The organism is Arthrobacter sp. fls2-241-R2A-172 (assembly GCF_030208885.1).
Classification (GTDB): Bacteria; Actinomycetota; Actinomycetes; order Actinomycetales; family Micrococcaceae; genus Arthrobacter.
The window spans coordinates 1-56,632 of sequence record NZ_JARVTB010000016.1; the positions used below are offsets into that span (position 1 = coordinate 1).

Sequence of the window (56,632 nt, forward strand, 5' to 3'; positions counted from 1 at the left end):
GTGGAGGGGGCCGGTGAACGTCGCGGTGCCGGTGCCCGTGCCGGTGCCCGTGCCGGTGCCCGTGCCGCTGCCGCTGCTTGTGCCGGTGCTGGTGCTGGTGGTGGTCTTGGTGGGTGTGTTGCTGTGGGTGAGTTGGTCCAGGAGGTCTTGGTGGCTGATGGTGACGGTGAGTTGGGGTCGGAGTCCGCCGTTGGTGGGGAGTTTGCCGGTGGTCATCGCGAGGTTGCAGGCGCCGACGAGGCCGTCGAGGAGTTTTTGTGGCCGGGAGCGCCGGTCCAGGTCCGGTCCGGTGGGTTGGGTGGTGTGTCGGGGGTTGGTGGCGGTGTTCATGGCGGTGGTGAGGGTTTCGTATTGTTCGGTGGTGGCGAAGATTTCGAGGTGGTGCAGTCCGTAGCGGTGTCGGCGGCGGAGGAAGGTGCCTTGGAGTTGGCGGAGGGTTTCTTCGGAGGGTTCGGTTCCGTCTTGGTCGATCCTGTCGGTCCAGCGTTGGGCCATTTTGGTGAGGAAGTCGGGGTCGCTTTCGGTTGCGGTTCTGGTCAGTGCGTGTTCCATGCGGGTGGTGGTTTCGGCGTCGGTGAGGTGCCGGACTTTATCCAGGGCGGTGCTGATGATCGTGGCGGAGCGGGAGGGTATTTGGGCTGATCCGATCGCGTCGGCGAGCGTTTCCCGTCGGGCGGGGAGGGGTTGTCCGGCTATTCCGGGCTGGGGGAGGACCTCGGCGGCGAGGGCGAGTCTGCGGCGGGCTTCGCTGATACTGATCCGCAACCGGGCGCGGAGGAACTGTGCCGCGTTCCGGTACCCGTCATCGAGCAGGGCCGCGTCGCTGGTCCGGATGACCGCGTGAGCGTCGCTGGCCTCACCGGCCTGGCTGGGAACAGCGTGCTCCTGGGTGCCCGGCGAGGTCTCGGTCCATCCCGTGGACCAGCCGGGGGCGGCGGAGGACTGGGCGCCTCGAGCTTCATTCCGGGTCCGTTCCACAGCCTGGGCCGCGACCACCTGCAAATACTCCAACGACCGCGAAAGCTCCTCCACCCGCCCAGCAAAATCCGCAGCCGCCTGGAAACCCAGCAACCCGGCCTCGGCCATCGCGGAGCCGCGTAGCTCTTCCAAAGCCGTGGCGCCGTTCTCCAACGCTTCTGGAAGGCAGCCAAGCGGCGCGATGGTGCCTGGCCTGTCAGACATCCCTTTGCCAGGGGAGGCTGTGGCTCTTCCGGGCCGACCTTCGAGCCGCATCGTTGCAGGGACGTCATCGGGGGCAACAAGCAGCGTATCGGCGCCCGACGAACCCGGCCGCCGCTCCAATACCTGCTCATCGCTTTCCATACGAAAACCCTGTCAGGCCGAGCTTCCATGGATCAGCCCCCAACTGGCCTATGTGGAAAACTATGTGCCGACGTAACCCACGCCGTGCCCAGCGGCTCGCGTGCGGGCACCTCTCTATGCGGTAAGCGCTGCAAAGGCCATCTGTTCGAGGATGGGCCGGGCTGATTTCGCGGCGATCTTCCTCCCGTGGTGGCGCACTGAATGCGGGGTGGAGTTGATCAAGCCGAAGGCCGCATGGGCCCGCACCCGCAGGCCGGAAACATCTGCATCCTCGTGAATGCGGGCGAGGACTCCAACCCAGGTCTCAACGTAGGAGCGCTGCAACTGCCGTACTTCGGCCTGGTCGGCATCGCCGAGGCTGCTGAAATCCCGGTCCTGTACACGGATGACGTCGGGGTTGCTCAGGGCAAAGTCCACTTGGAACCGGATCAATCCCTGCAGGGCTTCCGTGGGAGTTCCAGCGTCCGAGACCACTCGCAGTCCGCCGTCCAGGAGGTCCCGGCTAACGCTGAGGAGCAGTTCGCCAAGCACGGCCTGTTTGCCGGGAAAATGGCGGTACACGGCGGGTCCACTGACGCCTGCTGCTGCGCCGAGGTCCTCAAGGGACACCCGGCTGAAGCCGTTTTCCGCGAACAGCCCTGCGGCGGCGGACAGCAAAGCCAACCTGCGTAGCTCCTTTGCGTGGCTGCGTTGCGTCATGGCAGTGCGGCTACCGTCGGTGCTTGTTTCCGGGCCTACGGTCACGTTCTCCTCCTTGGCGCCCACGCCGGCAGAGCGGGCGTTGCTGTGCTGGACATCACAGTTAATAAAGACTAACCTAAATTTCAGTTACGTGGCACTAACCGAAATGGCCTGTGGCCGGGAATGGAACAGGGGTCGATGGAGACAATCGCCAGCTTGACGGGAACCGCCGGCGGCACCTTCGAGGCCAACCACGAGGCGCAGCGCGCCCTGGTTGAGGAGTTGAAGAACCGCTTGGCAACAGCGGCATTGGGCGGGCCCGCAGCGTCCCGCGAACGCCATATCAAGAGGGGCAAGCTTCTCCCCAGGGAACGCATCGACTACTTGTTGGACGAGGGAAGCCCATTCCTGGAGATCGCACCCTTGGCCGCAAACGGGATGTACAACGACGATTCGCCCGGAGCCGGTGTCATTGCAGGCATTGGACTCGTTCATGGCCGCCACGTCCTGGTCATTTCCAACGACGCGACGGTCAAGGGCGGGACCTACTACCCGATGACTGTGAAAAAGCATCTCCGGGCCCAGGAGATCGCGCTGGAGAACAAGCTCCCGTGTATCTACCTGGTGGATTCAGGCGGGGCGTTCCTGCCCAAGCAGGATGAGGTCTTCCCCGACAAGGAGCATTTCGGCCGGATCTTCTACAACCAGGCCCGGATGTCCGCGGCCAAGATCCCACAGATCGCCTCCGTGATGGGTTCGTGCACCGCGGGTGGGGCCTACGTCCCGGCGATGAGTGACGAGACCGTGATTGTCCGCAACCAGGGGACCATCTTCCTTGGCGGCCCGCCCTTGGTTAAGGCAGCCATCGGCGAGATCGTCACGGCGGAAGAACTGGGCGGCGGTGAGGTGCATTCCCGGATTTCCGGGGTGACGGACCACCTGGCGGAGAACGACCAGCACGCACTTGAAATCGTCCGGGACATCGTGGCGACGTTGCCGAAGCCGGCACAGCCGGCGTGGGACGTGCTCGACGTCGTCCTGCCGCCTTTGGCCGAACAGGCGGAGCTTTACGGTGTGGTTCCCACAGACGTCAACGCCCAGTACGACGTCCGCGAAGTCATTGCCCGGCTGGTGGATGGCTCCGAGTTCCATGAATTCAAGAAGAACTACGGGACCACCCTGGTCACCGGGTTCGCGCATCTACATGGGCATCCGGTGGGCATCGTCGCCAACAATGGTGTCCTGTTCAGCGAGTCCTCACTCAAGGGCGCCCACTTCATTGAGCTCTGCGACCAGCGGGGAATCCCACTGATCTTCCTGCAGAACCTCTCCGGTTTCATGGTGGGCAAGGACTATGAGCAAGGTGGCATCGCCAAGAACGGCGCCAAAATGGTCACGGCGGTGGCAACGGCCCGCGTACCAAAACTGACCGTGGTTATAGGCGGTTCCTTTGGTGCCGGCAACTACTCCATGTGCGGCCGGGCGTACTCGCCGCGGTTCCTCTGGATGTGGCCCGCCGCCCGTATCTCCGTCATGGGCGGCAATCAGGCATCCAGCGTCCTGGCGACGGTCAAGAGGGACCAGTATGAGGCTGCCGGCCAGGAATGGTCCGCGGAAGACGAAGAGGCGTTCAAGGCGCCCATCAAGCAACAGTACGAAGACCAGGGGAGTCCGTACTACTCCACCGCCCGGCTATGGGATGACGGCATTATCGATCCCGCCGATACACGCCGGGTCCTGGGCCTGGCACTTGACGTCGTCTCCCGCCAACAACTGCCCGAGACCTCCTTCGGCCTCTTCAGGATGTGAACATGACCTTCCCGACGCCAACCAAAGCCCCGACCACAAGTCCAACCGCACCCCGCACCTTCAATGCCGTCTTGGTCGCCAATCGGGGCGAGATTGCCTGCCGGGTCATCCGTACGCTGAAGGAGATGGGCATCCGCTCCGTCGCCGTGTATTCGGACGCCGACAAAGAGGCAAAGCACGTCACGCTCGCCGACACTGCCGTCGCCATCGGCGGCACGGCTCCCGCAGAGAGCTACCTCCGGATCGACGCCATCATCGAGGCGTGCCGTCGCAGTGGGGCCGATGCCGTCCACCCTGGTTACGGCTTCCTGTCAGAGAACGTGGAGTTCGCCAAAGCGCTGGACGCCGCGGGCATCACGTTCATCGGCCCGGGGATCGGTGCCATCGAGGTAATGGGTGACAAGATCCGCTCGAAGAACCATGTGATGGCCTACGACGTCCCGTGCGTGCCCGGGATCGCCAAACCCGGACTCACGGACCAGGAACTCATTGATGCTGCTCCGGGAGTGGGGTTTCCCCTCCTGATCAAGCCGTCAGCGGGCGGTGGCGGCAAGGGTATGCATGTGGTGGAACGGCTGGAAGACATGCCCGCCACCCTTCTCACGGCCAGGCGCGTAGCTGCAGCTGCCTTCGGAGACGACACGCTCTTCCTCGAACGCCTCATCCGTGCTCCCAGGCACATTGAAGTGCAGGTCCTGGCGGACAACCATGGCAACGTCATCCACCTCGGCGAGCGCGAATGTTCGCTGCAACGCCGGCATCAAAAGGTCATCGAGGAAGCCCCGTCGGCCCTTTTCGACGCACTGCCTGATGGCCAGGCACAACGGGAGCGGATCGGTGAGGCTGCGTGCCAGGCGGCGCGGAGCGTCAATTACAGCGGCGCCGGCACAGTGGAGTTCCTGGTCTCGGACGAGCACCCGGACGAGTTCTTTTTCATGGAAATGAATACCCGGCTGCAGGTGGAGCACCCCGTCACGGAGATGGTCACGGGCGTCGACCTCGTTGAATGGCAGGTGCGGATCGCCGCCGGCGAGGTGCTAACCGTCGCGCAATCCGACGTCGTGCTTAACGGCCACGCCGTTGAGGCGCGTGTCTACGCCGAGGTGCCCGAGCGGAACTTCATGCCGTCGATGGGGCGTGTCGTGGCGCTGGCCGAGCAGGGTGCGGTCGATTCATCAGTGTCAGGAGTGCAGTACGGGCATGCCAACGTCCGGATCGACTCGGCCATGCGTGAGGGTTTGGAGATCACCGGCGACTACGACCCCATGCTTGCCAAAGTCATTGCGTGGGGCGAAGACCGCGCGGCGGCGCTGGCCACCCTCGATGCGGCCCTGGAGCGTTACACGCTGCTGGGTGTGGATACTAACGTCGAGTACCTGCGGCTGCTCATCAATGATTCCGAGGTCCGCGCCGGGCATTTGGATACGGGGCTGATCGAACGGAAACTCCCGTCCATGGCGTTCCGGCACGCTGGGCCGAGCGAACTGATCGCTGCCGCGCTCACGCTGTGGCTGGATCGCACCGGGCCGGCGCTCGCAGGCAACGCCTGGAAGGTTCCTGACGCTTGGCGGGTAGGCGCCCCTGCCGCCTGGACGGCGACGTTGGGTGTTTCGGGAGGTGCCATGGCGACGGTGTCCATCGCCGAGGACGACGGTGCCCTCACGGCAAGGATCGACGGCGGAGACCCCGTTAACGCGACGGTGGTGGAACGCAGCGGCGACAGCATCGTCCTGGAGCTCGACGGCGGTGTCCTCACCTACGCGGTGGGCGTGGCGCCGGGCGCCGTCCCGGAGCTTTTCATGGGAAACGACGGCTGGTCTTGCCGCTTTGAGGTCCTTAACCGTGCCGAACGGCTGCGTCGGATACTCGCCGGCATCCAGCGCGAAGAGGGTGCCGCGGACCCGGAGGTGCGCTCGCCGATGCCCGGAACCGTGGTGTCCGTGTCCGTGGCTGACGGCGACACCGTGGAAGAGGGCCAGGTGCTCCTGGCCGTCGAAGCCATGAAGATGGAACACCAACTGGTGGCCTCGGTCGCCGGAACCGTGCATCTGGGCAGCAAGCCCGGGGACTTGGTCAAAGCAGACCAGGTGCTCGCCACCATTCATATAGCCGCCGGCACAGATGAGGCCGGCACTCACCAGACCAGCACAGACAAGGAAGTCCAGCCATGAGCACCTTTGAACTCAACGAGGAATACCAGGACCTGAGCGACTCCGTCCGAGAGTTCGCCGACGAGGTGGTAGCCCCTGTCTCGGCAAAGCACGACGAAGAGCACAGCTTTCCCTATGAAGTAGTCAAGCAGATGGGGGAGATGGGGCTCTTCGGGCTGCCGTTCCCGGAAGAGTTCGGTGGCATGGGCGGAGACTACTTCGCCCTGGCGCTGGCTTTGGAGCAGCTGGGCCGAGTGGACCAATCCGTCGCCATCACCCTCGAAGCGGGTGTTTCCTTAGGGGCCATGCCCGTCTACCGCTTCGGCACGGATGCGCAAAAGGAACAGTGGCTCCCGGAGCTGGCTTCCGGGCGCTCCTTGGCTGGTTTTGGCTTGACGGAGCGCGAGGCTGGTTCTGATGCCGGGGGCACCAAAACCCACGCGCACACGGAGAACGGCGAGTGGGTCATCAACGGCAACAAGGAGTTCATCACCAACTCCGGTACGGACATCACCACTCTGGTCACGGTCACCGCCGTCACCGGCCAAAAAGAGAACGCGGACGGCAGCACCAAGAAGGAAATCTCCACCATCCTTGTGCCCACCGACACGCCAGGTTTCACCGCCGAAAAGCCGTACAACAAGGTGGGCTGGAACGCGTCCGACACGCACCCGCTCACCCTGGACAATGTCCGCGTCCCGGAAGCGAACCTGCTGGGCGAGCGCGGCCGCGGCTACGCGAACTTCCTCTCCATCCTGGACGAGGGACGCATCGCCATTGCTGCCCTCGCCACCGGCGCAGCCCAGGGTTGCGTGGACCTGTCCGTGAAATATGCCAAGGAACGCAGCGCTTTTGGGCAAAACATCGGGAAGTACCAGGCCATCCAGTTCAAGATCGCGCGGATGCAGGCCAGGGCCCACACAGCCCGCCTGGCGTATTACGACGCGGCCTCACGCATGCTGGCAGGCAAGCCGTTCAAGACCGAAGCGGCCATAGCTAAGATGGTCGCAGGCGAGGCAGCCATGGACAACGCGCGGGACGCCACCCAGGTGTTCGGCGGCTATGGCTTCATCAACGAATTCACGGTGGCACGCCATTACCGCGACTCCAAGATCCTTGAAATCGGGGAAGGCACCACCGAGGTCCAGTTGATGCTCATCGCCCGAGAGCTGGGTCTGTAACCGTACGGGAAGGATCAAGGATGATTGACAAGGTTGTTGCCAGCGCCGCTGAAGCGGTGAGGGACATCCCGGACGGCGCCTCGCTCGCCGTCGGCGGTTTTGGCCTGTGCGGTATTCCCGTCGCGTTGATCGATGCGCTCCACAGCCAAGGCACCACGGACCTGGAGACCGTCAGTAATAACTGCGGGGTGGACGACTGGGGCTTGGGAATCCTCCTCAAGGACGGCCGCATCCGCCGCACCATCAGCTCATATGTCGGCGAGAACAAGGAGTTCGCACGCCAATACCTGGCGGGGGAGTTGGAAGTGGTCCTCACCCCGCAGGGCACGCTGGCTGAGAAGCTTCGCGCCGGCGGTGCGGGCATCCCGGCTTTCTTCACCAAGGCCGGCGTGGGAACGCAGGTGTCCGAAGGCGGTCTCCCGCAAAAGTACGACGCCGACGGGAACGTTGCGATCGCTTCCTCGCCAAAGGAGGTGCGCACCTTCAATGGAGCCGATTACGTCCTGGAAGAATCGCTGACCCCGGATTTCGGCCTTGTCCATGCCTGGAAGGGCGACAGGCACGGCAATCTGGTGTTCCACGCGACGGCAATGAACTTCAATCCCCTGTGCGCGATGGCGGCCAGGACCACCATTGCCGAGGTCGAAGAACTCGTCGAACCCGGTGAACTGGACCCGGAACACATCCACACGCCGGGTATCTTCGTGCAGCGCGTGGTGGTGGCGCCGTCTACCGAAAAGCGGATCGAGAAGCGGACTGTCGCCTTGGGGGCATCAGCGTCCGACGGCACGAGAGAACAGGCAGGAGCCTAGCCATGGAATCGAACAGTCTCCAGGACATCCCGCCCCGTCCCGAAGCCGTGCGTCACGAGTACCGGCGCGCCGACGTCGAACATCACGAAGCCAAAGGCTGGACCCGCAACGAACTGGCCGCCCGCGTGGCCAAGGAACTGGTCAACGGCCAATACGTGAACCTGGGAATCGGGATGCCAACCCTGATCCCCAACTACATCCCGGACGGTGTGGAAGTCATTCTCCATTCCGAGAACGGCATCCTCGGTGTCGGTCCCTACCCGGCAGAGGACAGGGTAGACCCTGACCTCATCAACGCCGGCAAGGAGACCGTCACCACCAACGCGGGCGCGGCGTTTTTCGATTCGGCGTCGTCCTTCGGCATGATCCGCGGCGGGCATGTGGACGTTGCTGTCCTGGGCGCCATGGAGGTGGCTGCCAACGGTGACCTCGCCAACTGGATGATTCCGGGCAAGATGGTGAAGGGGATGGGCGGCGCCATGGACCTGGTGTTCGGTGCCAAGAAGGTCATCGTGATGATGGAGCACGTGGACCGGAGCGGCAGGCCGAAGATCGTCCAAAGCTGCACCCTTCCGCTGACGGGCAAAGGCTGCGTTGACCGCATCATTACGGACCTCGCGGTGATTGACGTCGTCAAAGACGAAGGCGATCCGCGTTTGGTGCTGCGCGAGCTGGCCCCGAACGTCAGTCTCGACGACGTCGTTGCCGCTACCGGGGCCGAGCTGTTTGAGGAAGACCAGGAGCTGACCGTATGACGCGGATCGTCGAGCAGCGTGGGCTTTATTTCGATGAGCTTGAAGAGGATGTGGTCTACACGCATAGGCCCGGGCGTACGGTCACCGAAACGGACAATGTCCTTTTCACCACCATGACCATGAACACGCAGGCACTGCATTTGGACGCCGCGTGGAGCGCAGGGCAGCCCTTCGGACAGCGGCTCATGAATTCCATGTTCACGCTGTCCACCATGGTGGGGCAGTCCGTCACGCAGCTGACGCAGGGCACCATCATTGCGCAGTTGGGGCTGACCGACGTCACCTTTCCGCACCCGCTGTACCACGGGGATACGCTGTACACGGAGACGGTGATCCTCGGAAAAAGGTTGTCGTCCTCCCGCCCCGGACAGGGCGTGGTGACCATGCAGCACACCGGCCGCAACCAGGACGGGACCGTGGTGGCATCGGCCACCCGTACCTGCCTCATGTGGACCAAGGAAGCGCACGCCGCGCAGTCCTGACCTCCGCTTGACGCCACCGCCCCCACACCCCAGCAGCGAGGTAATGCATGTCTTCTCCCTTCACCATGGGCCCGGCCCTTTTGTTCTGCCCGGCTGACCGGCCCGAGCGTTTCGGGAAGGCCGCCGACAGGTCCGATGCCGTGATCCTGGACCTGGAGGACGCGGTAGCTCCGGCCGACAAGCCCGGCGCCCGCAACGCGATCATCAGGCAGCCGGACGGGGAGCGCCTGGATCCGGCCACAACCATCGTCCGCGTCAACCCGGTGGGCACGCCCGAGTTTGAGGCAGACCTGGAAGCCTTGGCCGCAACGCCGTACCGCACTGTGATGCTGGCCAAGGCGGAAAGCGCCGGGCAGCTCGCGGCGTTGGCGGGTTACCAGGTCATAGCGCTGTGTGAAACGGCCGCCGGAATCGTCAACGCTGCCGCGATCGCGGCGCAACCGAACGTCGTCGGCTTGATGTGGGGTGCCGAAGACCTGCTCGCCTCCCTGGGCGGCCTGTCCAGCAGGAACGACGACGGCGGGTACCGGGCTGTAGCACTGCACTCTCGTTCCGCTGTGCTGCTTGCCGCCAAGGCTGCGGGCAAGGAAGCCATCGACTCCGTGTACGTGAACATCCCGGACCTTGATGGCCTGGGCGTGGAGTCCCGGGATGCGGTGGCCAGCGGGTTCGGTGCGAAGGCCTGCATCCACCCGAACCAGGTCGCCGTGGTCCGGGAAGCCTATGCCCCCGCACCCGAAGCAGTGGAGGCGGCCACTGAGTTGCTTGACGCAGCCGCAGCAGCCGGTACAGGGGTGTTCCAGTTCAAAGGGAAGATGATCGACGGCCCCATCCTCAAGCACGCCGAAGCGACGCTTCGCAGGGCTGGTCGCTAACGACGGGTCCGGCCCTAGTTCGCTGCACACACCGTTAAACGGCGGGGACAGCAAACAAGGGCCGGATCGCGGGGCGCTCCGCGTTCCCGGGGGCCGGAATCGCAGGGCGCCGCAGCGCGCTAGGCGCGGACCGCCGTCGAGAGTTCCGTCAGCTCCACCGTGGCGGGCCGTGCAGCCGTGCTGGTGATCGCTACGGCTTGCCCGCTGCGGGCAGATTCCAGCACCGATTCCATGACCTCCAGGGCGTGGAAGGCCAACTGTCCACCGGCACGCGGTTCCTGTCCCGCCGGAGTGGCCGCAAGGTCGGCGATGCCAAAGCCGCGTCCCGAGTCCACATAGCCCGCAGACACCGGGAGCGTCTCCCAAGCCTCGGCGCCTAGTGCGAAAAGCTCCACGTCGCCGTCGAAGTAGTTGGGGTCGGGCACCACCAAGGAACCTTTTTCGCCGTGGATTTCGATGTTGGGGCTCTTGGTTTTGACCGCGTCGAAGCTCATGAAGAGCGTCGACAAGGCCCCGGAGGCGTGGACCAGGACACCCGTGACGTGCGAGTCAATGGCAACCGGCACTTTTTGGCCTTCTCGCGGACCCGATCCGATGGTCCGTTCGTCACGCGTATGACTGGCTGCGCCTACCACCGAAACCACAGGTCCGAGCAGGGTGACCAGTGCAGAGACGTAGTACGGGCCCATGTCCAGGAGGGGCCCACCACCGGGCTGGTAGTAGAAGTCGGGGTTCGGATGCCACCGCTCGTGCCCCGGAGTAGCCATGGTGGCCGTGGCGGAGATGGGCGCGCCGATCAGGCCGTCGTCGATCGCCTTGCGGGCAGTCTGGATGCCAGTGCCCAACACGGTGTCCGGTGCGCAACCAACCACCACCCCTGCAGCGGCTGCCGCGTCGAGTACTTCCCGGGCCTCCGTGGTGGTGGCTGCCAACGGCTTTTCGCCGTAGACGGACTTGCCGGCGGCGATGGCCTTCAACGCAATGTCGGCGTGTGCAGCGGGAATGGTCAGGTTGAGGACGAGCTCAACGTCATTGGCGGCCAGGAGCTCGTCCACAGTGAGGGCCCTGACGCCGTCGTAGGAGTCTGCCACGGCCTGCGCCCGGGCGGGATCGAGGTCGGCAACGGCTACCAGATTGATGGTGTCGAGCCGGCGGAAGTTGCTCAGGTACTGCGCGATGATGGCGCCGCAGCCAATGATTCCGACGTTTAGCGGCTTGCCCACAGCATGCCCCTTTCGATAATGGTGCGGACGTTGCTGTCCTGGAGGATTTCCACGCGGTGGCCGGGGGTGCAGACAAAGATCCTGCCCTTGCCCCATTGACGGGTCCAGATTGCCGGCGAAGTTACTTCACGGTTCCACGGATCCCACTCCCGCACTTTCTGGGTGGTGGTAGCAAGGACGTCGATGTAGTCGTCGGACAGGACCCAGTACTGCTCCGTGACGAGATCGAAATCCCCGATGCCCTTGGTGATGGGGTGTTCGGCGGCCGCTGGAAGCATGTTCACCGTGTAGGGGACGTAGTTGTCGGACTGTTCGCCCGACAGCTCGTCAGGATGCTTACCGGGGTGGCAGGCAAACTGGCCGCCGATCAGGTGCAGGTAATCCGAGTTGTTGCGGTAGGAATCGGCGATGCCTCCGTGCCAGCCCGCGAGTCCCGTGCCGTTCTCGACGGCCGTGCGGAGCCCCTCGAACTCATCCTTCTCAATGGTGGTCATGGTCATGCACTGGACGATCAGGTCGACGCCCGCCATGTAGTCGGGATCAGCATAGATCTTGGGGGATTCCTCCACCCGGACGTCGTAGCCGTTCTCCCGCAGGTAGGGAATGAACAGCTCTGTGGCTTCCACCGGCTGGTGTCCGTCCCAGCCGCCGCGAACCACCAGCGCTGTCTTGTTGTTGCTTGTCATGGTTTCCTTCGATTTCGGGGCGTTGTGTCGTTGAGTCGGGTGTGGTGCTGTCAGCGCGTAGCAAACGCAGCATCGAAAGCTGCCGCCGGGGGCCGTATGGCGGCCAGCCGACGAACCATGTCCAGCGCCTGGGGAGCGCCGATCAGCCGGTCCATTCCGGCGTCCTCCCATTCGATGCTGGTGGGTCCTTCGTAGCCAATGGCATTGAGCGTCCGGAAGATCGGCTCCCAGTTAACGTCCCCGTGCCCGGCAGTGATGAAGTCCCATCCGCGCCGTGGATCAGCCCACGGCAGGTGGGATCCAAGGCGCCCGTTGCGCCCGTTGAGTTGCCGGACGGATTCCTTGACATGGACATGGAAGATCTTGTCCGCAAAGTCCTGGAGGAACATCACGGGGTCCAGGTCCTGCCACATAAAGTGGGAGGGATCGAAGTTCAGTCCAAATCCTTCCCTGTGTCCGATCGCGTCGAGTGCGCGCTTCGCAGTCCAGTAGTCATAGGCAATCTCGGAAGGGTGGACTTCCAACGCGAAACGGACGCCAACCTCATCGAACACATCCATGATGGGATTCCAGCGGTCGGCGAAGTCCTGGTAGCCGCGTTCAATCATGGCCTCAGAGGCCGGGGGAAACATCGCCACGCATTTCCAGATGGACGAGCCCGTGAACCCCGTGACCGTTTTGACCCCCAGCCTTGCCGCGGCGCGTGCTGTGGTCTTCATGGTTTCGGCCGCACGTTGCCGCACGCCTTCCGCCTCGCCGTCGCCCCAAACCGCCGGCGCAAGGATGTCCCTGTGCCGCTCATCGATGGGGTCGTCGCACACTGCTTGTCCGGCCAGGTGGTTGGCGATGGCGTGCACGGTGAGGTGGTGCTTATCCAGGACGTCCAGTTTTGCCTGCAGATAGGCATCATCCTCGACAATGCGCTGTGGATCCAGATGATCGCCCCAACAGGCGATCTCCAAACCGTCAAAGCCCCACTCTCCAGCCAGCCTCGCCAGTTCCTCGAAAGGCAGGTCGGCCCATTTGTCCGGTGAAGAGGGTGATGGGTCGGTTCATCATGTTCCTTTCAGACGTTCTGCCAGCGGCTTGAGTTGTCCGCGCTCGCCTCGACTGCGGCAAGCACCTTTTGTACCTGCAAAGCATCAGCGAACGACGGCGACGGCTGCTCGCCCGCGCCGATGGCCGTCACCAGGTCCACTACCTGGTGTGTAAACCCGTGCTCGTAACCCAGACCGTGGCCGGTTGGCCACCAGTTGGCGGTGTAGGGATGGGAGGGCTCGGTGACCATGATCTTCCGGAAACCCGCATCGGGTTCCAGGGCAGCGTCGTAGAAGTGCAGGGAGTTCATGTCCTCGAAATCGAAAGCCACCGAACCCTTGGTGCCGTTGAGCTCCAGACGCATTGCGTTCTTGCGTCCCAAAGCGAACCGGGTGGCCTCGAAGATGCCGATAGGGCCGGCGGCAGCACCGCCGTCGTGCTTTGACTCGAAACGGGCGGTGAACAGCGCTGCGTCGTCCACGGTGACCGGACCACGCGGGCTGTCGGAACCGCCACGGCCGCCAAGACCCACGAAGTCTCCGCCCACGGGCCGTTCCTTCACGAACGTTTCCAGGAGCGCAGAGACGCCGGTGACATTCAGGCCGGTGATCCACTGGGCGGCGTCGATGCTGTGCGCACCGATGTCCCCCAGCGAACCGGACCCCGACTTTGACTTGTCCAGCCGCCAGGTCAACGGCGCGTCCGCGTCGCTGAGCCAATCCTGCAGATACTGCGCCCGCACATGCCGGATGTCGCCCAGGCGGCCGTCATCCACCATCCGCTTGGCCAGGGCCAGTGCAGGAGTCCGGCGGTAGCTGAAGCCGCACATGGACAGCACACCCCGCTCGGCTGCGGCCTGCGCCACCGCCGTCATCTTCTCAGCCTCTTCCACGGTGTTGGCAAGGGGCTTTTCGCAGAGGACGTGCTTGCCGGCCTCAAGGGCGGCGATGGCGATCTCGGCGTGGGTGTTGCCCGGTGTGCAGATATCGATGAGGTCGATGTCGTCCCGTTCGATCAGCCGGCGCCAATCGGTCTCCACGCTGTTCCAACCGTATTTGTGGGCGGCTACGCGGACGCCGTCGGCATTCCTGCCGGCCACTGCCGTGAGTTCAGGGACCAGGGGCAAGTCGAAGAACCGCGGTGCCGTACGCCAGGCGTGGGAGTGCGCTGCACCCATGAATGCGTAGCCGACCATGCCCACCCGCAGTGGTTTCGTTTCAGTCATGACGGGATCCTTTCTGCTGGCAGACGCCAGTCACTTGCTGAAGCCTGCGGTCAGGCCGCTGAGCAGTTGGCGGCGTGCCACCACATAGACCACAAGCAACGGCAGGGTAGCGAGGACGACGGATGCGAGTACCGCAGGTATGTTGACGCTGAACTCGCCCTGGAACGTCCACAGCGACAGGGGCAGGACCCGGGTATCAGGGCTCTGCGTGAGGATCAGCGGAAACAGGAATCCATTCCATACGTTGAGCGCGTTGTAAATCCCGACGGTGATGACGGCGGGCTTGGTCATCGCCAAAGCGAGCCGCCACAGCATGGCCCAGTCAGAGCAGCCATCCAAGCGCATCGACTCGAACAACTCGTTGGGTACGTCCCGCAGGAAGTTGGAAAGGATCAGCACGGAGATCGGAATCGCGAAGGCAATGGACGGCAGGATCAAGGCCAACAAAGTGTCGTACATGTGGGCTTTGGTGATCATCCAGTAGATGGGGATGATCGTGGCGTGAAGCGGGATGGCCAGGCCCAGCAGGAAGATGTTGTTGGTCAGGCCGAGGAATTTGCCCCTGCCCCGGACGATTGCGTACGCCGCCATGAAGGAAACCAACAGAGCCGGAATAACACTGCCCAGTGTGACGATCAGGCTGTTGGCGAAGTACTTGGCGAAGTCGTTTTCCAGTACCAGTTTGTAATTGTCCAGGGTCGGTTCGGAGGGCGGCAGCATCGGGTTGGACGTAAAGAAGCCTGCTTGGTTCTTCAAGCTGGTGATGACCACGTAGTAGACCGGCACAATGATCACGGCCAGCCAGGCCCAGCCGCCCAGTCCGCCCAGGATGTTGGGCCGCGACCTGCCGGTCTGTGGAGTCCGACGGCGGGTAGCGGCAGGCGTCGGCGGTGCTGCCGCTGACGTGGGGAGCTGTGTGGTGGAAGCCATTACGCACCTTCCAATTGGCTGGCATTGCGGTTCTTGCCGCCGAGTCGTTGGAGGAACAGCGCCAACGCCAGGCCGATGACCACGAGGATCACTCCCAGGGCGCTCGCCGCTCCCATGTCATTGGCTTTGAAGCCGGTGAGGTACATGTGCAGCGGAAGCAACCGGGTGGAATAGCCCGGGCCGCCGGCAGTGAGGACGAAGACCAGGTCGAAGTAAGCCAGGGAACCAACCACCATCAGGGTGGACGAGGTGATGATCGTGTACTTCAACTGGGGGAGGGTGATGTTGAAGAACTGCTGGACCCTCCCGGCACCATCGATCTGCGCCGCTTCGTACAGCGACGTGGGTATCTGCCTGACGCCGCCTTGGTAGATCAGGGTGTGGAACGGCACGAATTGCCAGGCGATCACGAAGACCACCACGAACAGCACCAGGTCCGAGTTGCCCAGCCAGTCCTGGGCCAGGAATGGCAGGCCCAAGCCAGGGCCCAGGCCGAAGTTCGGATCCAGGAGCGCTTTGAAGGCGATGGCGACAGCCGCGGAGGAAAGGAGGAGCGGCACAAAGTAGAGCACTGCCAACGCGGCGCGGTACTTCTGGCTGGCAGCGGTGAAGACGCCCAGCAGGAGGCTGATGGGGGCCTGGACGACGAACGAGAAGAACATGATCTTGGCCGTCACCAGCAGGGCATTTCCTGTAACCGGGTCGGTCAGGACTGTTTGCCAGCTGGAGAGTCCGTCGAGCTTGATTTCGCCAAGCCCGTCCCAACGGGTGAAGCTCAGGAAAAGGACGCCCAGGAGGGGAAGAATCGCGAACAGCGTGAAGAAAGCGAGGGCCGGGACTGCCAGCCACCCCGACGGACCCTTTTCGAGGGTCCGCCGGGAGGTCTGCTCCCGGGTAGCAGCAGTAGTGGTTGACACCGGATTACTTCCCGATCGTCGCGTTCATGGCTGAGGCGAACTGCTCGGGCGTGATCTTCTTCAGGAAAATCTGGTCAAGGTTCGCCAGCATCGCATCGCCCTGCGCCGGGCTGAGTGCCTGGTCCCAGGACAGCGTGAAATCAGGGGCGTCCTTGGCCATGCCGTAGACGTACGTCAGGAAGTCCTTGTCCGGCGACGCAGCAAGCTTGTCTTCGATGCCCGTGACCACAGGAACGGCGCCGGAGTCGATCAGGGCCTTGACGTTGTCGTCATTGAACATTCCGTCCTTGACGTAGCTCAGCGCTGTCTTCTTTTGTTCCTCGGTTGCCTTTGAGGAAACCGACCAGAAGTTGGAAGGGTTTCCCACGACGTTTGCCGGGTTTCCCTTACCGCCGTCGATGGTGGGGAAGGGGGTGTAACCGAGCTTGCCGCTCTTGACGAAATCGGCGGCGTCCTTCTTCATGCCCTGGTAGATCCAGCTGCCCTGCAGGATCATGGCTGCCTTGCCGGTGTAAAGAAGGGCCTGGTCGGCGTTGCTGTCAGCCGCAATGGAGGAGAAGCCGTTGATGAAGCCACCGGCATCCACCAGTTCCTGGATCCTGGTCAACGCTTCAATGACGGCAGGGTCGGACCATGCATCAGGCTTGTTGGCTGCGATCTTGGCGAAGACTTCGGGTCCACCGATACGGTCCACGAGGTATTCGAGCCACATGAGGTCCGGCCATTTCGACTGCCCGCCCAGCGAGAACGGAGCTACGCCCGCGGCTTTGAACTTGGGCACCAGGGCCATGAGTTCATCCCAGGTCTTGGGCGCTTCGGCGCCGATCTTGTCGAAGACTTCCTTGTTGTAATAGAGGACCACCGGCTGCACTTTGTTGTTGGGCAGCGCGTAGGTCTTGCCATCGATGACGCCACTTTCCAGGATCGACGGGAGATAGCGGCTCTGGACGTCGGGGTTCTCTTTGAGGAATCCTGTCAGGTCATCCACCTGGCCGGCGTCGACGTAGGACTTAAGGACACCGCCTCCCCAGCCATACACCAGTGTGGGGCCCTGTCCCGCGCCTACGGCCGTACGGACCTTGGTCTTGTAGGCATCGTTGGCGAAGAAGTCGAGCTTGATGGAGGAATCGGGGTGCGCCTTGTTCCAGGAGTCCACGGAGGCCTGGAAGACCGGTTGGTCACCGCCCGTCAGGCCCCACATGGTGGCAGAACCCGCGGAAGCTCCCGTTCCGGCGGGGCCTGAGGAGCCGCAGGCTGCGAGCGAGATCGACAAGACGGCTGCCGAGACCGCCATTCCGGCGGTGCGCAACTTCAGATTATTCATGTGCTGTTTCCATTCGTCCTACGGGCTCGACGCTGATGGCCCGGCTGCTCGTATAAAAAGCCGCACTCTGCGGGGAGGGATCAACTTCGATCGCCAGTTACCCTGAAAGCTTTTCGAAATGTTTCGGAAGTTCTTTCGAAAGTGCCCACCAAATTTAGCCGTGAGCTATGTCACCGTCAAGGGTGTCCGTCAAGAATCTTTCCCGCCATAGCTTCACGATTGACGCCGAGGCCGATGCTGCTGCACACTAAAGCGACACCGAAACTTTTCGAAAGCAGACTTTTATGGCCCCCGAAGACCAACCGTCAAAAATGACGCTTTCCGCTGTGGCCCAAGAGGTTGGAGTGTCGGTCCCCACGGTCTCCAAAGTGGTAAACGGACGGGCCGACGTGGCCCAGGGAACCCGCACGCGGGTCCTGGAGGCGCTCCAGCGGACTGGCTATAAGACGCCGCTCCAACGCAAAGGCAAACCCGTGCAACGAACAGTGGAAGCAGTCTTCGACTCGTTGAATTCCGCCTACAACATGGAGATCCTCAACGGCGTCATGGAGCAGGCCAACGTCTCCGGCATGGAAGTGGTGCTCTCGGTGACGGGCCTGCAGGCTCCGCCGTCCCTGGGGCCCGAGGAGCGGGCGCAGCGCATGATTGACGAAGGACGCAGCGGAATGATCGTGGTTACCTCGGCCTTCGGGGCAACGCAGCTCGAAGCATTCCAACGCCGCCAGATCCCGATCGTGGTGATCGACCCCCTCAACCCGCCACCGTCGAACCTGTTCAGCGTGGGCGCCAGCAACTGGGCCGGCGGCAAAGCAGCTGCCATGCACCTCCTCGAACTCGGGCACCGCCGGATCGCGTTCATCGGCGGTCCCGACACCGCCGAGTGCAGTCAGGCCCGCCTCCATGGCTACATGGCTGCCCTCATGGCCGAAGGCATCACCGTCGAACACGAGTATGTCTCGGCCGGGAAGTTCCGGCCGGAGAACGGTGCCGCCGCCTTCAAGGCGCTGCTGGCTTTGGAGGATCCGCCCACCGCGATCTTCGCCGGCAGCGACAGTATCGCTTTGGGCGTCTTGGCTGAGGCGCGGCGTCAGGACGTGCGGATTCCGGAGGAGATGAGCCTGGTGGGCTTCGATGGGACCTACCAGGCGGAGGAGTCCATCCCACCCTTGACGTCGGTGAGCCAGCCGCTGCAGGAAATAGGCCGATCAGCCTTGAACTTCATCCTCCGCCAAATGCAGGGGGAAGAAATCGACTCCAGAAGGGTGGAACTGGCAACCCACCTCGTTGTCCGCGAGTCCACTGCGCCGCCGCGCGCAACAGCGCTACGCTAGGTCCCGCCGTCGTGGGTTCAGCTGCAGTGGCGGGATGGCCTCATACAGCAGCACCCGCACCCAACGGTCCCCGGTTTCGCGGAACTCCGCGCGACTGGCGAAGCGGTAAAGGTAGCTTCGCGCCCGGACCCACCGCGGGCGGCCGCCGTCGAACGGATCCCGTCGAAGCAGGCCGAGGGTGGGCTTATCGGCCTCCAGCAGCCTGTCCAGGAAAGCGTAGAACCAGTCCTCATGGACGGTCCGCAGCGGCAGAAACCACATGAGCCAGTCCAAGCGAAGGTGGTACGGGGCCCATTGCCGCGGGAGCCTCCGGACTTCCCCGGGCTTGCCCTTGAAACCGTACTCCAGCCAGTTCTCGTCAGGTGCGTCCGGCTCCTCAGCCATGGTGCCTTCCACCACTATCTCGACCCGCTGCTTCGTCACCGTCCCGAACGCGCCGTAGGCGTTGACCAGCCGCCAACGGTTGAAACTGGCATTCATCAGTTGGCGGCGGGAGAACAAGTTGAGCAGCGGACGGTAGCTGAGCACCAGCAGCAGCGCCGTAACAAGCACGACGACGGCGAGCCACCACAACGGGGTTTCGGCACCTGGGTGCCACTCCAGCGGGATGGACGGAAAGACGGAGTGTGCCACAGGATCGCTCACGGCGGCGAAGGCCAAGACGATCGCCACCCAGTTCAGCCACGCGAAATTCCCGCTCGCCACCAGCCAGAGCTGGGTCACGATGATGATGCCAGCAGCAACGCTGGCCAGGGGCTGCGGAGCGAACAGGAAGAACGGGACCACGAGCTGCGCAAAATGGTTGCCCAGCACCTCGAGCCTGTGGAGGGGCCGCGGCATCAGGTGTGCCTGCCTGCTGAGTGGGCCAGGCATCGGTTGGGTCTCATGGTGGTAGAACATCGCGGTCATGTCCCGCCATTCACGACCCCCGCGGATCTTGATCATCCCGGCGCCGAACTCAAGCCGGAAGACCAGCCAGATGATCATGACCAGGACAGGGGTGGGCGGCGGTGTCTGGTCCGAACCCAGGAAAGCCACGATGAACCCGGCCTCGAGGAGCAGGATCTCCCAGCCGAAACCGTAGAACGTCTGGCCGACGTTGACAATCGACATGTAGAGCAGCCACAGGACGAGGAATGCCAGCAGCGGGAGCCACGGCGGCCCGGCCTGGGGGAGCCCCAAAACCAGCAGGGCCGCAACGGCCATGCCCGCCACGCAGACGATCCGGAGGAGGCCGTCCGAGTAGCGCCACCGAAAGAGGGTGGGCCGTGCCAGGCGGCGGGCCACGTCCATGAACTCCGGCACGGGAAGCAATCCATGCTCGCCCAGAAGGGCAGGAAATTGATTCAGCGTGGAGAGAAAAGCAACGAAGTACAGCCCGGCCGTGCCACGCTGCAGCACCTGCCGCGCGAACTCGTAATCCCAGGCATCAAGCCAGGACAGCCACTCCACGGTTCCACGGTACGCCCGGCCGGCGGTTCTCCACATAGCTCCAGGTCCGGTCGCTGCCTTCCCCGGTGGCTGGGATACTTAAGGAATGCAGCCGCGCAAGATCGTCATCCTCGGGTCCACTGGTTCCATCGGCACACAGGCGCTAGACGTCGTCGATGCCGCGCCTCACCGCTTCGAGGTGGTGGCGCTCAGTGCGGGCGGCGGAAACCTTGGACTCATTGCGCAGCAGGCCGTCCATACCCGTGCCCAAGCGGTGGGGATCGCCCACGGCGACCCTGCGACGCTACGGCAGATGATCAGTGCCGCTGCCGCCTCCGAAGGCATCGGAGGATTCACTCCGGAAATCTTCGTCGGCCCGGATGCCTCCACCCGGATCGCAGCCATTGCGTGCGACGTTGTCCTGAACGGCATCACAGGCTCCATAGGGTTGGCCCCGACGTTGGCCGCGCTCGGCACGGGAGCAACGCTGGCCCTGGCCAACAAGGAATCACTGATCGTCGGCGGCGCGCTGGTCAAGGCTGCAGCCCACCCTGGCCAGATCGTCCCCGTGGACTCCGAGCATTCGGCCATAGCGCAGTGCTTGCGCTCAGGCACTGAGCCGGAAGTCGAAAAGCTGATCCTCACCGCTTCGGGTGGCCCGTTCCGTGGCCGCACGCGTGAACAGCTTCATGACGTCACACCGCAGGAGGCCCTTGCCCACCCCACCTGGGACATGGGCCTGATGGTCACCACCAATTCGGCCAGCCTGGTCAACAAGGGTTTGGAAGTGATCGAGGCCCACCTGCTCTTCGATGTTCCGCTGGACAGGATTGACGTGGTGGTCCACCCCCAATCGGTGGTTCACTCGATGGTCCAGTTCGTGGACGGCTCCATCATCGCCCAGGCGTCGCCCCCGGATATGAGGTTGCCCATCGCCCTGGGGTTGGGGTGGCCTGACCGTGTTCCGCGCGCCGCTCAGGCCTGCGATTGGAGCCAAGCCACCAGTTGGACGTTCGAGCCACTTGATACCGTGGCTTTCCCAGCCGTGGATCTCGCCAAGGACGCCGCGAAGCAGGGCAGTACGTTCCCGGCCGTGTTCAACGCTGCCAATGAAGAAGCGGTCGAAGCTTTCCATGCCGGGCGCATCAGGTTCACCGACATCGTGGACACGGTGGAGTCCGTCCTCAGCGAACATTCAGGCTCCTCGGAGCTTACGGTGGAGTCCGTGCTGGATGCTGAGAAGTGGGCACGCGCCCGAACCCACGATCGTTTAGCCAGCAGCAGCGCCCTGTAGCCTACAAACCCTTATGGAAGCAGTCCCACCGGTATGAGTCCCGTCCTTCTCTTCATTCTCGGAGTCGTCTTCGTCGCCATTGGCGTAGCGGTCTCCATCGCGTTGCACGAGGTAGGCCACCTGGTGCCCGCGAAGCTCTTCAAGGTCCGAGTCACCAAGTACATGATCGGCTTCGGGCCCACATTGTGGTCCCGGAAAAAGGGCGAAACGGAGTACGGCTTCAAGGCCCTTCCGCTGGGTGGTTATGTGGCCATGATCGGCATGTACCCGCCCAACAAGGACGACGGCGCCGTCCGCCCTTCCAGTACAGGAATGTTCCAGACACTGGCCACCGAAGCGCGTTCGATGGCGCACGAGGAAGTGGGTCCGGGCGACGAGAAGCGCGTGTTCTACAAGTTGCCGGTCTGGAAGAAGATCATCATCATGCTCGGCGGTCCCGCCATGAACATGATCATCGGCCTGATCCTGCTGGCGGTGCTGCTGATGGGATTCGGCGTGGCCCAATCAACCACCACAATCGCCGACGTTTCCAAGTGCCAAGTCGCTGCGGGCCAGACTGTGGACCCTGATTCCGCGGACTGCAAGCTCACCCCTGCCGCAGCTGCCGGGCTCCAGCCGAATGACACCATCACCTCCTTCGACGGCAAGGAAGTGACCAACTGGGACGAGCTGACCAGCTGGATCCGGGCATCTGCGGGCAAGGATGTTCCCATAACCGTGCAGCGCAACGGCACGTCGGTGGAGACCACTGTGACGCCGGTACTCTCCTCCCGGCCAGTGGTCGGACCTGACGGACGCGCGGAGCAGGACGCCAACGGTGTCCTGAAATACCAGGAAGTCGGATTCCTGGGAATCGGCGCCCAGAGCGCACTGGTACCCCAACCGGCGTCGGCTGTCCTTCCCATGGCAGGGGAGAACATCAAGCAGATCGCCGGTGTGATCTTCAACCTGCCCGCCAGGGTGGTGGGCGTCGCGAAAGCGGCCTTCAGTGAGGAACCCCGGGACCCCAACGGTCCCATCAGCGTAGTGGGCGTCGGCCGGGTGGCCGGCGAAGTCGCCGCCATGGAACAGGTGCCCATGCAGGCGCGTATTGGAACCTTGGTGGGCTTGTTGGCCGGGCTCAACTTTGCGCTGGCGATCTTCAACCTGATACCGCTCCTGCCCTTGGACGGCGGCCACGTTGCTGGCGCCCTGTACGAGGGCGCACGCCGCCAAGTGGCCAGGTTGAGGGGAAAACCGGACCCCGGGGCCTTCGACATCGCCAAACTGCTGCCTGCTACCTACGTTGTGGCCGCGTTGCTCATGGCCATGGGTGCGCTCTTGATCTACGCAGACATCGTCAAGCCCGTGAACATCTTTGGCTGAGCTGTGAATATTCTCGGCGGGGCAGGCGGGATAGGCTAGCTCCATGACTGTTTTCGCTGTTGAGTACGTATACGCCGCCGATTCCGAAGCCCTTCGCGATGAAACCCGGCCGGCGCACCGTGCCTGGCTCGGCGGACTGGCCGAGGAAAGCACGTTGCTTGCCAGCGGCCCGTACGGTGACGGCGCTGGTGCACTGTTGATCTTCAAGTCTGCGGATGAAACCCAGCTCAACGACCTCCTCAAGGAGGATCCGTTCGCTGCAGCCGGCGTCATCGCCGGAATCCGAACCACGGAATGGTCCCCGGTCATCGGTGTCCTTGCCGCCCACACGTCCTGACACGGCCGTCCTCCACTACATCGCCCCACACCAACCCAAGGAGTCCACGTGACCTCGGTCAGCCTGGGAATGCCAGCAGCCCCACCACCCGTTCTTGCCCCGCGACGTAAGACGCGGCAGATCAAAGTTGGTTCAGTGGGCGTTGGTTCTGATTCGCCCATCAGCGTTCAGTCGATGACCACCACGCCCACCACGGACATCAACGCCACGCTGCAGCAAATCGCGGAGCTCACAGCATCAGGCTGTGACATTGTCCGCGTCGCCTGCCCGTCCGCCGATGATGCCGAAGCGTTGCCCATCATTGCCCGCAAGTCGCAGATCCCGGTGATCGCCGACATCCACTTTCAGCCGAAGTACGTCTTTGCGGCCATTGAGGCCGGCTGCGCAGCGGTCCGTGTAAACCCCGGAAATATCCGCAAGTTCGATGACCAGGTCAAGGAAATCGCTGCGGCCGCCCGCGATCACGGCACGTCCATCCGGATCGGCGTCAACGCAGGCTCCCTCGAGCCCGGCATCCTGAAGAAGTACGGCAAGGCCACCCCGGAAGCCCTTGTTGAGTCCGCTGTCTGGGAAGCCTCCCTGTTCGAAGAGCACGGATTCCACGACTTCAAGATCTCGGTCAAGCACAACGACCCCGTCATCATGGTGGCCGCCTACGAGATGCTCGCCGAGAAGGGCGACTGGCCCCTGCACCTCGGTGTGACCGAGGCCGGACCTGCCTTCCAAGGCACCATCAAGTCGGCCACGGCCTTCGGTGCGCTCCTGTCGCGCGGTATCGGCGACACCATCCGGGTCTCCCTGTCTGCGCCGCCGGTGGAAGAGATCAAGGTTGGAAACCAGATCCTGCAGTCCTTGAACCTGCGCCCCCGCAAGCTCGAGATCGTGTCCTGCCCATCGTGTGGCCGCGCCCAGGTTGACGTCTACACGCTGGCCGAACAGGTCACCGCTGGCCTTGAGGGCATGGAGATCCCGCTGCGCGTCGCCGTCATGGGCTGCGTCGTCAACGGACCAGGCGAAGCACGTGAAGCGGACCTTGGTGTGGCTTCCGGCAACGGCAAGGGCCAGATTTTCGTCAAGGGCGAGGTCATCAAGACTGTGCCTGAGAGCCAAATTGTTGAGACACTGATCGAAGAGGCCATGCGCATCGCCGAAGAGATGGGGGAGGCCGATGGCGAAGATGCTGTCAAGGGTAGCCCCGTGGTTAGCGTCTCGTAACGGGACCGGCTTGGGAGTCAGGGTGCTCGGCAGTGCCGACACCCTGGCCCTTCGCGAGCTTGCAAGCGAAGACGTTGTAGCCAACGTCTTCATACTCTCGCACTTGGACAGTACGGGTACGGCGGCGCCCACCAGCGGCGGTGCCAGTATCTTCGGAGTGTTCGACGATACGACGCTCCTGGGGGCCTGTTGGGCGGGAGCAAACCTGGTCCCCGTGCAACTCGATCCCGGACTGGCGGGGTACGTAGCCAACGCCGCCCACCAGACGGGTCGACGTTACGCGTCCATCTTTGGGCCGGCCGACACAGTGCTCGCGCTGTACTCCCGTTTCGAGCAGTTGGGGCACTCCGCCCATGAAGTCCGCTCCCAGCAGCCGCTCCTGACGATTTCCGGCACACCGACAACAAGCCCCAATCCTTCGCTGACTTTCGGCAGGATGGAAGACTTTGATCGCATCCTGCCTGCCTGCGCGGCGATGTTCGAGGAAGAAGTTGGCTATTCGCCCTTCCTGGGCGGCCAGGAGTTCTACAGCAGGCGGGTTGCGGGGCTCATCCGACAGGGCCATTCGCTGGTGCACATTGATGCCACGGGCACGGTGGTCTTCAAGGCCGAGCTGGGTGCCGTGACCCCGGACGTTACCCAGGTCCAGGGTGTGTGGATGAATCCGGAACTGCGTGGGCGCGGCCAGAGCGCCGGGTACATGGCCGCCGTCGTTAATCTTTCCCGCACCTTCGCTCCGGTGACCAGCCTGTACGTGAATGACTACAACGCCAAAGCCCGTGCCACCTACGAGCGGGTGGGCTTCGAGCAAGTGGGCACGTTCGCGACTGTTCTTTTCTAGGCCTATCCGCTGCTCAGCCGGAGGCGTCAAGGTCCCCAGTGAGGTAGCGCTGGATGTTCGGCGCAGTCAGCCGGACAACTTCGTCCCGGCCGGCGGAAGCCAGGGGCTCAAGCCGGATCACGTAACGGACCAGCATCAATCCCACCACTTGGGTCGCCACCAGGTTGCCCCGCATCCGGACCTCCTCGGCGGTTCCAGGAACGCCGGCCATGATCCTGGAGAGGATGGTGCGGTTCACCATTTCCCGCATCAGCGCCGTCTTGGCTTTGGAGCCGATGGTTCCCCGGACAAAAGCCACTAGGCCGTGCTGCGCCGGACCTTCCCACAGCCGAAGTACAGCACGGACGATCGCCTCCGCCCGCGCCGCCGGGTCCAGGTCTTCGACGCCGGCCAACACTTCGGCAGGATCTGCGGGCAGTTCAACGCTCGCAGCAAAGAGTTCGTCCTTGCCGCGGAAGAAGTGGTGGACCATGGCCGGGTCCACGCCCGCGTCCCTGGCGACTTGGCGGAGGCTTGTCCCCTCGAAGCCGCGTTCAGCAAAAAGATGGCGGGCTGCTGCGAGGATGGCTTCGCGTGAATGGTCGCCGGCGTTTCGGCGGCCCCGCCGCACTTGGGGGAGGCTCACCGGCTCTGCCTCCGCAGGGTCAGCGATGCCAGGACAAGGACGCCCACCACGATTCCGCCCATGATCAATGTGTCTTGCCACAGTGCCGCTGTGGCGTCGGCGTTTCCCGCGATTTCCTTAAGTGCATCCACGGAGAACGTCAGTGGCAGGACGCCTGAGATGGCCTCGAGGACCTGGTTCATGTCGTCCCGGGCCACGAAGAGGCCGCACAGCAGGATCTGCGGCACCACCACGACGGGCATGAACTGCACGGCCTGGAACTCGGTGCGGGCAAACGCGGAACACAGCAGTCCCAAGGCGACACCCAGGACGGCGTTGATGACGGCGATCATCACTACGAAGCCGGGGCTTCCCTTGATGTCGAGGCCAAAGACCCAGTACGCAACGGCCGTGGCCACCAGGGATTGCAGGGAGGCCATGATGGAGAAGGCCAGTGCATATCCGAACAGCAGGTCGGCTTTGTGGATGGGTGTCGTAAGGAGCCGCTCCAGGGTACCTGAAGTCCGTTCGCGCAGCATGGTGATGGAGGTGACCAGGAACATCACCACGAAGGGAAAGATGGCCAGCATCATGAGGCCAACACGGTCGAAGGTCCGCGGGAATCCGGGTGGAAGCGTCTCGTTTTCATACAGGAAATAGACCGCTGCCAGCAACAGGGCGGGGACCACCAGGATCAGTGCAACGCTGCGGTGGTCGTGTCGCAGTTGCTCAAGGACGCGCCGGGTTGTGGCGATGGTCATGCGGACGTTCATGATGCCACCTCGCTTTCTGCCTGGCCGCGGTCGGCGGCCTTGATGATGGTCAGGAACGCCCGCTCCAGGTCATCGCTGCCTCCGCGGAGCGCCAGCTCGGCCGGAGTGAGTTGTGCCAGCAGGAGCCCTTCACGCAGCAGCAGGAGCGAGGAGCAGTGGGACGCTTCTTCCATGACGTGGCTGGACACCAGCAGCGTCGTGCCCGACGCGGCCATCGCCGCGAAGCGCTCCCACAGTTCGGCGCGGAGTACCGGGTCCAGGCCAACGGTGGGTTCGTCCAGGATGAGCAGTTTAGGGTGGGCCACCAGCGCGCAGGCCAGCGAAACCCTGCTGAATTGTCCGCCGGAAAGGTCGGCGGCTTTCTGCCGTGCCAGCGGGGCGAGTCCGACGGCGTCAATCGCCTCGGTGACGTCAGCCGCCGTCGCGCCGTGCATGGCTCCGAAGTACCTGACGTTCGCTTCGACGCTGAGGTCCCCGTACACGCTGGCGCCCTGGGTGACATATCCGACGTCGTGCCTTAGCGAGGCGCTGCCCGCAGGGATGCCCATGACGGTGACGGTTCCGCGGGTAACCCGCTGGACGCCCATGATGGCACGCATGAGTGTCGTCTTGCCGCTGCCGGAGGGACCCAGGAGTCCGGTAATCCGGCCGGGACCGACCGTGAAGTCCAGGCCGCGGAGAATGTGTGTCCGCCCTCTGGAGACGTGCAGTTCCGTGGCCTCGATGGCCGCTGGAGCAGGGGACATGGTGGCCTCCGGCAATGCTAATAATTCATCAGTTGATGAAATTAAAATAGAACTGTCCGCTCGCTGGGTCAAGGGGTGAAACGAAAGATCAAGGGACTCAAGTCCTTGAAAATGTGTCGGCTATCACATAGGTTCTTCCCAAGCCGTGTCGTTGGGGTACGGGTGATTGAGGGGGAATCGTGACAATGACCTTGAAGGGTGCCCTGTGCGCCCGCATCATCCGTGTGTTCGGCAATGACCAATACGTCCCAGCCGCAGGCAGTCCCGCTCCGCTGGAGGGAACGGGGAACTAGTCCCAGGACAGAGTCTGCGGCCACCGGCCGCTGAGCCACGCCATCGCAGGATGACCAGCCCACCGCGGCCAGGGGCTTCCACCACGCGACGGCGTGGCTCTTCTGTGTCCGCCGGGGTGACAGCCCCGCTTGTTCCGGGCGCGGCCCGCTGAGCCGGTAGATTAGTAGGCAGTTGTTTTTGCCACATCTGCCATAGAAACGGATACGTACCCGTGGTCCTTCGCCTTTCCCAGTTGTTCCTGCGCACCCTGCGTGAAGATCCCGTCGACGCCGAGGTCGCCAGCCACAAGCTGTTGGTGCGTGCCGGCTACATTCGCCGCGCGGCACCCGGTATCTACACGTGGCTTCCGCTTGGCCTGAGCGTCCTGCGCAAGGTCGAGGAGATCATCCGCCAGGAAATGTCCGCGATCGGAGCCCAGGAAGTCCATTTCCCGGCGCTGCTGCCGCGTGAACCCTACGAGGCCACGAACCGCTGGACCGAGTACGGCGAGGGCCTGTTCCGGCTCCAGGACCGCAAGGGTGCGGACTACCTCCTTGCGCCGACGCATGAGGAAATGTTCACCCTTCTGGTCAAGGACCTGTACTCCTCGTACAAAGACCTGCCGTTGAGCCTCTACCAGATCCAGAACAAGTACCGCGACGAAGCCCGTCCCCGGGCAGGCCTGCTCCGCGGCCGCGAGTTCATCATGAAGGATTCCTACTCCTTCGACGTCGACGACGCCGGCTTGGATGCCAGCTACGCTGCCCACCGCGCCGCGTACCTGAAGATCTTTGCCCGTCTTGGCCTGGAAGTCATTCCTGTTGCCGCGACCGCCGGTGCCATGGGCGGCTCGAAGAGTGAAGAGTTCCTCTTCCCCACTGAAATCGGCGAGGACACCTTCGTGCGTTCGGCAGGTGGGTACTACGCCAACGTCGAAGCTGTCACCACCGTAGTTCCGGACGACATCGACTTCACCAAGGCACCCGCTGCCCGGGTCCTGGACACGCCCAACACTCCCACTATCGATACTTTGGTGGATGCAGCCAACCAGCTGGCACCCCGCAGCGAGTCCGACGGCGGCGCATGGGCCGCCGCTGACACGCTCAAGAACGTGGTCCTCGCCGTGACGCTGCCCACCGGTGAACGCCAGATCGTGGTGATCGGCGTACCCGGCGACCGTGCAGTTGACCTCAAGCGCGTTGAAGCGAACATCGGCGCGTTCCTGCCGATCGCCGGCGAAATCGGGCTCGAGGCCGCCAACGAGGACGACCTCAAGAAGCTGCCGTGGCTGGTCAAGGGTTATATTGGCCCCGGCCTGTCACTTGATGAGCCCGTGCTGGGGCTCGAGGGATCGTCCAAGGTCCTCTTCCTGGTGGACCCCCGCGTTGTTTCGGGTACGAGCTGGGTCACCGGTGCCAACGCCGAGGGCAAGCACGTCTTTGGGCTGGTCGCCGGACGCGACTTCACCTGGGACGGCGTCATCGAAAGCACCGAAGTGCGTGCCGGCGACCCCGCTCCTGACGGATCCGGCCCGCTGGAAACGGCGCGCGGCATCGAGATGGGACACATCTTCCAGCTCGGCCGCAAGTACGCCGCTGCCTTGGACCTTAAGGTGCTGGACCAGAACGGCAAGCAGGTAGTAGTCACCATGGGCTCCTACGGTGTCGGTGTTACACGCGCCGTGGCAGCCCTGGCCGAAGCGAACCATGACGACCGCGGCCTTGTCTGGCCACGTTCCGTTGCTCCCGCCGACGTCCACGTGGTGGCTGTTGGCCGTGGTGACGAGATTTTCGAGGCCGCCGAGAAGCTTTCCGCTGAGCTGGAGGCCGCCGGCCTGGACGTCATCCTCGATGACCGCCCGAAGGTCTCTCCCGGCGTCAAGTTTGGCGACGCCGAACTTGTAGGCGTACCCACCATCCTCGCCGTTGGCCGCGGACTCGTGGACGGTGTCGTGGAAGTCAAGGACCGCCGGAGCGGCGAAGCCGAGAACGTCCCGGTGGACAAAGCCGTGGATTACGTGGTCAACGCCGTACGAAACCGGTGATCTCCGGCTTCGAATCGATCCAGCTCACTACCCTCATCCTGATTGTGGTGGCTGGTTTCGCGGCCGGCTGGGTGGACGCAGTGGTTGGGGGCGGGGGACTGATCCAGCTCCCCGCCCTGCTGCTGGTGCCCGGCATCACGCCTGTCCAGGCCTTGGCGACCAACAAAATGGGTTCCATCTTCGGGACCACCACCAGTGCGGTCACGTACTACCGCCGGGTCCGTCCTGACCTGAAAACGGCGGTACCCATGGCTGTCATCGCCTTGGCCGGGAGTTTTGGCGGGGCGATCCTGGCGGCGTCGCTTCCAGCCAGTGTTTTCAAGCCCATCATTGTGGCTGCCCTTATCGCCGTCGCAATTTTCACCGCCCTGCGTCCCAGCGCAGGGGAGCTGACAGCGCTCCGCCACGATGGCCACAAGCACTACGTCGTTGCCTGCCTGATCGGCGGGGTGATCGGCTTCTACGATGGTTTGATCGGCCCTGGCACGGGGTCGTTCCTGATCATCGCCCTGGTCTCGGCCATGGGCTATGCCTTCCTCGAAGCCAGTGCCAAGGCAAAGATCGTCAACATGGCCACCAATGCCGGTGCCTTGATCTTCTTCCTACCGCATGGATCCCTGCTCTGGGGCGTAGGGCTTGTCCTCGGCCTTGCGAATATGGCCGGCGGCTACTTGGGCGCCCGTACGGCAGTAGCCAAGGGGAGCGGCTTTGTACGCGTGGTCTTCCTGGTTGTTGTGGCCGCCCTCATCATCAAGCTTGGTATGGACGTTTGGAACGACAACTTCGCGGGCTAGCTTCTGCCTAAGCCGATTCCCCTGGACCGGGAAGGTCGTGCGCGGCCGGAAGGCCATCCAATGTCCGGCCGGCCAAGGTGCTGGCAACCCAGAGGGAACGGGCCAGGTCCCCGCCGTGCGCGGGTTTTCCGGCGTACCACAAAGCATTCTCCACCTCACGGGCGATACTCCATTGCCGGGCGGCCTCGGGATCGAGCCGGGCGGCGAGGCTGAATTCGTGGCAGCGGTCGCGCAACGCAGCCTCCGGGTCAGTCCGTGAAAGGTCGCCAATGCGGTTCCACAGGATGGGTGCGACGGCGAATTCGGCCTCACCGATCTGGGGCTGCGGATCGATGGCCAGGTAGGCGTCGCGTCCGGCCTCGTTTGCATCCAGGGTGGCCAGGATGTTCATGAAATGCAGGTCTGTGTGGACCAGGACGTCTTTTCCGGCGCGACGGCCCACGGCACCCCGTGTTTGGCACACCTCCAGTGCAGCCTCCAGCAGCCACCTGGGGAACGGGCGGTCCAGCCGTTCCCATTCAGCTGGCAGTTCGTCGCTCCACCGTTCAGCTGTGGCGGCAATATGGTCCAAATCCCGCCATTCAGGCCTGTCGTCCGGCGCGATGGACAGTTCACGCATGATGGTTCCCCATACATCCCGTGCTTCCGCCAGCGGTGCGTCCTGGAGCCAGCGGGCAGCGTCCAGCCGTTCCAGCAGCATGGAGCAACTCGGCGCATCTGCGGCAAGGAGCCGGACCGCGCCGCGGCCTCCCCACAGCGTGAGTGCGTGGCGCTCCACCCGGGCTTCGTCATGGGGAAACGCGATCTTCAATGCTGCGGGCTGACCGTGCCGCACCACGGGCACCACCAAGGCTCCGTGGCCGTTCCAAGGCTCGGCGCCAGGAGCGAGGTCTACTGCGAGCTCCCAACGGTCCAGTGCATCGGAAATGAGGCCGGGGAGGCTGGCCAACCAGTCCCGGCCCGCAGAGTCACGGTTATACCGGGCGTGGAGGTCGCCTGGCATCGGAATCATCGCGTGAAGGGTCACGCGATCAGCCTAACGCCGCTGCCGCGCCAGCTATCTAGAAAACGCCGCTGGCACCCAAGAGCGTTCCAATGGAGAACGTTGCCGCCAAGGCAAGTGCGCCGCCAACAACCACCCGTGCTGCGGCGCGGAACCGGGGAGCACCGCCGATCCAGGCCCCCACTGCGCCGGTAATCGCCAGGGCCAGCAAGACCGCCGCGAAGGTGAGCGGCACCCGCATTTCGGGTGGTGGAAGCAGGATGGCCAGCATGGGCAGTACCGCGCCCAGCGTGAAGGCCACCGCCGAGGCCAGTGCTGCATTCCACGGGCTGACGATGTCGTCTTCGTGGATGTTCAGCTCGGCAGAAAGGTGTGCGGCCAGTGCGTCGTGCTCCGTCAGTTCTTCTGCCACTGTCCGGGCAGTCTCGGGGCTGAGGCCTTTTGACTCATAGATAGCCGTCAGCTCGTTGAGCTCTTCCTCGGGTTCCTCGGCAAGCTCGCGACGTTCCTTTTCGATCAAGGCCCGCTGGGTGTCGCTCTGGCTGCTGACGGAGACGTACTCGCCCAACGCCATGGAGATGGCACCGCCCACCAGGCCGGCCATGCCCGCGGCGAGGATGCTCCCGGAGTTGGTGGTGGCTCCCGCCACGCCCACCACGATCGCCGCGACGGAGACGATGCCGTCGTTGGCGCCCAGGACTCCGGCCCGAAGCCAGTTCAGGCGGTGCGCCAGATCGTCCCGGTGGGGTTCGTTTTCATGCGTGGTCGCAGTTTCTGTGGAAGCCATGGATTAAGCCAAGCACCGCAGCCCGGGCTTGGCCAGCATGGCTAGCCTGCCCTATCTGATGCTTGCGGTGGGGGAGGCGGTGCCGCTGGGCGTCGGAAGGGCAGGCAAGTCACCGGCGTCGAGCTCCAAGCCCGGGAGTGCCGGCAAAGCGGCGCCCCAGGCGGAACTGCGCCGGCCAGCGGCAAGCAGGCCATCGATGGCCCAATCACGGGTCCCACCGGTGGACAACGCCACGAGGTCGCCGAACCGCGGCAAGGATGACGCTTCGAGGTCCGCCAATGCGGCGGCAGGGTCTTTGGCGAACTTCGCCGGGAGCCTGTACCCCGCCTCGCCTGTCGGGACGTCCCCGCAGTTCACGCCGGTCAGGTCCTCGGCCTGCCGGAGAAGCACCTCGTGCACTTCGAGGTCACGGGCAGCTGCAGGGACGCTGGAAGCGCCGAGCTTTTTGACCGCTACCTGGTAGACATAGACCGCCTCGTGCTGGGCGCGGACCAACGACGCCAAGGCAGTGTCGGTGGTTGCGGCATCCGCGTCCGGGCTCGGGCTGGCCGAAGGGCAGGATCCGGCGGCCGGCGCAGTGGCGGGAACCCTGCTGGTGGTGGGCAGTGTTGGGGCAGGCAGTTTCCACGCGGCGGCCAGCTTCTCGGCGGACAGCAGCTGGGCGGATCCGACGGCGGCGAGCAGGCGTGCCATGCCGCCGTCGGACTCGTGGGCGTCGGTGAGGCGCTGCTGTCCGCTCCGGGACAGCTCCGTGACGAATGCGGACGGCGTCGCTTTCGGGGACGAAGCAGTGGCGGTTGGTGACCCAGCGGCCGGGAACGTGGGGAGCTGGCCGGCGGGGTCCAGCAGGGCGCGGGCATGGGTTGTCAGCAAAGTCACAGCGTCGTCGGCGCCAGGTTTTCCGGCATCCGGCCCAGGGGCGTCAGCCAGCGCAACGGCCGAATCACGGAGCAGCAGGGTGTCTTCCAACGCCGCAAGGCGGGCATTTTCGGAGAAGGAACGTGGTGGGGGAGTCCCGGAATCACGCGGAATAAGCACCATGCCCGTGCCAACTACCAGCAGGGCCACCACGGAAACGAGCACGAGCCGGCCCCATGCTGGTACTCGTCGCTTATTGGTTCTCTGCTCGTCCACAACAGACCATGGTGTCATGTGGGCGCCGAAGTCCGTGCACGCAAGTTCCCGCGAAAATCGTTAGGCTAGTAGTCACAACAACATCTATCGGGAGGCGGCGGGCAACGTGAGTGACTCGGAAGCCACGACTTCACCGGACCGTTCTGAATCGAACTCAACGGCCACCATCCACAACCCGGAAGAGAGCAGGCTTAAAGCGCTGCTCGAACCGGCCGTCCTTGCCAGCAGGCTCTACCTCGAGGATGTTTCCATCCACGTGGCCGGCTCACACCGGACGGTCCACGTCGTCGTGGACCTGCCGCAGGAGGAAACCGGAGGCGTCAGTCTTGACGCCATAGCCGACGTCTCGCGCGGACTGTCCGATATTCTGGACAACGATCCCCAGGACGACGGCCGCCCGTATGACCTCGAGGTCTCCTCGCCCGGGGTTGGACGTCCCCTGACGGAACCGCGGCATTGGCACCGCGCCCGCGGACGCATGGTCAGGGTCAACGTCATCCAGGGCGACAACCTCCTGGGCCGGATCGCATCAGTGGGCGATGACGCCGTGACGCTGATCCCGGAGCACGAGGTCAAGAAGGGCATGAAGCCCAAGCAGGGCGACCCCATCACTATTCCTTTCGACAGGATCCGCCAAGGAAAAGTCGAGATTGAATTCAGCCACCTCCACGAGGCTGCGCTGGAAGACGAACACAATGGACCTTCCGAGGAGGCCTAATGGATATTGACATGAGCGCACTGAGACTCCTGGAGCGTGAGCGTGAAATCCCGCTGGATCTCCTGATTCCCACCATCGAGCAGGCTTTGCTGGTGGCGTACCACAAGACGCCCGGCGCTTTTGAAAAGGCCCGCGCTGAGCTGGATCGCAAGAGCGGCCACGTGACCATCTGGGCCACGGAAATCGACGACGACGGTGAGCCGATCGGCGAGTTCGAGGACACTCCTGCCGGTTTCGGCCGTATCGCCGCGAGCACGGCACGGCAGATCATCCTGCAGCGCCTTCGCGACGTCGAGGATGACAACGTGCTGGGCGAGTTCAAGGGCCGTGAAGGCGAACTTGTCGCCGGCATGATCCAGCAGGGAAACAACCCGCACATGATCCAGGTCAACCTTGGAGCTGTTGAAGCCCTGCTGCCGCCGCCCGAGCAGGTTCCCGGTGAGAAGTACCTGCACGGCAGCCGCCTGCGTGCCTTCGTGGTGGACGTCCACCGTGGGGCTAAGGGCCCGTCCATTACGCTGTCCCGTTCGCACCCGGGCCTGGTCCGTAAACTCTTCGAAATGGAAGTTCCGGAGATCGCGGACCACTCCGTGGAGATCGTCGCGCTTGCCCGCGAAGCCGGCCACCGTACCAAGATTGCCGTCAAGGCAAACATCCCCGGCGTCAATGCCAAGGGTGCCTGCATCGGTGAAATGGGTTCGCGTGTCCGTGCTGTCATGACCGAACTGAACGATGAAAAGATCGACATCGTCGACTTCAGCGACGACCCCGCGACGTTCATTGCCAACTCGCTGTCGCCGTCGCGAGTGAATTCCGTCACTATTACCGACGAGTCGACCCGCTCGGCGCGCGTAGTGGTACCGGATTACCAGCTTTCCCTGGCGATCGGCAAGGAAGGCCAGAACGCACGCCTTGCAGCCAAGCTGACTGGTTGGCGGATCGACATCGTCTCCGACGCAGCACCGGCCAAGGCCGAATAGCGTCCCAGTCGGGGTCGGCTTAACGCCGCGCTGGCGGTGTGCCCGGTTTCGGGAGTCCGGAGCCGGGGGCTAGACTAGATGGAACCGGGCTTACGTCCGGTATCCGCGCGCCTTGGCGTGCCTCAGCTGCATTCGCAGGACCGGGGCCCGTCGGGTGCCAGTAGCGTAAGGCAGGTTGGACACATCGTGGCTGAACTGCTTGAGCACGGCCATGGGCCTGTTCGCACGTGTATCGGATGCCGGAAGCAAGGCTCCCGGTCCGAGCTTGTCCGGCTGGTCGCCCAAGGCGCCAGTTCGTCCACCGTAGTGGTGGATGAACGACGCCGGATGGCCGGCAGGGGTGCGTGGCTGCACCCCAGCGAAAAGTGCTTGGCATTGGCGATCAAGCGGCGCGCTTTCGGAAGGGCCCTTGCGGGCGCTACCGAGACAACCGCCGTCGAACGCTACCTGATGCCGGGCGCGCCACTCGTGGAGGCCCACACTTCCACTGGCAAACCGTCCAAACCTGAAAGCGGGTCAGAAAACTGATGGAAACCCGATGAGTTCCCAGCGATGAGTGCGTAACGATGACAACTTTGTTGCGCTCTGCAATGGGCCTTTCCGCCGTGCAAACGGCTGAGGCCCGCATAAAGAAGTAGACGGTTCGTGCCTGACTCGGTGCGGACCGAGACAGGAGAAATGTGGCCAAGGTCCGCGTACATGAGCTCGCCAAAGAGCTCGGTATTACTTCCAAAGATGCAGTGACAAAACTGCAGGAATTGGGCGAATTCGTTCGCTCCGCCTCTTCCACCATTGAGGCCCCCGTCGTGAAGAAGCTTCGCGACGCCTACCCGGGTGCCGGCGCTGCAAAGTCCGCCGCCCCCGCAGCCGCTCCCGCGGCAACCCGTCCCGCAGCATCCCGCCCGGCCGCCCCGGCACCGGGCCCGGCGGCACCGAAGGCTCCGGCCCCGGCGCCTGCTGCTCCGTCGTCGGCAACCCCGTCGTCAGCAACCCCGGCACCGGCCGCTCCGGCTCCGGCGGCACCTGCTCCGGCAGCCCCGGCAGCGCCTGCTGCTTCCAACCCGGTTTCGGCCAAGCCCGGTGCCCGTCCTGCCCCCAAGGCAGAGACCCCGGCTCCGGCACGCCAAGGCGGCCAGGCTCCTCGTCCCGGCGGTCCCCGCCCGGGCAACAACCCGTTTGCTACGTCCCAGGGCATGCCCCGTGGCCGTGGTGGCGATGGAGACCGTCCGCCGCGTCCGGGTAACAACCCGTTTGCTCCGTCGCAGGGCATGCCCCGTGGCGAGCGTCGCAACGACGGCGAACGTCCCGGTGGTCCCCGTCCCGCAGCTGGTGCCGGTGGACCCCGTCCCGCAGCAGGCACTGGCGGTCCCCGTCCGGGCGCCCCGCGTCCGGGTGCACCCCGTCCGGGCGCTCCGCGTCCCGCCGGTGGTCCCGGTGGCGGAAACCGTCCTACTCCGGGCATGATGCCCAACCGCACTGAGCGTCCGGCTCCGGGTGGCGCAGGCCGTCCCGGTGGCGCAGGCCGTCCTGGTGGCGGACCGGGTCGTCCCGGTGGCGCACCAGGTGCAGGCACCGGTGGCGGAGCTCCCGCCGGCGGTGGCTTTGGCAAGGGTGGCCGCGGTCGCGGTGGTACCCAGGGTGCCTTCGGCAAGGGCGGCGCCGGTCGTGGCAAGCAGCGCAAGTCGAAGCGGGCAAAGCGCCAGGAACTGGAGCAGATGAGTGCTCCGTCGCTGGGTGGCGTATCGGTACCCCGCGGCGATGGCGAGACCATCATCCGCTTGCGTCGTGGCTCGTCCATCACGGACTTCGCCGAGAAGATCGATGCGAACCCCGCGTCGCTGGTAACCGTTCTGTTCCACCTCGGTGAAATGGCTACGGCTACGCAGTCCCTCGACGAAGACACCTTTGGCCTGCTTGGCGCCGAACTTGGCTACAAGCTCCAGGTTGTTTCGCCGGAAGACGAAGAGCGCGAGCTCCTCGACCAGTTCGACATCAACATCCAGGACGAGCTCGACGCCGAAGGCGACGACGTCCTGGAGCCCCGCGCACCGGTTGTCACCGTCATGGGCCACGTTGACCACGGTAAGACCCGCCTGCTTGACGCGATCCGCAACTCCAACGTTGTGGCCGGCGAGCATGGTGGAATCACCCAGCACATCGGTGCTTACCAGATCAGCCACGTCCACGAGGGCAACGCCCGCGACATCACCTTCATTGACACCCCCGGTCACGAGGCCTTCACGGCCATGCGTGCACGTGGTGCCAAGGTCACTGACATCGCGATCCTGGTTGTCGCAGCTGATGACGGCGTCATGCCGCAGACAGTGGAAGCGCTCAACCACGCCCAGGCAGCCAACGTACCGATCGTTGTCGCAGTGAACAAGATCGACAAGGAAGGCGCCAACCCTGACAAGGTCAAGGGCCAGCTGACCGAGTACGGCCTGGTTCCCGAAGAATACGGTGGCGACACCATGTTCGTTGAGGTCTCTGCCCGCCAGAACCTCAACATCGACGAACTGATCGACGCTGTCCTGCTCACGGCCGATGCTGCCCTGGACCTGCGAGCCAACCCGGACAAGGACGCTCGAGGCATTGCCATCGAAGCGAACCTGGACAAGGGCCGCGGTGCTGTTGCTACCGTCCTGGTCCAGTCCGGTACCTTGGCCGTGGGTGACACGATCGTGGCCGGTACGGCTCACGGCCGCGTCCGCGCCATGTTCGACGAGAACGGCGAGGCACTCGATGTCGCACTGCCGTCCCGTCCGGTCCAGGTCCTTGGCCTGTCCAACGTGCCGCGTGCAGGTGACACCTTCCTGGTGACCCCTGACGAGCGTACGGCCCGCCAGATCGCCGAGAAGCGTGAAGCTGCCGACCGCAACGCAGCACTGGCCAAGCGTCGCAAGCGCATCAGCCTGGAAGACTTCGACCAGGCCGTTGCCGAAGGCAAGATCGACACCCTCAACCTCATCCTCAAGGGTGACGTGTCCGGTGCCGTGGAAGCCCTCGAAGACGCCTTGCTCAAGATCGACGTCGGAGACGACGACGTTCAGCTCCGTGTCATCCACCGCGGTGTGGGTGCCATCACGCAGAACGACGTCAACCTGGCCACGGTGGACAACGCCATCATCATCGGCTTCAACGTCAAACCGGCGGAGCGCGTTGCTGAACTTGCTGACCGTGAAGGCGTGGACATGCGCTTCTACTCGGTCATCTACGCAGCAATCGATGACATTGAGATGGCTCTCAAGGGCATGCTCAAGCCGGAGTACGAGGAAGTCCAGCTCGGTACCGCCGAGGTCCGCGAAGTCTTCCGTTCCTCCAAGTTCGGCAACATCGCAGGTTCGATCGTCCGCACGGGCATCATCCGCCGTAACTCCAAGGCACGTGTCAGCCGCGACGGCAAGGTCATCGGTGACAACCTCACCGTTGAGACGCTCAAGCGCTTCAAGGATGACGCCACCGAAGTCCGCACCGACTTCGAGTGTGGTATCGGTCTTGGTTCCTTCAACGACATCAGCGAAGGCGACATCATCGAGACCTTCGAGATGCGCGAAAAGCCGCGCGTCTAGGTTCCATGTGGAGCGGGTCCGTCGGGTAGCCCCGGCGGACCCGTTCCGTACCCGTTTCTACTTTCCAGGAGGAAGTCATGGCTGATCCCGCACGCGCCGCCAAATTGGCACAGCGGATAAAGGTCGTCGTCGCTGAGGCCCTCGGTCGCCGGGTCAAGGATCCGCGCGTCGAGTCCATTACGGTCACCGACGCCCGCGTCACCAACGACCTTCAGCACGCAACCATCTACTACACCGTCTTTGGCGATGAAGTGGCCCACACCGACGCTGCCAAGGCGCTGGAAAAGGCCAAGGGTGTGCTGCGCCAGGAAGTTGGCCGCAACATCACCGTCCGGCTGACCCCGACTCTTGAGTTCGTCGCGGACCAGATTCCGGTCAATGCCTCGAACCTTGAGGAACTGCTGCGCGAGGCCAAGCGCCGCGACGCCGAGGTAGCTGCTTTGGCTGCCGGGGCCAAGCCGGCTGGCGATGCCGACCCGTACAAGAGCGACACTCCGGCTGACATCGACGAAGACGACTTCGACGAAGAGGACATCGACCTCTCCGGCGACGACGAACTCGACGAAGACGCCAACCGCTAAGACCTCAAAGTTTTTGTTCAGATAATGCTCCTAAGAGACGCTCTTAGGGGCATTATCTGTTTACAAACTGGTTAGGATCGGAGCATGTCGGCGCACGATGCTCAGCAGCGGGATGAATATTTGAACCGGGCCATTCGCTTGGCGGTACAAAACGTTTCCGACGGCGGCGGCCCTTTCGGCGCCGTCGTGGTCACCGCGGACGGAACCGTCCATGAGGGTGTCAATCGGGTTACACGCGACCACGATCCCACGGCGCACGCGGAAGTGGTGGCCATTCGTCGTGCGGCTGCCGAGCTGAGGAAGTTCGACCTCACCGGTTCCGTTCTCTACGCAAGCTGTGAGCCTTGTCCGTTGTGCCTGTCGGCGACGCTTTGGGCCAGGATCGGACGCGTCTACTTTGCCGCGGACAGGCACGGCGCGGCGCGGGCCGGCTTCGACGACGCAGTGTTCTATGAGTACTTCGCCGGCAGCAGGCCGGAACTTCTCCCCGTGGAGCACGCCCAGTTGGCAGCGGCGGAGGACCCGTTCGAGGCCTGGAAGCACCATACGCGCCGGACGTCGTACTAGGTCCGGCGGCAGCTAAACCTTCGCTGGAAGGCGATTGACGCCGTCGAGCAGGTCTTGGTGACCGCCACAAAGGGCGATCCTGATCCAGCCCTCGCCGATCGACCCGAACGCCGTGCCCGGCGCGAACGAGACTCCCGATTCCGCCAGGAACTTGCGCACCCACGTGCGGACGTCCCCGCCGCTTACGTGCGAGACGTCGGCCCAGAGATAGAACGCGCCCTGTGCCCCGAGGAACGGAATACCCTTGGCTTCCAGCACGGCCGAGGCCGCGTCGCGGTTGTTCCGGTAATGATCGCGGGCCTGGTAAACGTAGTCCTGGGGCCCGGTCAATGCGGCCAGCGCAGCGTACTGCGAGGGTGACGCGACGCAGGAGACGATCGATTCCATGACGTTGTTCATCTTCTGCTCAATCCCCGGAGGGCAGATCAACGCCCCGATGCGCAGGCCTGTCAGTCCGTACGTCTTGGACAGCGTCAACGAGGTGAACACACGGGCTTCCCCTGGGACGTCGCTGTCGAAGCGCGCCGGACTGACGTGCGGGACATCGAAGGTGAAGGCTTCGTAGCATTCGTCCGAGATGATCCAGAGGTCGTGCCGGACGGCCAGTTCCACCAATTCCCGGGTGGCTTCTTCACTGATGACCGCCCCCAACGGGTTGGACGGCGAATTCAGCACGAGGACACGGGTCCGCGGCGTGATGAGTGCTTCGATGTCCTCGATATGCGGCTGGAAGTCGTTCTTGGGATACAGCGGATACTGCACGGGCACGGCGTGAAGCAGCCGGCTGGTCATGGCAAACGTGGGGTAGCCGGGGTTCGGGATGAGGATCTCGTCGCCGGGGGAGAGGAGAAGGCTCATGGCGAAGTGCAGGCCTTGCTGGGCGCCGTCCACCACATAAACCCGTTCAGCACCGATCCCTACGCCCTGCTGTTCGCGGAAGCGGGCGGCGAACGCTTCCCGGAGAGCGGGCATCCCCGCGTTGGGTGTGTAGTTGGTCTCATCCCGGTCCAGGCAAGCAATGCCGGCGTCGAGGACGTGCCGTGGCAGCGCAAACCCCGGTTCGCCGATGCTCAGGACGATCGCCCCGGGGGTGGCCCACGCGGCCTCGGTGATTTCGCGGATCTGGTTCACGGGGACGTCACGGACGTGCAAGGCAAGCTCAGGCATGGGAGCCATCCTAGCCACCCATATACTGGTAAGCGTGCTTTCTGGACTGGTAATCGTTGACAAACCGCAGGGATGGACCAGCCACGATGTGGTTGGCCGGATGCGGCGGCTGGCTGGTACCCGGAAAGTGGGGCATGCGGGGACGCTCGATCCCATGGCCACCGGCGTCCTGGTGCTTGGCATCAATAAGGCGACGCGCCTGCTGACGTACATCGTGGGCACCTCCAAGACTTACACCGCCACCATCAGGCTCGGCGAGACCACCATCACGGACGACGCCGAGGGCGACATCACGGAGGCCCGGAGTGCCGTGGACGTCACCGATGACGCCATCGCGGCCGGGGTTGCCGCGCTCACGGGCCCTATCCAGCAGGTGCCCAGCAGCGTGAGCGCCATCAAGGTCAACGGCGAACGCTCCTACGCCCGGGTCCGCTCCGGGGAGGAAGTGAAGCTCGCAGCCCGCCCCGTGACGATCCACCGCTTCGAGGTGCACTCGATCAACAGGCTCGACGGCGGCAGGGTAGTTGACGTGGACGTCACCGTGGAGTGTTCTTCCGGGACATACATCCGGGCCCTGGCCCGCGACCTTGGAAACGGTTTGGGCGTCGGCGGCCACCTCACGGCCCTGCGTCGGACGCAGGTGGGGCCGTATACGCTCGAGCAGGCAAGGACCCTGGAGGAACTGGCCGAAGAGCTCAAGGTGCTGGACATGTCCCTCGCTGCCCGCTCCTTGATGCCAAACCGCGAGCTCAGCGAGGACGAAACAACGGAGATCTCGTTCGGCCGCCGCATCGCCGCGGGGCCGGGAGCAGGCACCGAGGAGGCTGCCACGGCAGAAAATCCCGCAGCTGCCTTCGCACCATCGGGGGAATTGGTGGCGTTGCTGGCTGACACCGGGAGCTTTGCCAAGCCCGTGTTGGTGTTCGCCCCGGGAACCGGTTCGGGGGAGGCGAAGTAGCCATGGACGGATATTTCTATGCCCTCCTGATTATCGGACTGATTTCGACCATCATGTGCGTGGTGGCCGGGCTGATGAAAAAGGCCCCGAATGATCCCACCATCTACTCGGTACTCGCCGTTGAACTCGTCCTGGTGGTGTACCTGGTGGGTTCAATCATCCGGGTTGCCCTGGGCGAGCAGATTGCCGGGGAAGCCTGGGAATTCTGGGGCTACCTGATCACGGCCCTGATGATCCCGCTGGGTGCCGTGTACTGGGCCATCCTCGAACGCACCCGCTGGAGCAACTTCGTCCTCTCTGCGGTAGGCGTCACGGTCCTCGTCATGGGCGCACGCATGAACCAGATTTGGTACTGACCTTGAAAGAAGAACCCATCGTGACTGGAACTGAGACCAATCCGGCAACCCCGCAGCCGAAGAAGGATACCCGGAACACCGGGCCTGGCCGCCTCCTGATCGCGGTGTACGCCGTTTTCGCCCTCTCCGCGACCGCGCGTGCCGGCTATCAGATCGCTACGAAGTTCGCCGAAGCACCGCTGGCGCATATCCTCTCGGCCTTTGCCGCCGTCGTCTATATCGTGGCGACCATCTCGCTGGCCAAGCCGGGCCGCACGTGGTTCAAGGTCTCAGTGGCCGCCGTGCTCACGGAGCTCATCGGCGTGCTGGTGGTGGGCGCCATCAGCCTCTTCGACCCCGTGGCGTTCCCGCACGATACCGTGTGGTCGCTGTTCGGCCGCGGTTACGGTTTCGTCCCGCTTGTCCTGCCCATCCTTGGCCTCCTGTGGCTGAACAAGCGCCGCCCGTCCTGAGCCAACCGCCCTTGCGGGTAACCTTAGAATGTTCCGGCGCCGGGAGGTTGCCGGGCGCACCGAACATCTGCAGTAAAAGGCGAGGTTGATGGTCCACATCTGGAACGATCCCACCGAAGTCCCCAAGGACTTCGGACCTACTGTCGTTACCATTGGGAACTTTGACGGCGTCCATCGCGGGCACCAGCATGTCCTGTCGCAGCTGACAGGCACCGCCAAGCGGCACAACATTCCCTCGGTTGCAGTGACTTTTGATCCGCATCCGGCCCAGGTCCACAGGCCCGATTCCGCTCCCGAGCTGATCATGGGCCTCCAGGACAAGCTCGACGCCCTCGGGGACACCGGCGTCGATGCCGTGCTGGTCATGAAGTACACCCTGGACCTGGCGGCGATGACACCGGTCGAGTTCGTCCGCGATGTCATCCTTGACGGACTTCACGCCGCGCACGTCGTCGTAGGCCACGACCTCCGCTTTGGTGCCGGGAACGTGGGGGATGTGGTCACCATGCAGCAACTGGGCGAGGAGCTTGGGTTCGGCGTGCAGGTGGTCAACGAGTACGGAGCCGGAGGCTCTCCGGTACACGACGACGGCGACGCTGACCGCCGCTGTTCCTCCACTTGGGTGCGGGAAGCCCTGTCCGAAGGCGACGTCGTGACCGCTGCCGCTGTGCTTGGCCGCCCGCACCGCATGCGCGGCGAAGTGGTGCACGGCGCAGCCCGCGGACGCGATCTCGGTTTTCCCACAGCCAACCTCGCCCACGACTCCACGGGGTATGTTCCGGCGGACGGCATTTATGCAGGGTGGTTGATCGACCAGTCCGGCACACGGTGGCCCGCCGCTATTTCCGTTGGTTCCAACCCCACCTTCGACGGCGTGAGCCGCCAGGTGGAGGCCCACGTGATCGATCGTCCCGAGGAAAAAGTGGAGGACTTCGACCTCTACGGGCAGACCGTTGCTGTCGAATTCACGCAGCGCCTGCGCGGCATGGTTGCCTACCGTGGACCTGAAGCCCTGGTGGAGCAAATGTGCCTGGACGTAGCCCAGGCGCACGAACTGCTGACCCGGCGCTAGGCGGATTTCGACAACACTGCTGACCTGCCGGTAAACTGGTGAATGGATCCGGCCGCAGTCCGTGGCAGCTGGACCTGTTTTTGTGTGCGGCAACGCACCAAAGGCAACCCGTCAGCGAGGCGCTGCACCGGGACGCACGGCACAACTCTAGGAGTTCACGTGGCACTTGACGCCGCTGTAAAGCAGTCCATCATCAAGGAATACGCAACCTCTGAAGGCGACACCGGTTCGCCCGAGGTCCAGGTTGCAGTTCTGACCCAGCGGATCAAGGATCTGACTGAGCACATGAAGGAGCACAAGCACGACTTCCACACCCAGCGCGGTTTGCTGGCCATGGTTGGTCGTCGCAAGCGCATGCTTTCCTACCTGAAGAACACTGACATCGCCCGCTACCGTTCGCTCATCGAGCGCCTCGGCCTGCGCCGCTAGTCTCCCTTTAGGGGCGGCCCGCTCCTTTCCGGAACGGGCCGCCTTCTTCACCAACAACTAAAAACAGGAATCAACCGCATCGCGCATTCGCGGTCCTCGGTAGTGATTCCCGGGAAGCTCATCTGTGGTGATGAGGCCCGTGGATCTCGATCGATGACCGGGTGTCGTACAGGCCAGGAAAAAAGAAGAGGCCTGGGTTGATGCGGCGGACTTCCGCTAACAGAAACGGAGGTGACTCTCTATGGAGGGTCCCGAAATCCAGTTCTCCGAAGCCATTATCGACAACGGCCGTTTTGGCAAGCGCGTCATTCGCTTCGAAACCGGCCGCCTTGCCAAGCAGGCAGCCGGTGCCTCGATGGTCTACATCGACGAAGACACCGCACTGCTCTCCGCAACCACCGCCGGCAAGCAGCCGCGCGAAGGTTTCGACTTCTTCCCCCTGACGGTTGACGTTGAAGAGCGCATGTACGCAGCCGGCCGTATCCCGGGATCGTTCTTCCGCCGCGAAGGCCGCCCGTCCACGGAAGCCATCCTGGCCTGCCGCCTCATGGACCGTCCGCTGCGCCCCGCGTTCGTCAAGGGCCTGCGCAACGAAGTCCAGATCGTCGTTACTGTCCTGGCGATCAACCCGGACGAGCTCTACGACGTCGTCGCCATCAACGCGTCCTCGATGTCCACGCAGCTTTCCGGCCTCCCGTTCTCCGGCCCGATCGGTGGCGTCCGCGTCGCCCTCATCGCCGACGAACACGGTTCGCAGTGGGTCGCTTTCCCCAAGCACTCCCAGCTTGAGAACGCCGTCTTCAACATGGTTGTTGCCGGCCGCATTGCCGGTGACGACGTCGCCATCATGATGGTGGAGGCCGAAGCCACCGACAACTCCTGGAACCTCATCAAGGAACAGGGCGCAACAGCTCCTACCGAAGAGGTTGTTTCCGAGGGCCTCGAGGCTGCCAAGCCGTTCATCAAGGCACTCTGCGAAGCACAGGCAGACCTGGCGGCACGCGCCGCCAAGCCGACCGTCGAGTTCCCGGTCTTCCTTGACTACCAGGACGACGTCTACGCAGCTGTTGAAGCCGCTGCCGCTGACAAGCTGGCCAAGGTCTTCCAGATCGCTGACAAGCAGGAGCGCGACGCCGCTTCCGACGAACTCAAGGACGAAGTCCTGGGCTCACTTGCGGGCGAGTTCGAGGGCCGCGAGAAGGAACTCTCAGCAGCGTTCCGCTCGGTCACCAAGCACGTCGTGCGCCAGCGCATCCTCAAGGACCAGGTCCGCATCGACGGCCGTGGCCTGACGGACATCCGCCAGCTGACCGCAGAGGTAGAGGTTCTGCCCCGCGTTCACGGTTCGGCCATCTTCGAGCGCGGCGAGACCCAGATCATGGGTGTCACCACGCTGAACATGCTCAAGATGGAGCAGCAGATCGACTCGTTGTCGCCGGTAACGCGCAAGCGCTACATGCACAACTACAACTTCCCGCCGTACTCCACCGGTGAGACCGGCCGCGTCGGATCCCCGAAGCGCCGCGAAATCGGCCACGGTGCCCTCGCAGAGCGCGCCCTGGTTCCGGTTCTGCCCAGCCGTGAAGAATTCCCGTACGCCATCCGCCAGGTATCCGAGGCCCTCGGTTCCAACGGTTCGACGTCCATGGGTTCGGTCTGTGCCTCGACGCTCTCCATGCTCAACGCCGGTGTGCCGCTGAAGGCAGCTGTTGCCGGTATCGCCATGGGCCTGGTTTCCGACCAGGTTGACGGCCAGACCCGTTACGCAGCACTGACTGACATCCTCGGCGCCGAAGACGCTTTCGGCGACATGGACTTCAAGGTTGCCGGTACGTCCGAGTTCGTCACGGCCATCCAGCTGGACACCAAGCTCGACGGCATCCCCGCGTCCGTGCTGTCAGCAGCACTGAAGCAGGCCCGCGAAGCCCGCCTCCACATCCTCGAGGTCATCAACGCAGCGATCGACACCCCGGATGAGCTCTCCGAGTTCGCCCCGCGCGTCATCGCCGTCAAGATCCCCGTGGACAAGATCGGCGAGGTCATCGGCCCCAAGGGCAAGATGATCAACCAGATCCAGGAAGACACGGGCGCGGACATCTCCATCGAAGATGACGGCACGGTCTACATTGGCGCCACCAACGGCCCGTCTGCCGACGCAGCACGTTCCGCCATCAACGCCATCGCCAACCCGCAGGTTCCGGAAATCGGTGAGCGCTACCTGGGTACGGTCGTCAAGACCACCACCTTCGGCGCCTTCGTCTCCCTGACGCCGGGCAAGGACGGCCTGCTGCACATCTCCGAGCTCCGCAAGCTGGCCAACGGCAAGCGCGTGGATAACGTTGATGACGTCGTCTCCGTGGGCCAGAAGGTCCAGGTCGAGATCACCAAGATCGACGACCGTGGAAAGCTCTCCCTCTCGCCGGTTGTTGCCGACGAAGAAGGCGCAGCTTCCGAGGACGCTCCGGCCGAGGTCGTTGAAGAGTCTGCAGAGTAGTCTGTAAGCAGTACACCCGGCGGGGCCGGTGGGCTTGAAAAAGCTCCACCGGCCCTTCCGGCCTTAACCCTGAAAGGCCTTAATGACTGTCGTACCCTTGCCGCTGGAGCAAACCCTTCCCGGCGGCGAACTGATCCATGGTGCAGAGGGCGGTTCCGTCGTGCGGCGCTCCGTGCTTCCCGGCGGCGTGCGCGTCCTGACCGAGGCGATGCCCGGGCAGCGTTCGGCCACCATAGGTTTCTGGGTGGCAGTGGGTTCGCGCGACGAAGCGGACGGCCAGCATGGTTCCACACACTTCCTTGAACACCTGCTGTTCAAGGGCACCAAGAGGCGCACAGCGCTGGAGATAGCGTCTGCGTTCGACGAGGTAGGCGGCGAATCCAACGCAGCCACCGCCAAGGAAAGCACCTGCTACTTCGCACGGGTCCTCGATACGGATCTTCCCATGGCCATTGATGTCATTGCCGATATGATCACCGGCGCTGTCCTTGACCCTGCCGAACTGGAGCAGGAACGCGACGTCATCCTCGAGGAAATCGCCATGGACAGCGACGACCCCACCGATGTGGCGCACGAGAAATTCGTGGCAGCAGTGCTCGGCAGCCACCCGCTGGCCCGGCCGATCGGCGGAACACCGGATGCGATCAAGGCTGTGGCAAGGGACTCGGTGTGGGAGCACTACCAGCGCTACTACCGCCCCGAGGAACTGGTCATCACCGCAGCGGGCGGCCTGGACCACGACGTCGTCTGTGAACTTGTCCTTGATGCGTTGAAAGCTGCCGGTTGGCAGCTGGATTCCGGTGCAGCGCCCGTGGAACGCCGTGGGACGGAGCGTGCCGTCATTACAGGCAACGCCGGCCTCCACGTCGTGAAGCGTCCTGTGGAGCAGGCAAACATCATCATGGGTTGCCCGACGATCGTCGCCACGGATGACCGCCGCTTTGTCATGAGCGTGCTCAACGCAGTCCTGGGCGGTGGCATGTCCTCCAGGCTCTTCCAGGAGATCCGCGAGAAGCGGGGCCTGGTCTACTCCACGTACTCCTTCACCGCCGCTTACGCCGACGCCGGGTACTTCGGCATGTACGCCGGCTGCACCCCGTCCAAGGTCCGCCAGGTGCTGGAACTGCTGGGCGTAGAGCTGGATAAGCTCGCCAAGGACGGCATTACCGAAGAAGAGCTCAGGAAGGCGGTGGGCCAGCTCAGCGGTGGCATCGTGTTGGCCCTCGAGGACACGGGCTCACGGATGTCCAGGTTGGGCCGGGCGGAACTGGTGTCCGGAGAGTTCCAGGACATCGATGAGACCCTGGCGCGGATCCAGGCCGTCACCGTGGACGACGTCCAGGAACTCGCCCGCGAACTCGCAGCAGCTCCCCGCACCATCACGGTTGTGGGTCCGTTTGAGGAAACCGAAACGTTCGGTCTCTGACTCTGGACTAGCGCACTCCCTGCAGGGCAGCATGATCACACAGTGATGATGCTGCCCTGTTGACGTTGGAGATGTGATGGAACTGCCCCCACGCGGCCACGCCGCGGAGATGCTGCAGGACTTCATCGGCCATTGGCGTGGCATCACGGAGATCGCCTCATCGCCGTGGGGGAGTGCCCGGACTGCCGAGGCAGAGGTGGTGTTCAGCAGGGCCGCCAGCGGCTACGCCGTCGTGCAGAGTTACCGGCACCGTGAAGCGGATGGGACACACTTCGAAGGGCATGGCATGTTCACTGTGGACCGCGAACACGGTGACACGCTCTGGTACTACGTGGACAGCATGGGCCGGCCGCCGTCCAGTCCCGTCAGGGGTTCGTGGAACGCAGGCATTCTGACGCTGGACCGGCGCACGGCCGAAGGCGTAGCCAGGCACACGTTCCGCGTCGAGGACGGGGTACTGGTGCACACGGCCGATCTGCGGCTCGAAGGAACATCGGGCTTCAGTCCGTTGCTGAAAAGCGTTTTCCGCAGGGTGTCAACGCCCGGCGCCTAGCCCCCGGCAAAAGGCGGCAGGACGTCGATGACGTCGTGCGGGCTCAGCGGGGCCGAACGGTCGCGCACAGCCACTTCGTTGCGGAGGAAGCTGCTGCGTGCAACGATGCGCGCGAGGGTCGGCGTGCCGTCCGGGGGCACGGGACGTTCGACGGCGAGGGCGGCTTCCAGCAGCGCCTCCAGGCTGGTGCCTTCCGGCAGGTGGTGGACTTCTTCTTCGACTCCTGCGGCCGAGCGTGCGGCAGCGAAGTAGCGGACAAGCAAGGTTTCAGCCTCCGATTGCACTCATGCTGCGGTCCGGCTGGACGAAGTCCGCTGCGCCGAGACCGGTGTGGTCCATTCCGTGCGCCTTGGGCTTGACCCACATGGCGTCCTGCCACCGTTGCGCAAGTTCCTCGTCGGTGGCTCCTCCACGAAGGAGGCCCAGGAGGTCGAACTCCTCGCGGGAGAAGAGACAGCTCATGATCTTGCCTTCGGCGGTGATGCGCGTCCGCCGGCAGTCGGAGCAGAACGGCTCCGTGACCGAGGCGATGATGCCCACGGTACCGAGGACCGGACCGGTGGCAAGACCGGAAGCCGTATCCCGGCGTCGTACTTCAAAGCGTTCCGCGGGGGCGCCGTCCCGTTCGCGGGGGTCGTGGTCCAGGACGTAGTCGCGTGACAGCAGCGTGCGGATCTCGGCAGCCGTGATCATGTTGCGCCTGGTCCAGCCGTGATCGGCATCCAAGGGCATCTGCTCGATGAAGCGAAGTTCGTAACCGCGGCCCAACGCCCAGGCCAGGAGGTCCGGCGATTCGGCGTCGTTGATGCCGCGCATAAGTACCGCGTTGAGTTTCACGGGACCCAAACCGGCTGCCCAGGCAGCATCGACGCCGGCCAGGACGCGGTCCAGGAACGGGCGGCGGGTGAGCTTGGTGAACGTTTCTTCGTGAAGGGAATCCAGCGAGACGTTGATCCGGGTGAGCCCTGCGGCCTTCAACGCTGCGGCTTTCTTGTCCAGTCCGACGCCGTTGGTGGTCATGGAGATGGGGAGGTCGGGATGATTGCTTCGAATGCCGGAGATAATGTCCACCAGGTCGGCGCGCACCAAGGGCTCACCGCCGGTAAGGCGGAGTTCCCGCACACCCAGGGCCGTGACCCCGACGCGCACAATGCGGATGATTTCATCCTTGGTCATTACGGCCTGCTTGGACAACCACTCCAAGCCCTCGGCGGGCATGCAGTAGGTGCAGCGCAGGTTGCACTTGTCCGTCAGTGACAGGCGCATGTCCGTGGCGCGCCGCCCGTAACGGTCCCACAACCCTGCGGGCGTGCCCGCGGGACGCGGCGGCGGAACCCCCACGCCACTTTCCGTGCTGCCTGTGGCGGCACCCGACGGGGGCACCGGCATGCCCAGCTGAACAGTCATGAATTCAGGCTACGCCACCCCGGCCGGATCAGTGACACCAGTTACAGTCACAGAGTTCTTACGGATTCAATACGCTTCCCCCGCCGACGCCACGATCGGGTGCCGGGTGCCGCCGGCAAACCTATGCTGAAAGCGTGACCACAAATACGGCATCAGCAATGGACCCGGGAAACCGCCGGGTCCTCCTGGTAGAGGACGAACAGACCATCGCCGATGTTGTCCGCGACTACCTGTTGAAGGCAGGCTTCCAGGTGGACATGGCTGCGGATGGCTTCACCGCGCTCAAGGTTGCAGCGTCCCGGCAGCCGGACCTGGTGATCCTGGACCGCATGCTGCCCGGACTGGACGGTGTTGAGGTCTGCAGGCGGCTGCGCCAGACCATGAGCGTACCGGTCATCATGGTCACGGCCCTGGGAACCGAAGACGATCGGATCCTTGGCTTGGAGATGGGCGCCGACGACTACGTCACCAAGCCCTTCTCGCCCCGGGAACTTGTTCTTCGGGTCAAGTCGGTCCTCCGCCGCAGCGTCAAGGAGTTTGCCCCGGAACCATCGGTGGAGGCCGCCGGACTCGAACTCGATCCGGCGTCCAGGACGGTCACCCACAACGGCAACCCGTTGGCCCTGACGGTCCGTGAATTCGACCTCCTGGCGTTCCTGATGCGCAGGCCAAACCAGGTCTTTAGCCGCGAGGAACTGATCAAAGCCGTCTGGGGTTGGGACTTCGGAGACCTCTCCACCGTCACGGTGCATGTCCGGCGCTTGCGGGAGAAGATCGAAGCAAATCCCACCACGCCCGAACTGATCAAGACGGTCTGGGGCGTTGGTTACCGTTTCGATGACACAGGAGGTGGGCATGGGAGGCAGTGAACTGTGGACCATCCTCGCCTGGGTCCTGTTGTGGGCCGTCCTCATCGGTGCCACCACATTGGTGCTCCTCCGGTTGCTCCGCCGCGCCTCGGTGCTCACTCAGATTTTCCTGGTGGTGGTGGCAACCGTAGCTGTCCTGGTGGCCGGGATGGTCAGCGCCTTCAACGCCATGTTCATTTCCGCCAGGGACCTTGAGGTGATGTGGTACATCCTTGCCACCGCCTCGGCTGTTGCCGTTGCACTCTCCCTGATGCTCGGCGCGGGGGTGTCCCGTAACGCGGCACGGTTGGTGGATGCGGCCCGCCGGCTGGGGCGGGGCGAAACCCTGGACAACACCATGGAGGCCCGCCGGGGGAGGGCTCCCGCCGTGACCTCCGAGCTCGCCGAACTTGCGCAGGAACTGGAAGCAAGCAGCCGTAGCCTTGCCGAGTCCAGGGAACGCGAGGCCGCCATCGAAACGGCCAGGCGCGAACTCGTGTCCTGGATTTCGCACGACCTCCGCACACCGCTGGCCAGCATGCGCGCCATGACCGAAGCCTTGGAGGACGGCATGGCGGCCGATGTCCCCGGCTACTACCGGAAGATCATCGGGCAAACCGAACAAATGACGGCCATGGTCAATGACCTCCTGGAATTGTCCAAGATCCAGGCGGGCAGCCTGCAGCTTCGCGCCGAACCACTGGACCTCTACGACCTCGTCAGCGATGCCCTCTCGGACCTGGCCCCGTTGGCAGCGAAGCGGGGCATCAAGCTCGACGGCGGTGGGGACCGTGAGTGCATGGCCGTCGCCGACGGGCCAAGCCTGGCGCGGGCCATACGGAACATCCTTTTGAACGCCATCATCTACAGCCGTCCGGACAGCGACGTGCATGTGAGCGTCGGGCGGGACAACGGGAATGCCGTGGTCGCAGTACAGGACCAGTGCGGCGGTATCCCCGATGCCGACCTTCCCCACCTGTTTGAAACCGGCTGGCAGAAGAACCCGGCGCGCGGAACCACCGCGGAGTTGCAGGGGAGCTACAGCGGTGCCGGCATTGGCCTGAGCATGGTGGCCGGAATCGTCAAGGCCCACGGAGGAACGGTGGGCGTCACCAACCTCGACGGCGGCTGCCGCTTTGCGCTGTCACTCCCCGCCGGATCCACCCGCGATGGTAGCCCGTCGGCCTCCACCCTTACTTCAGTTGACAATCGCCCAGGAGGCGCATGATGGGCATGCCCAGCAGCATGAACAAACCCAGCCCGCACGTGGACCCACCGGATCCCGTAACGTCCCTGCCGCGACGAGGCCGTATGCGCCCCCGCCTGTGGGCTGCGGCGGCCGGTGTGGCCGCAGGGGCAGCCGGGATAGCAGCGGGGGAACTCACTGCGGGCCTGGCAAGCCCCCTGGTCTCTCCAGTGACCGCCCTGGGTGGCGCTGTCATCGATGCCGTGCCACCGGGCGTCAAGGACATGGCCGTGGAATTGTTCGGCACGGCCGACAAGATCGTGCTCATCGCCTCCATCGGACTGGTCGCCGGGATCCTTGCCGCTCTGGCCGGAGTCCTGGAGCACCGCAGGACCGGATGGGGCCTGGCACTGGCAGGGCTGGCAGGCGCGGCGGGGCTGACCGCCGTCGTTACCCGCGCGCAAGCAGGACCGCAGGCTGCCCTCGCGCCCATCGTTGCGGCCGTGGTCACCATGCTGCTGTTGCGCACCCTGATCCGTAGATTGACCACCTGGGCCCCCTCCCGGGGGACACCCGGGCAGGACGAGGCGGATCCCGCGCCCTTGGCCCGGCGCAGCTTCCTCAACGCGCTCGCCGGGACGTCCATCGCCGCCGTCGTGGCCGGAACGGTGACCGCTGTCCTGACGCGTGCCACAGCGGCCGCATCTGGTTTCCGCAGTACTTTGAAGCTCCCACAGCCCACGACACCCCGCCAAGCCATCCCCAACGGCGCGGCACTGGCCGTGGACGGGATCAGCCCCCTGGTGACGCCCAATGCCGACTTCTACAGGATTGACACCGCCCTGACGGTTCCTGCCATCGACCCACCCTCGTGGAAGTTGAAGGTCACTGGAATGGTGGAGCGGGAAATCGAACTGGATTTCGCGACCCTCCTCACCAAGCCCATGACGGAGCGGCACATCACCATCGCCTGCGTGTCCAACAACGTCGGCGGAGACCTCATCGGCAACGCACTCTGGCTGGGCTGGCCGGTCCGCGAACTCCTAACCATGGCGGGTCCCAAAGCCGGCGCGGACATGGTGCTGTCCACCAGCAACGACGGCTGGACTGCCGGTACGCCCCTGGAGGCACTCACGGACGGCAGGGATGCACTGCTGGCCATTGGCATGAACGGTGAACCATTGCCGCTGGAGCACGGCTTCCCCGTACGCATGATCGTGCCCGGACTCTACGGATATGTGTCCGCCACCAAATGGCTGACCGAACTGAAAGTCACCCGGTTCGCCGACGACATCGGGTATTGGACCCCCCGCGGCTGGAGTGACCACGGACCCATCAAAACCCAATCGCGAATCGACGTACCCCGCAACGGCCGGACAGTTAAGGCAGGCAAGGTGCAGTTCGGCGGAGTGGCTTGGGCCCAGCATCGGGGCATCAAACGGGTGGAGCTGCGCGTTAACCGGGGTCCGTGGCAACAAGCCACCCTGGGAAACGGTATCTCCACCGACACCTGGTACCAGTGGCAGCTCGGCATCGACCTCACAGCCGGCGACTACGAAGTCCAGGTGCGGGCCACGGATTCCACCGGTGAACCCCAGACAGAAGACAAGGCTCCCGTAGCTCCGGATGGTGCCACCGGCTACCACACAATCAGCGTCAAGGTGGCCTGAGGACCTAGTCTGGGTACGTCCGGGTAATTCCCGCACGTCAAAGTAGCCACACAGGAGGATGTCCGTGCCCCGATCTGTTGCAGCCCATCGGCAGGCCGTGGTGGAACTGCTGACCACTGCGAGGGCTGCCAAGGGCAACCTCCGCCTGCCCTTGCTCCAAGCACTGGGGCAAGCGCTCGCCGGTGACGTCTACGCACCCCTCTCACTGCCGCCGTTCCCCAACTCCCAAATGGACGGATTCGCCGTTCATTCAGAAGGGATTCCCGACGGCGGTGCGGAGCTCCGGGTCGCGGCGCCCGTCCCGGCAGGTGCCTCGCCAGCGCCACTGAAGGCCGGCTTCGCCGCCCCCATCATGACCGGGGCCATGATCCCGGAAGGGGCCGACGCCGTCGTGCCCATTGAAAAGGCAACGCCGAACGTCTTTCCCCAGCCGGCCGCCGAAGACGCTACCGTCCGGCTCCCACCGGTGGCTCCCGGAACCTATGTTCGACACAGCGGCAGCGACATCGAAACAGGCGACTTGGCGCTGGCCGCCGGTACGCTCCTGGGGCCTGCCCAACTTGGCTTGCTGGCCGCCTTGGGCCTGGACACCGTGGAGGTCCGTGAACCATTCCGTGCGCTGCTGGTCACCACTGGTGACGAAGTGGTGGAACCCGGGCAGGAACTGGCGCCCGGCAAGATCTACGATTCCAACGGAACGCTCCTTGAAGCCTCCATGCGCCAAGCCGGCATGGACGTGACGCGGACGGCCATTTCCGACGACAACCCCGACACCCTCCTGTCAGTCCTCCACCGCTACACCCAGGATCCCCGGAACCCGGTGGACATCATCGTCACCACCGGTGGCGTGAGCAAAGGCGCCTACGAGGTAGTCCGCCAAGCGATGTCCGGCCAGCCAGTGGATTTCCTGCCGGTCGCCATGCAGCCGGGCGGTCCACAAGGCCTGGGAACCTTCGAGGGGACACCCTTCCTGGGCTTCCCCGGAAACCCCGTCAGCTGCCTCGTCTCCTTCGAGATGTTCCTCAGGCCCGCACTTTCCCAGGTCCAGGGAACACCAGCGACCCGGCCCGTGCAGATAGCCCGCCTCGCTGAGCCACTGACCTCACCGGACGGCAAACACCAGGTCCGACGCGGAAGCGTGGGCACGGACGGCATACTGCGCATGGAAGGCGGGGCCGGTTCCCACCTGGTGCACGCCCTGGCCCGCGCCAATGCCCTGGTCCAGATCCCCAGCGACGTCACGGAACTCGCCAAAGGGGACGAAGTGGAAGTATGGATGCTGTGAACCACACTCCCGAAAACCCAGCAGGCCTGACGCATCTCAGGCAAGACGGCACCGCACAGATGGTGGACGTCTCCGAGAAAGCCGTAACCACGCGTGAGGCCACCGCCACGGCTACTGTCCGCAGCACCGCCGAAGTCCTGGCCCTGCTGGGTGCCGGCGAACTTCCCAAGGGCGACGCCCTCGCCGTGGCGAGGGTAGCGGGGATCATGGCGGCAAAGAAGACCCCCGAACTGATTCCGCTATGCCATCCCTTGCCGATCTCCAAGGTCACCGTGGACTTTGAGCTGGGTGCGGACTCCGTGGGAGTCCTGGCAACGGTCAAGACCCGGGGCGTCACCGGCGTCGAAATGGAAGCCCTGACTGCCGCGTCGGTTGCGGCGCTCAGCGTCTACGACATGATCAAGGCCGTCGACAAGCATGCCGTCCTGGACGATATCCGGGTGCTCGCCAAGAGTGGCGGAAAAAGCGGCGACTGGGACGTTTCCTCCGAACCACGGCACGGGGAGGCCGGGGCATGAGTGCCTGCGAGCCCAACGCGCACGGACCGCGGAAGGCCGGCGTCGTGATCGCGTCCACCCGTGCCGCCGCAGGAATCTACACGGACGAGACCGGGCCGATCATCCTGGACTGGCTGAACGAGCACGGATTCGACACTTTTCCCACCATGGTGGTGCCGGACGGTGAACCTGTAGGTGCTGCCCTGCGTGCCCTCCTGACGCAGGAACCCGCAGTTGTCATCACCAGCGGCGGCACGGGCCTCAGCCCGGACGACCGCACGCCGGAGATGACGCTGCCACTCCTTGACCGCGAAATACCGGGCATTATGGAAGGCATCCGGCGCGCAGGTGCTGCGAAGACGCCCATGGCCATGCTGAGCCGCGGCCATGCAGGAGCGGCGGGAAAATCGTTCGTCATCAATCTTCCCGGTTCCCCCAAAGGGGTCATGGATGGGCTGGCGGTCCTGGACCCCGTGATCGGGCATCTCTGTGAGCAGTTGGAAGGAAACCATGGGCACTGAAACAGACTTCGAGGTTGTCAGCGCTGTCCTCAGCGCCGAGCCGATTTCCGTGGACCAAGCCATCAGGGCAGTGGAATCGGAAACTGCGGGTGCGGTGGTCAGTTTCAGCGGCGTCGTTCGTAACCACGACGGCGGCAAAGCTGTTGATCGACTGAGCTACAGCGCGCACCCCACGGCCCACCAGGTGATGTCGGACGTGGTGGCTCAGTTGGTCGCGGAGCACTCCGGCGAAGCCAATCAACCCGTGCGCATCTGGGCCGCGCACCGGATCGGCATGCTGGAAATCGGTGATCCCGCGTTGGTGTGTGCCGTTGCGGCCGCCCACCGGGGCCAGGCGTTCGCCGTCTGCTCGGAACTGGTGGACCGGGTCAAGGAGCAGGTGCCCATTTGGAAAGAGCAGTTCTTCAGTGATGGCACGGTGGAATGGGTCGGCGCAGGGGAGTAGGCGCAAGGTAACGGTTCCCGCCCGTGCCCGGCCCGGCGGTAGGGTTAAACGCATGACCGAACAACTTG

The 56,632-nt window shown here is 64.1% G+C and carries 55 protein-coding genes and 1 pseudogene (1 of these 56 cut by a window edge); 37 read left to right on the top strand and 19 right to left on the bottom strand.

What is annotated here, in order from left to right; translation table 11 throughout:
* Both QRM57_RS18895 and QRM57_RS18900 read right to left on the bottom strand, forming a co-directional pair.
* A partial coding sequence (locus QRM57_RS18895; RefSeq protein ID WP_284987752.1) for a DUF222 domain-containing protein occupies positions 1-1,182 on the bottom strand: 1,182 nt, incomplete at its 3' end.
* Positions 1,183-1,437: 255 nt separating this feature from the next.
* Entirely contained in the window at positions 1,438-2,022 is a 585-nt protein-coding gene (locus tag QRM57_RS18900; protein ID WP_284987818.1) for an SACE_7040 family transcriptional regulator, read from the bottom strand.
* Between the two features lie 180 nt (positions 2,023-2,202).
* Between QRM57_RS18900 and QRM57_RS18905 the strand changes: the two genes are divergently transcribed.
* The 7 genes from QRM57_RS18905 to QRM57_RS18935 are packed head-to-tail and all read left to right on the top strand — an operon-like array spanning position 2,203 to position 10,068.
* Positions 2,203-3,813 carry a carboxyl transferase domain-containing protein gene (locus QRM57_RS18905; RefSeq protein WP_284987753.1) on the top strand — a complete coding sequence of 537 codons (1,611 nt, stop codon included), beginning with the start codon at positions 2,203-2,205 and terminating at the stop codon, positions 3,811-3,813.
* A gap of 2 nt (positions 3,814-3,815) precedes the next feature.
* The gene (locus QRM57_RS18910) at positions 3,816-5,984 is read left to right on the top strand and encodes an ATP-binding protein (RefSeq protein ID WP_284987754.1); all 2,169 of its coding nucleotides are present in this window, start codon (positions 3,816-3,818) and stop codon (positions 5,982-5,984) included.
* Positions 5,981-7,144 (top strand): acyl-CoA dehydrogenase family protein, encoded by a 1,164-nt coding sequence (locus QRM57_RS18915; protein ID WP_211711802.1) that lies wholly within the window; start codon positions 5,981-5,983, stop codon positions 7,142-7,144. The genes QRM57_RS18910 and QRM57_RS18915 overlap by 4 nt, the downstream gene beginning before the upstream one ends.
* Before the next feature lie 20 nt (positions 7,145-7,164).
* Entirely contained in the window at positions 7,165-7,956 is a 792-nt protein-coding gene (locus QRM57_RS18920) for a CoA transferase subunit A (RefSeq protein ID WP_284987755.1), read from the top strand.
* 2 nt (positions 7,957-7,958) lie between these two features.
* Positions 7,959-8,711: a CoA transferase subunit B gene (locus tag QRM57_RS18925; protein ID WP_284987756.1), complete on the top strand. Its 753-nt coding sequence runs from the start codon at positions 7,959-7,961 to the stop codon at positions 8,709-8,711.
* Complete coding sequence (locus QRM57_RS18930) at positions 8,708-9,193, top strand: MaoC family dehydratase (RefSeq protein ID WP_284987757.1); 486 nt, start codon at positions 8,708-8,710, stop codon at positions 9,191-9,193. Before QRM57_RS18925 ends, QRM57_RS18930 begins: the two co-directional genes overlap by 4 nt.
* A 47-nt stretch (positions 9,194-9,240) precedes the next feature.
* On the top strand, positions 9,241-10,068 hold the full coding sequence (locus QRM57_RS18935) for an HpcH/HpaI aldolase/citrate lyase family protein (RefSeq protein WP_284987758.1): 828 nt from the start codon (positions 9,241-9,243) through the stop codon (positions 10,066-10,068).
* Positions 10,069-10,187: 119 nt separating this feature from the next.
* On the opposite strand, the gene QRM57_RS18940 is transcribed toward QRM57_RS18935, so the two are convergent.
* The 7 genes and pseudogenes from QRM57_RS18940 to QRM57_RS18970 form a co-directional block, all read right to left on the bottom strand.
* Positions 10,188-11,291: a Gfo/Idh/MocA family protein gene (locus QRM57_RS18940; protein ID WP_235521777.1), complete on the bottom strand. Its 1,104-nt coding sequence runs from the start codon at positions 11,289-11,291 to the stop codon at positions 10,188-10,190.
* Positions 11,276-11,977 (bottom strand): ThuA domain-containing protein, encoded by a 702-nt coding sequence (locus QRM57_RS18945; RefSeq protein WP_257371156.1) that lies wholly within the window; start codon positions 11,975-11,977, stop codon positions 11,276-11,278. The genes QRM57_RS18940 and QRM57_RS18945 overlap by 16 nt, the downstream gene beginning before the upstream one ends.
* Positions 11,978-12,027: 50 nt before the next feature.
* Positions 12,028-13,033 (bottom strand): annotated as a pseudogene (locus QRM57_RS18950) (sugar phosphate isomerase/epimerase family protein).
* A 10-nt stretch (positions 13,034-13,043) separates the two neighbouring features.
* On the bottom strand, positions 13,044-14,240 hold the full coding sequence (locus QRM57_RS18955) for a Gfo/Idh/MocA family protein (RefSeq protein WP_257371154.1): 1,197 nt from the start codon (positions 14,238-14,240) through the stop codon (positions 13,044-13,046).
* A gap of 30 nt (positions 14,241-14,270) precedes the next feature.
* Complete coding sequence (locus QRM57_RS18960) at positions 14,271-15,170, bottom strand: carbohydrate ABC transporter permease (protein ID WP_284987759.1); 900 nt, start codon at positions 15,168-15,170, stop codon at positions 14,271-14,273.
* Positions 15,170-16,087, bottom strand: coding sequence for a carbohydrate ABC transporter permease (locus tag QRM57_RS18965; protein WP_257371152.1), 918 nt, complete (start codon positions 16,085-16,087; stop codon positions 15,170-15,172). The genes QRM57_RS18960 and QRM57_RS18965 overlap by 1 nt, the downstream gene beginning before the upstream one ends.
* 4 nt (positions 16,088-16,091) lie before the next feature.
* Positions 16,092-17,411 carry an ABC transporter substrate-binding protein gene (locus QRM57_RS18970; protein WP_284987760.1) on the bottom strand — a complete coding sequence of 440 codons (1,320 nt, stop codon included), beginning with the start codon at positions 17,409-17,411 and terminating at the stop codon, positions 16,092-16,094.
* Between the two features lie 284 nt (positions 17,412-17,695).
* On the opposite strand from QRM57_RS18970, the gene QRM57_RS18975 reads away from it, so the two are divergent.
* Positions 17,696-18,742 (top strand): LacI family DNA-binding transcriptional regulator, encoded by a 1,047-nt coding sequence (locus QRM57_RS18975; RefSeq protein WP_284987761.1) that lies wholly within the window; start codon positions 17,696-17,698, stop codon positions 18,740-18,742.
* On the opposite strand, the gene QRM57_RS18980 is transcribed toward QRM57_RS18975, so the two are convergent.
* A complete protein-coding gene (locus tag QRM57_RS18980) occupies positions 18,734-20,194 on the bottom strand; it encodes a lipase maturation factor family protein (protein ID WP_284987762.1) in 1,461 nt (486 codons plus the stop codon). The genes QRM57_RS18975 and QRM57_RS18980 overlap by 9 nt on opposite strands.
* Before the next feature lie 85 nt (positions 20,195-20,279).
* On the opposite strand from QRM57_RS18980, the gene dxr reads away from it, so the two are divergent.
* From dxr to QRM57_RS19005, 5 genes are read left to right on the top strand one after another with little or no spacing between them, the layout of a single operon-like run.
* Positions 20,280-21,467 carry a 1-deoxy-D-xylulose-5-phosphate reductoisomerase gene (gene dxr / locus QRM57_RS18985; protein ID WP_284987763.1) on the top strand — a complete coding sequence of 396 codons (1,188 nt, stop codon included), beginning with the start codon at positions 20,280-20,282 and terminating at the stop codon, positions 21,465-21,467.
* 33 nt (positions 21,468-21,500) lie between these two features.
* On the top strand, positions 21,501-22,832 hold the full coding sequence (locus tag QRM57_RS18990; protein ID WP_284987764.1) for a M50 family metallopeptidase: 1,332 nt from the start codon (positions 21,501-21,503) through the stop codon (positions 22,830-22,832).
* A gap of 43 nt (positions 22,833-22,875) precedes the next feature.
* The gene (locus QRM57_RS18995) at positions 22,876-23,169 is read left to right on the top strand and encodes a YciI family protein (protein ID WP_235521788.1); all 294 of its coding nucleotides are present in this window, start codon (positions 22,876-22,878) and stop codon (positions 23,167-23,169) included.
* Between the two features lie 48 nt (positions 23,170-23,217).
* Positions 23,218-24,384, top strand: coding sequence for a flavodoxin-dependent (E)-4-hydroxy-3-methylbut-2-enyl-diphosphate synthase (ispG, locus tag QRM57_RS19000; protein ID WP_235521789.1), 1,167 nt, complete (start codon positions 23,218-23,220; stop codon positions 24,382-24,384).
* Positions 24,347-25,225 (top strand): GNAT family N-acetyltransferase, encoded by an 879-nt coding sequence (locus QRM57_RS19005; RefSeq protein ID WP_284987819.1) that lies wholly within the window; start codon positions 24,347-24,349, stop codon positions 25,223-25,225. Before ispG ends, QRM57_RS19005 begins: the two co-directional genes overlap by 38 nt.
* A 13-nt stretch (positions 25,226-25,238) precedes the next feature.
* Here the strand turns inward: QRM57_RS19005 and QRM57_RS19010 are convergent, their stop codons facing one another.
* Genes QRM57_RS19010 through QRM57_RS19020 form a run of 3 tightly spaced genes read right to left on the bottom strand, consistent with a single transcriptional unit; the run spans position 25,239 to position 27,348 of the window.
* Positions 25,239-25,850, bottom strand: coding sequence for a TetR/AcrR family transcriptional regulator (locus QRM57_RS19010; protein ID WP_257371145.1), 612 nt, complete (start codon positions 25,848-25,850; stop codon positions 25,239-25,241).
* The gene (locus QRM57_RS19015) at positions 25,847-26,590 is read right to left on the bottom strand and encodes an ABC transporter permease (protein WP_257371168.1); all 744 of its coding nucleotides are present in this window, start codon (positions 26,588-26,590) and stop codon (positions 25,847-25,849) included. Before QRM57_RS19015 ends, QRM57_RS19010 begins: the two co-directional genes overlap by 4 nt.
* Before the next feature lie 8 nt (positions 26,591-26,598).
* Positions 26,599-27,348 (bottom strand): ABC transporter ATP-binding protein, encoded by a 750-nt coding sequence (locus QRM57_RS19020; RefSeq protein WP_235521791.1) that lies wholly within the window; start codon positions 27,346-27,348, stop codon positions 26,599-26,601.
* A 505-nt stretch (positions 27,349-27,853) separates the two neighbouring features.
* Between QRM57_RS19020 and QRM57_RS19025 the strand changes: the two genes are divergently transcribed.
* A complete protein-coding gene (locus tag QRM57_RS19025; protein WP_284987766.1) occupies positions 27,854-29,665 on the top strand; it encodes a proline--tRNA ligase in 1,812 nt (603 codons plus the stop codon).
* Positions 29,662-30,459, top strand: a complete 798-nt coding sequence (locus QRM57_RS19030; RefSeq protein ID WP_235521793.1) for a sulfite exporter TauE/SafE family protein — start codon at positions 29,662-29,664, stop codon at positions 30,457-30,459. The genes QRM57_RS19025 and QRM57_RS19030 overlap by 4 nt, the downstream gene beginning before the upstream one ends.
* Positions 30,460-30,466: 7 nt before the next feature.
* Here the strand turns inward: QRM57_RS19030 and QRM57_RS19035 are convergent, their stop codons facing one another.
* Genes QRM57_RS19035 through QRM57_RS19045 form a run of 3 tightly spaced genes read right to left on the bottom strand, consistent with a single transcriptional unit; the run spans position 30,467 to position 33,332 of the window.
* Positions 30,467-31,486: an aminoglycoside phosphotransferase family protein gene (locus QRM57_RS19035; protein WP_284987767.1), complete on the bottom strand. Its 1,020-nt coding sequence runs from the start codon at positions 31,484-31,486 to the stop codon at positions 30,467-30,469.
* A 34-nt stretch (positions 31,487-31,520) separates the two neighbouring features.
* The gene (locus QRM57_RS19040) at positions 31,521-32,249 is read right to left on the bottom strand and encodes a VIT1/CCC1 transporter family protein (RefSeq protein WP_257371142.1); all 729 of its coding nucleotides are present in this window, start codon (positions 32,247-32,249) and stop codon (positions 31,521-31,523) included.
* A gap of 51 nt (positions 32,250-32,300) precedes the next feature.
* A complete protein-coding gene (locus tag QRM57_RS19045) occupies positions 32,301-33,332 on the bottom strand; it encodes a DUF4439 domain-containing protein (protein ID WP_284987768.1) in 1,032 nt (343 codons plus the stop codon).
* Between the two features lie 157 nt (positions 33,333-33,489).
* Between QRM57_RS19045 and rimP the strand changes: the two genes are divergently transcribed.
* The 6 genes from rimP to QRM57_RS19075 all read left to right on the top strand — a co-directional run bounded on the left by rimP (position 33,490) and on the right by QRM57_RS19075 (position 39,798).
* Entirely contained in the window at positions 33,490-34,101 is a 612-nt protein-coding gene (gene rimP, locus QRM57_RS19050; protein WP_235521797.1) for a ribosome maturation factor RimP, read from the top strand.
* Positions 34,101-35,081, top strand: coding sequence for a transcription termination factor NusA (gene nusA / locus QRM57_RS19055; RefSeq protein WP_257371139.1), 981 nt, complete (start codon positions 34,101-34,103; stop codon positions 35,079-35,081). Before rimP ends, nusA begins: the two co-directional genes overlap by 1 nt.
* Before the next feature lie 186 nt (positions 35,082-35,267).
* Positions 35,268-35,609, top strand: a complete 342-nt coding sequence (locus QRM57_RS19060; protein ID WP_257371138.1) for a YlxR family protein — start codon at positions 35,268-35,270, stop codon at positions 35,607-35,609.
* 152 nt (positions 35,610-35,761) lie between these two features.
* Positions 35,762-38,650: a translation initiation factor IF-2 gene (gene infB / locus QRM57_RS19065; protein WP_257371137.1), complete on the top strand. Its 2,889-nt coding sequence runs from the start codon at positions 35,762-35,764 to the stop codon at positions 38,648-38,650.
* A 77-nt stretch (positions 38,651-38,727) separates the two neighbouring features.
* On the top strand, positions 38,728-39,231 hold the full coding sequence (gene rbfA, locus QRM57_RS19070; protein ID WP_284987769.1) for a 30S ribosome-binding factor RbfA: 504 nt from the start codon (positions 38,728-38,730) through the stop codon (positions 39,229-39,231).
* A gap of 84 nt (positions 39,232-39,315) precedes the next feature.
* Positions 39,316-39,798 carry a nucleoside deaminase gene (locus QRM57_RS19075; RefSeq protein WP_257371133.1) on the top strand — a complete coding sequence of 161 codons (483 nt, stop codon included), beginning with the start codon at positions 39,316-39,318 and terminating at the stop codon, positions 39,796-39,798.
* Positions 39,799-39,810: 12 nt separating this feature from the next.
* On the opposite strand, the gene QRM57_RS19080 is transcribed toward QRM57_RS19075, so the two are convergent.
* Positions 39,811-40,965 (bottom strand): pyridoxal phosphate-dependent aminotransferase, encoded by a 1,155-nt coding sequence (locus QRM57_RS19080; protein ID WP_284987770.1) that lies wholly within the window; start codon positions 40,963-40,965, stop codon positions 39,811-39,813.
* Positions 40,966-40,999: 34 nt separating this feature from the next.
* Between QRM57_RS19080 and truB the strand changes: the two genes are divergently transcribed.
* The 8 genes from truB to QRM57_RS19120 all read left to right on the top strand — a co-directional run bounded on the left by truB (position 41,000) and on the right by QRM57_RS19120 (position 48,705).
* Positions 41,000-41,923 carry a tRNA pseudouridine(55) synthase TruB gene (truB, locus tag QRM57_RS19085; RefSeq protein ID WP_284987771.1) on the top strand — a complete coding sequence of 308 codons (924 nt, stop codon included), beginning with the start codon at positions 41,000-41,002 and terminating at the stop codon, positions 41,921-41,923.
* Between the two features lie 2 nt (positions 41,924-41,925).
* The gene (locus tag QRM57_RS19090; protein WP_284987772.1) at positions 41,926-42,279 is read left to right on the top strand and encodes a hypothetical protein; all 354 of its coding nucleotides are present in this window, start codon (positions 41,926-41,928) and stop codon (positions 42,277-42,279) included.
* Between the two features lie 2 nt (positions 42,280-42,281).
* On the top strand, positions 42,282-42,731 hold the full coding sequence (locus QRM57_RS19095) for a hypothetical protein (protein ID WP_306673144.1): 450 nt from the start codon (positions 42,282-42,284) through the stop codon (positions 42,729-42,731).
* 88 nt (positions 42,732-42,819) lie between these two features.
* A complete protein-coding gene (locus QRM57_RS19100; protein ID WP_235521807.1) occupies positions 42,820-43,803 on the top strand; it encodes a bifunctional riboflavin kinase/FAD synthetase in 984 nt (327 codons plus the stop codon).
* 159 nt (positions 43,804-43,962) lie between these two features.
* Positions 43,963-44,232: a 30S ribosomal protein S15 gene (gene rpsO, locus QRM57_RS19105; protein WP_144652206.1), complete on the top strand. Its 270-nt coding sequence runs from the start codon at positions 43,963-43,965 to the stop codon at positions 44,230-44,232.
* A 241-nt stretch (positions 44,233-44,473) separates the two neighbouring features.
* Entirely contained in the window at positions 44,474-46,726 is a 2,253-nt protein-coding gene (locus QRM57_RS19110) for a polyribonucleotide nucleotidyltransferase (protein ID WP_284987773.1), read from the top strand.
* 82 nt (positions 46,727-46,808) lie between these two features.
* On the top strand, positions 46,809-48,152 hold the full coding sequence (locus QRM57_RS19115) for a M16 family metallopeptidase (RefSeq protein ID WP_284987774.1): 1,344 nt from the start codon (positions 46,809-46,811) through the stop codon (positions 48,150-48,152).
* A 76-nt stretch (positions 48,153-48,228) separates the two neighbouring features.
* Positions 48,229-48,705, top strand: a complete 477-nt coding sequence (locus tag QRM57_RS19120; protein WP_284987775.1) for a DUF1579 family protein — start codon at positions 48,229-48,231, stop codon at positions 48,703-48,705.
* Here the strand turns inward: QRM57_RS19120 and QRM57_RS19125 are convergent.
* Both QRM57_RS19125 and moaA read right to left on the bottom strand, forming a co-directional pair.
* Positions 48,702-48,968 carry a MoaD/ThiS family protein gene (locus tag QRM57_RS19125; RefSeq protein WP_257371125.1) on the bottom strand — a complete coding sequence of 89 codons (267 nt, stop codon included), beginning with the start codon at positions 48,966-48,968 and terminating at the stop codon, positions 48,702-48,704. The two genes, QRM57_RS19120 and QRM57_RS19125, sit on opposite strands and share 4 nt — an antisense overlap.
* Positions 48,969-48,972: 4 nt before the next feature.
* A complete protein-coding gene (gene moaA, locus QRM57_RS19130) occupies positions 48,973-50,112 on the bottom strand; it encodes a GTP 3',8-cyclase MoaA (protein ID WP_284987776.1) in 1,140 nt (379 codons plus the stop codon).
* A gap of 134 nt (positions 50,113-50,246) precedes the next feature.
* Here moaA and QRM57_RS19135 point away from each other — a divergent pair, with 134 nt between their 5' ends.
* From QRM57_RS19135 to dapB, 8 genes are all read left to right on the top strand, one after another.
* Positions 50,247-50,981, top strand: coding sequence for a response regulator transcription factor (locus QRM57_RS19135; protein ID WP_284987777.1), 735 nt, complete (start codon positions 50,247-50,249; stop codon positions 50,979-50,981).
* Entirely contained in the window at positions 50,968-52,188 is a 1,221-nt protein-coding gene (locus tag QRM57_RS19140; RefSeq protein ID WP_284987778.1) for a sensor histidine kinase, read from the top strand. Before QRM57_RS19135 ends, QRM57_RS19140 begins: the two co-directional genes overlap by 14 nt.
* Positions 52,189-52,271: 83 nt before the next feature.
* Positions 52,272-53,816 carry a molybdopterin-dependent oxidoreductase gene (locus QRM57_RS19145; RefSeq protein WP_284987821.1) on the top strand — a complete coding sequence of 515 codons (1,545 nt, stop codon included), beginning with the start codon at positions 52,272-52,274 and terminating at the stop codon, positions 53,814-53,816.
* A gap of 58 nt (positions 53,817-53,874) precedes the next feature.
* Positions 53,875-55,101, top strand: coding sequence for a molybdopterin molybdotransferase MoeA (locus QRM57_RS19150; RefSeq protein ID WP_284987779.1), 1,227 nt, complete (start codon positions 53,875-53,877; stop codon positions 55,099-55,101).
* A complete protein-coding gene (moaC, locus tag QRM57_RS19155; RefSeq protein WP_257371120.1) occupies positions 55,089-55,619 on the top strand; it encodes a cyclic pyranopterin monophosphate synthase MoaC in 531 nt (176 codons plus the stop codon). Before QRM57_RS19150 ends, moaC begins: the two co-directional genes overlap by 13 nt.
* Complete coding sequence (locus tag QRM57_RS19160; protein ID WP_235521817.1) at positions 55,616-56,119, top strand: MogA/MoaB family molybdenum cofactor biosynthesis protein; 504 nt, start codon at positions 55,616-55,618, stop codon at positions 56,117-56,119. The genes moaC and QRM57_RS19160 overlap by 4 nt, the downstream gene beginning before the upstream one ends.
* Positions 56,109-56,564, top strand: coding sequence for a molybdenum cofactor biosynthesis protein MoaE (locus QRM57_RS19165; RefSeq protein WP_257371118.1), 456 nt, complete (start codon positions 56,109-56,111; stop codon positions 56,562-56,564). Before QRM57_RS19160 ends, QRM57_RS19165 begins: the two co-directional genes overlap by 11 nt.
* Before the next feature lie 52 nt (positions 56,565-56,616).
* On the top strand, positions 56,617-56,632 hold the 5' end (the start) of the coding sequence (dapB, locus tag QRM57_RS19170; RefSeq protein ID WP_257371117.1) for a 4-hydroxy-tetrahydrodipicolinate reductase. 743 nt of this gene lie beyond the right edge of the window; only the first 16 of its 759 coding nucleotides appear in the window; the start codon lies at positions 56,617-56,619; its stop codon lies beyond the right edge, outside the window.

Bases quoted from the DNA above. Each gene is read 5' to 3' on its own strand.
- QRM57_RS18935 (WP_284987758.1), top strand. From the start codon at position 9,241: ATGTCTTCTCCCTTCACCATGGGCCCGGCCCTTTTGTTCTGCCCGGCT.
- QRM57_RS19040 (WP_257371142.1), bottom strand. From the start codon at position 32,249: ATGGCTTCCACAGAAACTGCGACCACGCATGAAAACGAACCCCACCGG.
- rbfA (WP_284987769.1), top strand. From the start codon at position 38,728: ATGGCTGATCCCGCACGCGCCGCCAAATTGGCACAGCGGATAAAGGTC.
- QRM57_RS19115 (WP_284987774.1), top strand. From the start codon at position 46,809: ATGACTGTCGTACCCTTGCCGCTGGAGCAAACCCTTCCCGGCGGCGAA.
- QRM57_RS19020 (WP_235521791.1), bottom strand. From the start codon at position 27,348: ATGTCCCCTGCTCCAGCGGCCATCGAGGCCACGGAACTGCACGTCTCC.
- QRM57_RS19075 (WP_257371133.1), top strand. From the start codon at position 39,316: ATGTCGGCGCACGATGCTCAGCAGCGGGATGAATATTTGAACCGGGCC.
- QRM57_RS18925 (WP_284987756.1), top strand. From the start codon at position 7,959: ATGGAATCGAACAGTCTCCAGGACATCCCGCCCCGTCCCGAAGCCGTG.
- moaA (WP_284987776.1), bottom strand. From the start codon at position 50,112: ATGACTGTTCAGCTGGGCATGCCGGTGCCCCCGTCGGGTGCCGCCACA.
- QRM57_RS18915 (WP_211711802.1), top strand. From the start codon at position 5,981: ATGAGCACCTTTGAACTCAACGAGGAATACCAGGACCTGAGCGACTCC.
- QRM57_RS19145 (WP_284987821.1), top strand. From the start codon at position 52,272: ATGCGCCCCCGCCTGTGGGCTGCGGCGGCCGGTGTGGCCGCAGGGGCA.
- QRM57_RS18910 (WP_284987754.1), top strand. From the start codon at position 3,816: ATGACCTTCCCGACGCCAACCAAAGCCCCGACCACAAGTCCAACCGCA.
- QRM57_RS19120 (WP_284987775.1), top strand. From the start codon at position 48,229: ATGGAACTGCCCCCACGCGGCCACGCCGCGGAGATGCTGCAGGACTTC.
- QRM57_RS18995 (WP_235521788.1), top strand. From the start codon at position 22,876: ATGACTGTTTTCGCTGTTGAGTACGTATACGCCGCCGATTCCGAAGCC.
- QRM57_RS19090 (WP_284987772.1), top strand. From the start codon at position 41,926: ATGGACGGATATTTCTATGCCCTCCTGATTATCGGACTGATTTCGACC.
- QRM57_RS19140 (WP_284987778.1), top strand. From the start codon at position 50,968: ATGGGAGGCAGTGAACTGTGGACCATCCTCGCCTGGGTCCTGTTGTGG.
- QRM57_RS19015 (WP_257371168.1), bottom strand. From the start codon at position 26,590: ATGACCATCGCCACAACCCGGCGCGTCCTTGAGCAACTGCGACACGAC.
- QRM57_RS19110 (WP_284987773.1), top strand. From the start codon at position 44,474: ATGGAGGGTCCCGAAATCCAGTTCTCCGAAGCCATTATCGACAACGGC.
- QRM57_RS18955 (WP_257371154.1), bottom strand. From the start codon at position 14,240: ATGACTGAAACGAAACCACTGCGGGTGGGCATGGTCGGCTACGCATTC.
- QRM57_RS19100 (WP_235521807.1), top strand. From the start codon at position 42,820: ATGGTCCACATCTGGAACGATCCCACCGAAGTCCCCAAGGACTTCGGA.
- dxr (WP_284987763.1), top strand. From the start codon at position 20,280: ATGCAGCCGCGCAAGATCGTCATCCTCGGGTCCACTGGTTCCATCGGC.
- QRM57_RS19165 (WP_257371118.1), top strand. From the start codon at position 56,109: ATGGGCACTGAAACAGACTTCGAGGTTGTCAGCGCTGTCCTCAGCGCC.
- QRM57_RS18900 (WP_284987818.1), bottom strand. From the start codon at position 2,022: ATGACGCAACGCAGCCACGCAAAGGAGCTACGCAGGTTGGCTTTGCTG.
- QRM57_RS18920 (WP_284987755.1), top strand. From the start codon at position 7,165: ATGATTGACAAGGTTGTTGCCAGCGCCGCTGAAGCGGTGAGGGACATC.
- QRM57_RS19150 (WP_284987779.1), top strand. From the start codon at position 53,875: ATGTCCGTGCCCCGATCTGTTGCAGCCCATCGGCAGGCCGTGGTGGAA.
- QRM57_RS18960 (WP_284987759.1), bottom strand. From the start codon at position 15,170: ATGGCTTCCACCACACAGCTCCCCACGTCAGCGGCAGCACCGCCGACG.
- QRM57_RS18930 (WP_284987757.1), top strand. From the start codon at position 8,708: ATGACGCGGATCGTCGAGCAGCGTGGGCTTTATTTCGATGAGCTTGAA.
- QRM57_RS19005 (WP_284987819.1), top strand. From the start codon at position 24,347: ATGCTGTCAAGGGTAGCCCCGTGGTTAGCGTCTCGTAACGGGACCGGC.
- QRM57_RS18945 (WP_257371156.1), bottom strand. From the start codon at position 11,977: ATGACAAGCAACAACAAGACAGCGCTGGTGGTTCGCGGCGGCTGGGAC.
- moaC (WP_257371120.1), top strand. From the start codon at position 55,089: ATGGATGCTGTGAACCACACTCCCGAAAACCCAGCAGGCCTGACGCAT.
- QRM57_RS18975 (WP_284987761.1), top strand. From the start codon at position 17,696: ATGGCCCCCGAAGACCAACCGTCAAAAATGACGCTTTCCGCTGTGGCC.
- QRM57_RS18990 (WP_284987764.1), top strand. From the start codon at position 21,501: ATGAGTCCCGTCCTTCTCTTCATTCTCGGAGTCGTCTTCGTCGCCATT.
- nusA (WP_257371139.1), top strand. From the start codon at position 34,101: ATGGATATTGACATGAGCGCACTGAGACTCCTGGAGCGTGAGCGTGAA.
- QRM57_RS18905 (WP_284987753.1), top strand. From the start codon at position 2,203: ATGGAGACAATCGCCAGCTTGACGGGAACCGCCGGCGGCACCTTCGAG.
- QRM57_RS18970 (WP_284987760.1), bottom strand. From the start codon at position 17,411: ATGAATAATCTGAAGTTGCGCACCGCCGGAATGGCGGTCTCGGCAGCC.
- QRM57_RS19160 (WP_235521817.1), top strand. From the start codon at position 55,616: ATGAGTGCCTGCGAGCCCAACGCGCACGGACCGCGGAAGGCCGGCGTC.
- QRM57_RS19080 (WP_284987770.1), bottom strand. From the start codon at position 40,965: ATGCCTGAGCTTGCCTTGCACGTCCGTGACGTCCCCGTGAACCAGATC.